Source organism: Streptomyces sp. NPDC001100 (assembly GCF_053598575.1).
On sequence record NZ_JBSFKO010000003.1, the window covers coordinates 1 to 57,671 of the forward strand.

A 57,671-nucleotide genomic window follows, 5' to 3' on the forward strand; every position below is an offset into this window, starting at 1 on the left:
TTCCAGATCAGTCCCTGCTTGCGGCCACCACCCCACCCGAAACTTCATGGCCTTGGCCTAAAGGTTGTAGCCGCCCGACACTTCGATGTTCTGGCCGGTGACCCAGCGGCTCTCGTCGGAGACCAGGGTGGCGATCATCGCGCCGATGTCGTCGGGTTCTCCGACCCGGCCGAGAGCGGTCCTCGCGGCGAGGGCCGGGACGACCTCGGGGAACCGGGTGAAGGCGTCGTCGGCGATCCGGGTGCGGGTCGATCCCGGCGAGACGGCGTTGACGCGGATGCCCCGCGCGCTGAATTCCTTGGCCATGTACCGGGTCAGCACGTCCAGGCCGCCCTTCATCGACGCGTAGGCCGAGTAGCCGGGCTCCAGGCCGACGATCCCCGTCGAGTTGCTGCTCGTGTTGACGATGGCCCCGCCGTGCGCCATCAGGGGCAGCAGCCTCTGCGTCAGGAAGTACGGGCCCTTGAGCAGCACCCGCATGAGCCTGTCGAAGGTCTCCTCGGTCGTGTCCTCGATCAACGAAGTCTGCGCGAAACCGGCGTTGTTGACCAGGTAGTCGAAGGTGTCACGCTGCCAGGTGCCGCGCAGTACGTCGGCCACCGTGTCGCGGAAGGCCGCGAAGGTGGCGGTCTCACCGACGTCCAGCGGCAGCGCGACGGCCGTGCCGCCCTCCTTCTCGATGGCGGCTGCCGTCTCCAGCCCTCCTTGCCGGTTGTTGCCGTAGGTCAGGACGACTCCGGTTCCGCGCTTGGCGATCTCGATCGCGGCGCTCTGTCCGATGCCGGAGCTGGCGCCCGTGACGATGGCGACCTTCATGGTTCCTCCTGGGTGGGGTGAGTCGCGGGTCGTGCGTGCGGGTGAGTGGGTGAGTGAGCCGACAGCGCTACGCGGCGGAGTCCGAGGGCAGAACTCGGGTCAGCCAGTCGGTGCGGGTCCGGCGGGCCGTCGCCGAGATGGGCGCCTGCGGGTACAGCGCGTCGAAGCCGTGGAAGCCGCCCGCCCAGACGTGGAGTTCGGCCTGGCCGGCGGCCGCCCAGATGCGGGTGGCGTAGTCGCCGACCTCATCGCGGAACACTTCGGCGGACCCGGTGTCGAGGTAGGTGGTCGGCAGGCCCGTGAGGTCGTCGGCCAGCGCGGGTGAGACGTATGCGGGTACCTGGTCGTCGGTGAGGTCGCCGAGGACTGCGCGCCATCCGAACTCGTTCATCTCGCGGGTCCAGACGCCGGGCCCGTCGGAGTACTGGTGGCTGGAGGTGCTGGTGTTGCGGTGATCGAGCATCGGACAGATCAGCATCTGCGCGGCGATCGCCGGCGTACCGAGGTCACGGGCCAACAGGGTGACACCCGCGGCGAGGCCGCCGCCCGCGCTGGCGCCCGCGACGACGATCCGGGCGGGATCGATGCCCAGTTCGGCGGAGTGCTGAGCGATCCAGAGCAGTCCCTGATAGCAGTCGTCGACCAGGGCGGTGCCGGTGGCCTCCGGTGCCAGCCGGTAGTCCACGGAGACCACGACCGCGCCGAGTTCGTCGAGCCACTCCAGCGGGATGTCGATCTGCGAGAAGCGGTCGCCCATGACCATCCCGCCGCCGTGCATCCAGTAGACACAGGGTGCGGGACTGGTCGTGCCGTCGGTGGTCGCGGGGCTGAACACCGACAGGGGGATCGGGACGCCGTCCGTGGCGGGCACGGTGATCTCGCGCCGGTCGACCTGCCGATGGGCGAGCAGGGACTCGACGGGGGCCGAGGGGAGCTGACGCAACTGCGCGAGCACTTCCGGGCTGAGCCGGGACATGAGCGGCATCTCGGCGAGCAGTTCCCGCAGTTCGGGGTCGAGGGCGGGGCGTGCTGTGGTCATGGTCGTTGCCTTTCGTCCGGTGCTGCTGGCCTGGGGAATCGGTCGGGGGGATCGGTCGGGGCTCAGAAAGCGGCCTTGCCGCGGACCGGGACGTAGTCGGTGTACTCGGACTCCTTGGCCAGCAGTCCGTCGATCTGCGCCACGATGGCCTGGGCGGCCTCGCCGGCGAAGACCCGGTGGTGGTCCTCCTCGCTGGTCCAGCCCTCGGTGACGTGGACGACGTCGGGGTCGGACGCGGAACGGGAGACGAGGTAGACCACGCAGTGCTCGCTCGCACCGGGGCTGCCCTCGTCCAGGCCGGTCAGCAGCAGGTCGACCAACCGGTCGCCCATCCGAGGCCTGGCGGTCAGGGTGGCGTTGAAGCCGTACTTGGCGATCATGAGGTCCTTCTTCTCGGTCGCTGGAGTGAAGTGACTCCATTCAATCGCCCTGACCTGCGAAAACGTTAGAACGATGCTCGCCGCTACTTGCACAATCCTCTCGACATCGGGAAGCGGAGTGCGGAATGGTGCTGCAATGAAGGCATGCACCGCGTGTACCTCGAAGAGCTCCGCACCCTGCTTGCCCGGCATGCCCGTCCCGACTGGACCACCGCCATCGACGGCGTTCTCATCTCGAAGGTCGACCGGCCGGATCCGCCGGCGCCCTCCATGTCCGGCACGGTGCTCGCCGTCATCGCCCAGGGCGCCAAACGCCTGGCCCTGGGCGACCGGGTCTACGAGTACGGCGCCGGGCAGTACCTGGTCGCATCGGTCGACCTGCCCGTCACCGGGCAGTTCACCCAGGCCGACCCCGAGCAGCCGGCGCTGGGCTTCGGTCTCGTGTTGGAGCCGTCCGCCGTGGCCGAGTTGCTGCTGCGGGCCGGGTCCGGTGACACGCCCCGCGCCGGCGGTGGCACGCCCTCGGGGATCGCCGTCAGCGACGCTCCGGCCACGCTGCTCGACGCGGCGGTCCGGCTGCTGCGCCTGCTCGACGAGCCCCGCGACCGGGCCGTACTGGCCCCGCTGGTCAAGCGCGAGATCCTGTGGCGCGTGATCACCGGCGAGCAGGGCGCGGCGGTACGCCAGCTCGGCCTCGCCGACAGCGGCCTCAGCCACATCTCCCGGGCCGTGCGCTGGATCCGCGAACACTACGCCCAGCCCTTCCGGGTCGAGGACGTGGCGCGGATGGCCGGTATGAGCGTCTCCGCCTTCTACCGCAACTTCCAGGCGGTGACCGCGATGAGCCCCATCCAGTTCCAGAAGCAGATCCGGCTGCAGGAGGCCCGGCTGCTGCTTGCCACCCACCCGGGCGACGTCACCGGAGTCGGCCACCGCGTCGGCTATGACAACCCGTCACAGTTCAGCCGGGAGTACCGCCGCCAGTTCGGCGCACCCCCCAGCCGGGACGCCGAACGCCTGCGTCACAGCGAGCGCCCCCCGGCAGCTGTCCTTCCCTGAGCCCACTCGCCCGTGGACAAGGACCGCGCAAGGTGAAGTGAGGAGGGACAGTCCCAGCTTCTTTGAACCCTGTGGTCCCTGATGGGCGGGCACCGCTCCGGGTGCACGCGAGAAAGGGCGGAGCGAAACATGCCCCCGCCCGGTATCGCCGAAAGGACTCGCCGAGTGAGGCCGTGGTGAGGCGGCGGGGTAGCCGTCCGGCACGTCCTTCTCGAAGGCGAAGGTCACTCCGTCAGGTTGATGACCGCTCCGTCCGGCCGTGCTCCGGTCACCTCGCGCCGACCGGCTCCTGAGCCCCCGCCGCACCCGCGTGCCCTGCCGGACGGACGCAGCGCCCCGACCGGTGCGTGCCGACCGTCCTCTTCCCCTCGCCTTCCGCTCTCCTTCAACTCCCCGCACCGCGAACAAGGTTGTTCAGCCATGTCCGCGCCGGCCGGATGGTGTCTCCGACACCGCCTCGGCGTCGGGATCGGGCCGCGTTGCTGGTCGCGCTCGCCGTGCCGTACGCGACGCTCGGCACCAGGAACTCCGACGCGTTCAACCTGCCCGGACTGGAGTGAAACCTCGACGGAAGTCAGCCGGCCGCTCCCGGTCGAGATCGCCGCGGCATCCTCAGGCCTTCGGCCGGTCCGGTGCGTAGAGTGCCTCGATGTCCTCGGCGAACTTGGCGACCACGTATCCGCGCCGGACTTTCTGCGAGTGTGTCAGTTCCTCACCCACGGCGAACTCCCGGCTCAGGATGCGGAACCTCCTGATGGCCTCGGCCGCGGACACCGTCCGGTTGGCCTCGTCCACCGCGGCCTGGACGGCCGACCTGAGCTCCGGGTCATGGCGGATTTCCATGAGGTCGGCCGCTCGCGGCCGGCCGTGTTCGAGCATCCACCGGGTGAGGAATTCGGGGTCGAGGGTGATGAGCGCACCGATGTAGGGCCGTTGGTCGCCGACGAGCACGCACTGGTCGATCAGCCAGTGGGCCCGGAGCCGGTCCTCCAGCGGAGCGGGGGCGACATTCTTGCCGGCGGCGGTGATGATGAGGTCCTTCATGCGGCCGGTGATGGTCAGATACCCGTCGTCCAACTCGCCCACGTCACCCGTGCGGAACCAGCCGTCGGTGTCGAACGCCCCATCCGTGGCCTCCTTGTCATGCAGGTAGCCACCGAAGACGTTCGGGCCCTTCACGAGCACCTCGTCCCCGGGCCCGATGCGTACCGCCCAGCCGGGCAGCGGGCGGCCGACGCTGCCGACACGCTGGGCGGCCGGCAGGTTGAGGGTCACTCCGGAGGTGGTCTCGGTCAGCCCCCAGCCCTCCAGGACGGTCACTCCGGCACCGCGCCAGAAGTGCCCGAGACGGGCTCCCAGGGGCGCGCCGCCGCTGCACGCGTAGGCGACCCGGCCACCCAGCGCGGCCCGCAGCTTCCCGTAGACCAGCCGGTCGAACAGCCGGCGCCTGACGCGCAGCCACAGGCCGGGGCCGCCGTGGTCCAGGGACCTGCTGTAGGCGACAGCGGTGGCTTCGGCGGCGCGGAACAGTCTCGCGTGGCCGCTCTCCACGGCCGTGCGCTGAGCGGTGTTGCGCAGTTTCTCGAACACCCGCGGGACGGCCAGCAACAACGTGGGCCGGTAGGTCCGCAGTTCGGCGGGGAGGTTCTTGAGATCGCTGGTGTGCGCGACCCGCGCGCCGTTGTGCACGGCGGCGAGCCCGACGACCCGCGCCAGAACGTGGGCCGGCGGCAGGAACATCAGGATCGTCGTGTGTTCGGTCAGGACCTTCTCCCCGATCCCGTCGGCGAGGGCGACGTTGCGCACCTCGGCGACCAGATTGCCGTGGCTGATCAGACAGCCTCTGGGTGTGCCGGTCGTGCCGGAGGTGTAGACGATGGTCGCCAACTCGTCGGCGCCGACCGCACGCCGCCGCCGCTCGACCCGTTCCGGGGAGATCGGCCGGCCCAACTCGACGAGGTGCCCGAGCCCCTCGTCCATCCGCCACACCTGGCCCACCGCTGCCACCCCGGCCTCGGCCAGGACGCGTTCCCGCCCCTCGTCCTCGACGAACGCGGCCCTGGCACCGCTGTCGCGCAGGATCCACGCGACCTGCGTCGGGGACGAGGTCTCGTACACGGGTACGGTGACCGCCCCCGCGGTCCAGATGGCGAAGTCGCACAGCATCCATTCGTACCGGGAGGCCGACATCAGCGCGATCCGGTCGCCCGGCGCGATCCCGGCCGCGATCAGGCCCGCAGCCAGCGCCCGCACCTCGTCGGCGAACTCCCTGGAGGTGACGGTCCGCCAGACACCGTCGGCCTTGCGGGCGAACGCCTCGTGGTGGGGGCGATACAGAGCGTTGCCGACGATGTCGTCGGTCGCGTTCACGTGAGGCGACGTCACATACCGCGCCGGGGTGCGCCACGTCCCCGAGTCCGGTGACTCCTCCATACCCTCATAGTCCCGCTCGCGTGACGCCCCGCAAGGGGCCCAACGGCACCGTGCGGGGGCACACCGGCCCAGGACGGACCGAGGGAGGGACATCCCACTATGGAGTCATCCCGCGGAGGAAGGACTCCCCGCGCCGACTGGGCGGTCCGCGGACACGGAGCACCGATGACTCTCCAACGACATCCCGCCGACGCACCACCGGGCTACCCGCTCGTGTACGAACGCGAACTACGGCTCGGTGACGGCCGACGCGCCGCGATCCGGCCGATCGTGCCGTCCGACGCGCCGGCCCTGGCCACGGCGATCCGGTCGGCGGACGCCGAAACACTGCGCCGGCGTTTCCTGGGCGGCCCGCCGCGCCTCACGCCGGAACTGCTGACACGGCTCACGACGCTGGACTACAACCTCCGATTCGCCCTCGTCGCCACGGAGGCCACCTCCGGAAAGGGCATCGCCGTCGCACGCTACGAGCACGTGGCCGACGGTGTCGCGGAAGTCGCCGTCGCGGTGGACCCGGCCTGGCGCCGGGTCGGGCTGGCGACCGCGCTGGTCGAACTCCTGGCCCAGGCGGCGCTGGAACGGAGTATCCACACCTTCACCGCCTCCTACGTCGCCGAGAACCGCCCGGTGACGGCACTGTTGTCCCTCGCCGACCTCACCGCTCCCCGCACGATCGGACAAGGACTGGCCGAGTCCGAAGTGGAACTCGACCACGACAACGTCACCGCGGCCGTGCGCGCGCTGGACACGGACCAGGACGACGCCACGGCGGGGAAAGAGCGCGGCCTTGTCCCGCGACGAAGGCCTTGGTGAGAGACATGCCGACGTGACAACCGAGTCGGCGGTCGACCACGCGGCAGCGAGCCCGCCGACTGCGGGCCGACCGGCGAACGGCGTCGCGACCGCGTACGGCTGTTCGGCTACGTCACCCCACCGGCCGGTCTCGTCGCCGCACCCGTCAGCGACGCACGGCCTCGCCCCGAACGGCCCCGCAGCGGCGGTCGGCCGACGGTGCCCGCGCCGCCGCGAGCATCGGCCCGGCCCCGCCCGTCCGCGCCCACGAACTGCGAACTGTGGGTTCACATCCTCCGCGACAGGACACCGTGGTCGCGGCCGGAGTCGCCGCGCGTCGGCCGAATCCGGCACCCAGCAGGTCGAGGAGGCGAACGCGGCCGGGCCGCCGGGGCGGCGCGACCTGGGCGACGCACGCCGGAGAACAGCGACCGCTGGTCCCCGGCGTGCGTCGCTCCGACCGCGTCGGGGTCATGCCTCTCGCGTACGTGGGCAGCACGGCGGGGCGGCGGTTCGTGGTGGGACTTCCCGGACGGGCGATCGGCCGCGCCCCCGGATCCGCGAACACCCCTGTGGTTGCGGTCCTGTTCGGCCCATGACATGGCCCGAAGGGCTCAAGCCCGTCGCCCCGGCGAGAGGGACATTGATCGTGCAGCGAGGCCACGCACGAGGAGGGCCGTCACGTGAACACCGCCCTGTCCCCAGCAGGAGAAACTTCCCATCGGCCGAAACCGCCGCACGCGTCCGCGGTCCACCACAACCCCGAGGCATCGTGGCCGGTGCGCCTGTACCGGCACACCGTGCCCGCCCGCCTCAGACGGGCCCTCGTGGCACGCACGACCCCGCAGGCCCGCGCGCGCGTCAAGCGGCGGATCGCGAGCCTGCCGTCGGTGCACCGTCTGCTGGGTGTCGTGCGCGCGGCATGGCTGGTGCGCCGGCATCCCGGCCTGCTCGCCGAGCACGACCGGGAGGTACGGCTGGTCAGCGATGTGCCCAGACTGGTCCTCGTACGCCCCGGCATCTCGCCGCTGGCAGCGCGCAACGCCAACGCGGCCGCGGTCCGCACGGCCCTCGACGGGGCGGGTCTCGACTACTTCTGCGTACGCGGTCGCAGCAACGCCTCGGCGGTTGTCGCCCTCGCCGCCCGGGACCGGGCGACGGCTCTGCGCGCCCTGGAGCGGGCGGGCCGCGAGCGTCCCGGTTACGTGTGTGCCGTCGACGGTGTCCGGCGCACGCGGCGTACGACCCGGCCGGCGTTCCGTCACCGCACCTGGCGGCGGCTGGCGCGGGCGGACGTACTCCGCATGACCTGGTACTACGGCGATCAGCGAGGGCAGTTGACGCTCGGCTCCAAGTACGGCTGCGACATCGAGTTCTGGGCCGCCGACGAGGAGACGGGGGACCTGTTGCTGGCGCCACGCCCCAACCGAAGCGCCGAGCAGGTGCCGCGCGTCGACACTCCGGTGCACGTCCCCGACACCCTGTTCACCGCGCTCGCCTCCGCCGACCGCCCGTTGCCGCTGGTGCGCACCCGCAGGGAGTTCGCCCGACCGGGCCCCGAGGACGTCCGGTTCCCCGTCGACGTCGTGTACACCTGGGTCGACGGGCAGGACCCGGAGTGGGCACGGCGCCGGGCGGCCTGCGCGGGACGGGCGTACCACGAGGAGGCGGACAACGCGGCCCGGTACCTCAACCGCGACGAACTGCGCTACTCACTGCGCTCGCTCGACCAGTACGCCCCCTGGGTGCGCACGGTCCATCTGGTCACCGACGACCAGGTCCCGTCCTGGCTGAACGAGGGCATGCCCGGTCTCCACGTCGTCAGCCACAAGGAGATCTTCGACGACCCGAGCCTGCTGCCGACGTTCAACTCCCACGCCATCGAGAGCCAACTGCACCACATCGACGGCCTGTCCGAGCACTTCCTCTACTTCAACGACGATGTGTTCCTGGGCCGCCCCGTCGTCCCCCAGGACTTCTTCCTGGCCAACGGCCTCACGAGGTTCTTCCCGTCCCCGGTGCTCATCCCGCCGGGCGAGCCGACCGAGTCGGACGTGCCGGTGGCGGCCGCGGGCAAGAACAGCCGCGCCCTGGTGGAGGCCACCTTCGGCACGGTCATCAGCCAGAAGATGAAACACACACCGCACGCTCTGCGGCGCAGCGTCCTGTACGAGTTGGAGACGAGGTTCCCGGCCGAGCACCACGCCACGGCCGGCCACCGCTTCCGCAGCCTCGACGATGTCTCCTTCGTCTCCTCGCTGCACCACTACTACGCCTTCCACACCGCTCGCGCCGTCCCCGCCCAGGTGCGCTACGCCTACCTCGACGTGTCCCACCCCGCACTCGCCACCCGCCTCGAAACCCTGCTGGCCCGCCGGGACAAGCAGGTGTTCTGCCTGAACGACACCGTCTCCGGCGAACAGGAACTCGACACCCAGCAAACCCTGCTCACCGCCTTCCTGGAGACGTACTTCCCGATCCCCGGCCCCTACGAGCTCGACCGCCCCGGCGTGTGAGATGCGGACCAGGCGGCGAACAGGTCATGAGGGGGCGTTCGAGCGGGGACGACGTACGTCTTCACGGCAGGGGCGTGCCGCACACTCCGCTACGCCGAGACCGACGCCTCCCGCAGACGGCCCGCGAACAGCGCAGTGGTCCGAACGGCCGCGCTTCAGGGCCGAACGGACCCGGAACCCGGCGGTGTCAGGCGCCTACGGTGACAGTGAAGCCCACCGACTCAGGGACGGAAGGCAGCCGACCATGACGCTACGAATCGAGCACGTGCACGCGGTGGAGATCCTGGACTCCCGCGCCCGGCCGACCCTCTCGGTGACCCTGCGCACCACGGCCGGCATCACCGTGCGCGCCGGCGTGCCCTCCGGCGCGTCCACCGGTACCCGGGAAGCGGTCGAACTGCGCGACGGTGACCAGTCACGCTACGGCGGCCAGGGGGTCACCAGGGCGGTTGCACACGTCAACGGCGAGATCGCCAAGGCGCTCGTCGGCCGGCGCTTCCGCTCCGCGGCCGAACTCGACGCCGTACTCATCGAGTTGGACGGCACACCGACCAAGTCCCGGCTCGGGGCCAACGCGATCGTCGGCGTCTCCGTCGCCGCCGCCCGCGCCGAGGCGGCAGCTCGCGGCCAGGAGCTGTGGCAGCGCATCTCCGAGACCACCGGAGCCCGACCTCTGCTGCCGGTCCCGCACTTCAACGTCGTCAACGGCGGCGCCCACGCAGCCAACAACCTGGACTTCCAGGAGTTCATGCTCGCGCCGCTCGGCGCGCCGAGTCTGCCCGAGGCCGTACGGGCCGGGGCCGAGGTCTACGCCCGGCTCAGGGCCCGCCTCGCCGCCGCCGGGCATGCGGTCGGGCTGGGCGACGAGGGCGGCTTCGCCCCCGCCATCGACCGGCCCGAAGACGTCCTGCACCAACTGGTCGAGGCCATCGGCGACGCCGGATACACCCCGGGCCGCGACGGCATCGCCATCGCCCTGGACCCCGCCGCCAGCGAGTTCCACCGCGACGGCCGCTACCGCATCGCCGGCCAGGACCTGACCTCCGCCCAACTCATCGACCGCTACGAGGAGATGACCGACCGCTTCCCCGTGTGGTCCATCGAGGACGGCCTCGCCGAGAACGACTGGGACGGCTGGACACAGCTCACCGCTCGCCTGGGGACACGGATCCAGCTCGTCGGCGACGACATCTTCGTCACCGATCCCGCCATCATCGCCGAGGCCGTCGACCGCAAGGTCGCCAACGCCGCCCTGATCAAGGTCAACCAGATCGGCACCGTCACCGAGACCCTGGAAGCGATCCGGATCTGCCGCGAGGCCGGTTACACGCAGATGGTCTCGCACCGCTCCGGCGAGACCGAGGACACCTTCATCGCCGACCTCGTCATCGGCGCCGGCTGCGGCCAGCTCAAGTCCGGTGCCCCGGCCCGTGGCGAGCGCATCGCCAAGTACAACCGGCTGATCGAGACGGCGGACACCCACCCGGAGCTGCCGTTCGGCCTGACGAGCGACCGGTGACGGCCGGCGACAGCTCCAGAACCTGGACAGCAGCCACCACCGTGATCGGCACCGGGAGCGAACAGCCGTACAGAACCCGGCAGCGCGCCTCCAACCAGGCTCGCCGCGGCTGATCCACGTTCGGCAGAGCGGCCGCCACCGCCCACCTCCGCACTGCTGCGAGAGAAACCGGCCCCTGTGCGGCCCCTGGGTCTTGGCATCGGTCCTCAGAACAGCTGCCCGAACCGCGAGCGGTAGCCTCGATCACCAGCTCCACCACAGGTCAAACGAGGTTTGGCATCCCGGCTCGGAAGCGAGCCTCAAAACTCGCACGCGACGGATTCATCTTCCAACGCGCAGAGGGCCTTCGGGCTGACCGTCCCAAGAGGGCACCGCGCGCTGCCTTGCCGCAGCAGAGGTCAAGAGCCTCTCGGAAGCCGTCGCCGCACCTTGATTCGGGCCGTGCACCCGGGCCGGCCTCGCCCCACGCGCGCCGGCCAACGATCGGACGGGACGGCGAATCACCTTCAGCCCCGTGGACCAACGCCTTCAATCCGCAGCCCTGATGAGACGTTTCCGCATGTCAGGCGTGCCGATCAGGGTCAGCCCCGTACTGTGCCGGCCGGTCTGTTCCTGTCCTTGCGGCCCCTCAATGGCCCCTGGCTTGTGGCGACCACGGCTTTCGACGTCATCGGTGAAGTCCTGATGGACCGCGCCTATGGCCGGGCCCCTTCGCATCCGGTTCACATCCGGATCGACAACACCAACGGAGGGAACACGTACGGCTCAGCGGGCGCACGGCGGAGGCCTGGAAGCGGCTGCGACCCCTCGGCACGAGGTCCGCACCGGCGCGGTGCCCTGCCGGTGACGGACACGGCACGCTCAGCGCCCGGCGGCAGCGCGCCGCGCCACGACGGCGGCCCTGCGCTCGTCGAACCGGGTCGCCTGCGCATCCAGCGAACCGAGGAACTCGCCCAGCTCCTGTTGGGCCTTGAGCCCGTCAGGCGCGAGGCCGGTCAGGTGCAGGACCTTCAGGTGCCGCAACACCGGCTGGAGGACGTCGTCGTGATGGACGCGCAGGTTGTAGACACCACCCAGGGCGATCTCGACGGCGGCGCGCTCAAAGCCCGGCAGGCCGTGGCCGGGCATCCGGAAGCTGCTCACCACGTCGGTGACGGCGCGCAAGGCCTGGTCGGGGGCGATCTCCAGGGCGGCTCCCAGCAGGTTGCGGTAGAAGACCATGTGCAGGTTCTCGTCGGTGGCGATGCGCGCCAGCAGGCGGTCGCAGACCGGATCGCCCGAGCTGTGCCCGGTGTTGCGGTGCGAAATGCGGGTGGCCAGTTCCTGGAAGGCGACGTACGCCACGGTGTGGAGCGGCGAGTGCCGGTTGTCGGAGACGAATCCGGCGGACATGTGAGTCATGCGGGCCCGCTCCAGTGCCACCGGGTCCACGGCGCGGGACGTCACCAGGTAGTCCCGCATGACCATTGAGTGCCGGGCCTCCTCCGCGGTCCACCGATGCACCCAGGTGCCCCAGGCGCCGTCACGCCCGAACAGGGTGGCGATCTCGTGGTGGTAACTGGGCAGGTTGTCCTCGGTGAGCAGGTTCACCACCATCGCGACCTTGCCAACCGCGGTCAGCGGAGACTGCTCCGGCGCCCAGGGGTCCCCGCCCAGGACCCCGTCGAAGTCCCGGCCTCGGTTCCACGGGACGTACTCGTGGGGCATCCACTCCTTGAACACCCCCAGGTGGCGGTTGAGTTCGCGCTCGACCACCTCCTCCAGCGCGTGGAGGAGCTGCGCGTCCGTCCACGTGGTGCGGCGGGCGGAAGGGGACGGGGAGATGGCGGCCATGGAGAACCCAGCCTTTCGCTGCGGCGACGAACCTACGGTTCCGTAAGTTATGAGGCCGCTCCGTGGTTCCGCAGGGGCCGTTCGGCCCTACTGGCGCGTACGGGCGAGGAGGTCGGCGCGTACCGGGTGCTCCGGCCCCGCTCCCGTCCGGGGAGATACGGGAACCCGCGGAGTGGGGATGCACGGGGCCGCGGCCGGACCGCAGGAAGCGCGTGTGCGACGGAGATGCGTTCACCCGTGCCTGCCGCCGGTGCCCCGTCAGCGGCCTCAGCAGGACGCCCGGCAGGAGTGGTCGGTCTCCGCAGCCGCCCGGCTCGTAGGCTGGCTTCCGTGGAAGCACACACGCGCACCGGCCCCGTCCCCTCGCCCGCCCCACCTCTGCGGGTGTTCATCCTGGATGACCACGAGGTGGTACGCCGAGGCGTGCGCGACCTGTTGGAGGCCGAGCCGGACATCGTCGTGGCCGGGGAGGCGGCGAGTGCCAGGGAGGCGCTCGCCCGGGTGCCCGCGGTCCGCCCGCATGTCGCGGTGCTGGACGTGCGGCTCGGCGAGGGCGGCGACGGGGACCACGCGGGAGTCGAGGTGTGCCGGGAACTGCGGGCCCGCATGCCCGGACTGGCCTGTCTGATGCTGACCTCGTTCGACGATGACGAGGCGTTGTTCGACGCCATCATGGCGGGCGCGGCCGGCTATGTGCTCAAGCGGATCGACGGTTCCGACCTGGTGGCCGCCGTCCGCACGGTGGCGGGCGGGCAGTCCATGCTGGATCCCCGGGCCGCCGCGCGGGTGATGGCGCGGCTGCGCGCCCCCCGGCCGGAACCCGAAGCCCCGTACGTCTCACCGGAGTTGGAGCGGCTTTCGCCGCGCGAGCAGGAGATCCTGGAGCTGGTCGGTGAGGGGTTGACGAACCGTCAGATCGCCGAACGGCTGTTCCTCGCGGAGAAGACGATCAAGAACCGGGTGTCGTCCATCCTGGCCAAGCTGGGCGTGGGCCGCCGCATCCAGGCGGCGATGCTCGCCGGGAAGCTGAAGGAGCAGCGAGGGCCCGAGCGGTAGACCGGAACTTCGTCAGTCGGCGGGCAGCGGCACCCGCCACACGAGCCGGGTGCCACCCCTTGCCGGGGACTCGACGGTCAGCGTCCCGCCGTACTGCACAGCTCGGAAGCGCAGGTTCGCCAGTCCGCCGGTGTGCTGGGCGCCGCCCATGCCGACCCCGTCGTCCGTCACCGCGAGGGTGAGGACATCCCCGGCCGCCGGCACGGTCAGGACGATGTCCGCGCGGTGGGCGCGTGCGTGCCGGGCGGTATTGCTGAGGGCTTCGGCGGTCACCGCCAGGACGTGTTCGGCCACCTCGGCGGGGACGGTGGAGTCCACCGGTCCGTCGATCCGGAGAACCGGGCTGAAGCCGAGCGACTGAGCGGCCAGCCGGACGGTTTCAGGCATTCGGCGGCGCAGCCCCGGACCGCCCCGGTCGTCCCCCGCCGAGCGCAGCTCGAAGATGGTGGAGCGGATGATCTGGACGGTGGTGTCCAGGTCCTTCACCGCCCGGGAGACCCGCTCGGCGGCGTCGGGGCTCTCAATCATGCGAGTGGCACTCTGCAACGTCATGCCGGTGGCGAACAGCCGCTGGATCGCCAGGTCGTGCAGGTCGCGGGCAATGCGATCGCGTTCATGCAGCACGGCCAGTTCCTCGGACTCGGCGCGGCGCCGGGCCAGTTCCAGGGCGATTGCGGCCTGGTCGGCGAACCGGGAGACCAGTGCCACCTCGGTGTCGTCGAAGGCGGGGCGGCCCACGCGCCGGCTGAGACGCAGGGCGCCGCAGACCGAGGCGTCCAGCGGCAGGGGGACGGACACCATCGGGCCGTACCCCTTCGGACCGTCGCCCTCGTCGCCGAGCGCATGCGCCCGCCGGTCGCCACCGGCGTCCGCGGTGGTCGCGGGCTCACCGGTAGGGGCGGCCGGGCGGGTCGGCGACCCGGATGCGGGAAGAACCGCTCCTTCGACGTGCTCGGCGTCATGGCCGTACGCCACCTCCACCGTGAGCCGGGCACCGTCCGCCCCCACCGGGAGCAGTACGGCGGTCAGGTCGGCGTCGGCCACCTCACACGCCCTACGGGCGATCAGGCGGAGCACCTCGCGGGCGGCGGTTCCGGCGAACAGGGCTCGGGTGATCTCACTGAGTGCCTCCAGCCAGCGTTCCCGGCGACGGCTGTCGTGGTACAGGCGGGCGTTGTCGACGGCGACCCCGGCCGCGTTGGCAAGCGTCGCCAGCACGGCCTCGTCCTCGGCGTCGAAGCCCGCGCCCCCGCGCTTCTCGGTCAGGTACAGGTTGCCGAACACCTCGCCACGGACACGGACCGGCACCCCCAGGAACGTCCGCATGGGCGGATGATGCTCGGGAAAGCCGAAACTGGCCGGGTGGCGGGTCAGATCCGTGAGACGCAGGGCAACCGGATTGCGGATCAGCTCACCGAGGATGCCGCGCCCGCAGGGGGCCTGGCCGATGCGGGCCGCGAGGTCGTCGGCCATGCCGACCGGCAGGAACTGCGACAGTCGCTGCCCGTCACCGATCACGCCGAGGGCGCCGTACTCGGCGTCGGTGAGGGTGACCGCCGCATCCACGATGCTGCCGAGGACCTGGGGCAGCTCCAGGCCCCGGCCGATGTTCGTGACGGCGTCGAGAAGGCTGTGCATCCGGTCCGGCACGTCGAGTCGCCGCTGCGACGGCGCGGAGTTCGAGGGTGGCGATGCGGGCATTGCTGGCGCTCCTGAACCGGTCGGTGCTCAGCAGCGTACGACCGCGGCGCGGAGTCGGGAGCGCCCGGCCGCTCAACGGCGCGAAGAGGGGACGTTGGACCCTATGCGCGGTCCCCCGCAGGGGCCGTTCGACCCTATCCGGGCCCCGTACCCCAGCGACGATCATGTGGCAGCGGCCGGGAAGGGCCGGGTCCGTTCCCGCACTCCTGGTGCTTCCCGGCCCGTCGACGACATGAACAGCAGGGGAGGACGCCGTCCGGTGGACGAGATACAGCAGGTGAGGACAGCGCGGCCGCATGCCGTGGTCGCCGTGGCGGACGAGGTGTCCGGACCTGCGGTGCGGCCCGGGGCCCGGTCGTCGTGGACGGACTGGCTGACGACCACCGACCACAAGAAGATCGGCACGCTGTACCTGGTCACCGCGTTCGTGTTCTTCGTCGTGGGCGGCGTGACGGCGTTGCTCATGCGGGCCGAACTCGCCCGGCCGGGCCTGCAGATCATGTCGCAGGAGCAGTTCAACCAGGCGTTCACGATGCACGGCTCGATCATGCTGCTGATGTTCGCGATGCCCCTGTTCACGGGTTTCGCCAACTGGATCATGCCGCTGCAGATCGGCGCCCCTGATGTCGCCTTTCCCCGGCTGAACATGCTCGCCTACTGGCTCTTCCTGTTCGGCTCCTCCATCGCGGCCTTCGGCTTCCTCACCCCGGGCGGGGCCGCGGACTTCGGCTGGTTCCTCTACGCCCCCCTGTCGGACGCCGTGCACTCGCCAGGCCTGGGCGCCGATCTGTGGATCATGGGCGTCGCGCTGTCCGGCTTCGGCTCGATCCTGGGCGCCGTCAACTTCATCACCACGATCATCTGCATGCGCGCACCGGGCATGACGATGTTCCGCATGCCGATCTTCGTGTGGAACGTGCTGCTGACCGCGGTGCTGGTCCTGATCATCTTTCCGGTCCTGGCGGCCGCGCTGTTCGCGCTGGAGGCGGACCGCAAGTTCGGCGCCCACGTGTTCGACGCGACCAACGGCGGGGCACTGCTGTGGCAGCACCTCTTCTGGTTCTTCGGCCATCCGGAGGTGTATGTGCTCGCGCTGCCGTTCTTCGGCATCGTCTCCGAGGTCGTCCCGGTCTTCTCCCGCAAACCGATGTTCGGCTACATGGGCCTGATCGGCGCCACCATCGCGATCGCCGGCCTGTCCGTGACGGTGTGGGCCCACCACATGTACGTCACCGGCGGAGTCCTCCTCCCGTTCTTCTCCTTCATGACGTTCCTCATCGCCGTACCCACCGGCGTGAAGTTCTTCAACTGGATCGGAACCATGTGGAAGGGATCCCTGTCCTTCGAGACCCCGATGCTCTGGGCCACCGGCTTCCTCATCACGTTCCTCTTCGGCGGCCTGACCGGCGTGATCCTGGCCTCGCCGCCGATGGACTTCCACCTCTCCGATTCGTACTTCGTCGTGGCCCACTTCCACTACACCGTCTTCGGTACGGTCGTGTACGCGATGTTCGCGGGCTTCCACTTCTGGTGGCCGAAGATGACCGGCAAGATGCTCGACGAGCGCCTCGGCAAGATCACCTTCTGGACGCTCACCATCGGCTTCCACACCACGTTCCTGGTCCAGCACTGGCTGGGCGCCGAGGGCATGCCCCGACGCTACGCCGACTATCTGGCCGCGGACGGCTTCACCGCCCTGAACACGGTCTCGACGATCGGTTCGTTCCTGCTGGGCCTGTCGATCCTGCCGTTCTTCTACAACGTGTGGAAGACCGCCAAGTACGGAAGGAAGGTCGAGGTCGACGACCCGTGGGGCTACGGCCGCTCCCTGGAGTGGGCGACCTCCTGCCCGCCGCCGCGCCACAACTTCGTGTCCCTGCCGCGGATCCGGTCCGAGTCCCCGGCGTTCGACCTGCACCATCCGGAGATCGTCGCGCTCGAGACGGCGGAGTAGGCCGTGGCCCAGCACGTCCTGGCCCTGGGCGCCGCGCTGGTGACCGCGTCCGGCTGCGTCTGGTATCTCCCGGCCCTTGCCGACCTGCGCGCGGGCACCGACCGTCCGGTCTCCCGCCGTACCGCGGCGGCGGCCTGCCTCGCCGGCTGGACGACGCTTGCGTGCATCGCCGTCCTTCTCTTCGTCGGCGTGATCTGGCAGACGGCATGCGTCGTGGCGACGGCGGGTGCGACCGTCACGGCTGCTCTGCGGATCCGTGCCGCCGCACAGCACCACCACGAGGTACGGGAGATCGTCCGTCACTGGGCGGCGCTGGACGCCGACCTGCCCCAGCACGGCCGGAGACAGGACCTCGCCCGGTACGTTGTCGCCGCCCTCCTCGCCTGCGGCCCGGTCTCCGCCGTGGTCACCGCGGCCATCGCGGTGACCACGGCGTCCGGCACCGGCGGGATCTGGACGCTGGCCGCCACCCCGGCCGTCGTCGGCCTGGCCCTCGCCACCGCGATCACATACACGCGCTCGGTCCGCCGTCGCACCACAGCCGCCCGAACGCGCCCTTTGCAGTAGGGAGATGCCGGCTCCCCGGGAACGGACGGAGGCACCGGCCGGTGGGGGGACTCGGCGACCTCCCGTCCGCACGCGGACAGGGGAACCCCACTCTTTACGGAAGGGTGGGGTGAGCACGGGCACAGAGACGAGCACGGCGAGCAGTACCCCACCCCTGCGTCGTCGCCCACCTGATCCGGCTGGTGGGCTCCCACCTGCGCCACGCTGCCGCATCCCCTCCTGCGGGGCCCGCTCCGCATTGCAAGGGTTCGCTCCGGTGCGGCCGCGACGGGCTTCGAGGCGGCAGTGACAGACCACAGACCACCACGTGGTGCGGGGTCGGAACCCGCCCGCTGCTCCGGCTGCCACGACCGCGCAGCACGGTCGGCCTGAGCACACGCGAGATCAGAGCAGCGTCTGCCAGTAGTCCCAGAAGCGTGTGGCGATCAGCATCACGATGCTCAGGCACCAGGTGACCGGCACCGCCCAGTGGAACTCCAGCACCCCGTCCACCACCGCGCGCGGCGCACGGACGGTCCCGTGCCGCAGGTTGTGCACGGTGGTGTACCAGAACAAGCCGATGGTCGCCGCCCAGGCCAGACAGCACCACAGGCACAGCGCGCCGATCTCGTACAGCGCCTGGGTCATCAGCCACATGCAGAAGCCCGCGCCGAACAACGTGCCGACGTTCAGCCCGAGCCAGAACCATCGGCGGAAGCGGGCTCCGGCCAGCAGCGCACATCCGACCGCGATGACCACCGGGTAGGCGAGCAGGCCCAGCAGCGGATTCGGGAAACCGAACACGGCCGCCTGGTTGCTCTTCATCACGTTCGTGCAGGACAGGATCGGACTGAGGTTGCACGACGGTGAGAAGTTCGGGTCCCGCAACAGCTGGAACTTGTCGATCGTGATCACGAACGAGGCGAGGACGCCGAGAGCGCCGGAGACGATCAGCAGCCAGGCAAAGGCCCGTGAGGCGCCGATCGCGCCCGCCGACGTGATCTCCCGGTCTCGTCCGGCCTTCCGGCCCCTGGCACCGAGGCGGGGCACGGTCGTGGTGGTACTGGTCATCGAGAGGTTCCCGCCTCGCTGGTGTTCCGGGTGGGCTGCGGGCCCACGACGGTCGATGGGTGACCGCCTCCGCACGAACCACGACCGCGGTCGGGCCCCGGTACGCCTCGAATCGCCCCGCGGGCGGCCCCGTCCGGCCAGAGCACCTCGACCGGAACACCACGGGCGCGGGCGTACGCCACCAGATGGGCGGTGGCATCACGGCCACTCGACGGCGAGCCGTCCCATACGGCCACCAACCGGCCACAGCCCGCGATCACCCGCTCGTCCGCGCCGACGCACGCGTCCCGGTCGGCCGGGTCGTACGCCAGCAGGCGCACCTGCTGGGCAAGGGTCAGCAACTCGCCGACCGCCGTCCGGTCCCGCTGCGGCAGCAGCGCGGGAACCATCCCCTGCGTGGGAATCACCACGAACAGCTCCCGACCTGCCGCCCGCACCGCCCGCCCGAACGCCGCCGGTACACCGGCCCCCGCCCGCACCAGCCCCGGCCCCCGCGCGGGCAGGCACTCCAGCACCGCCCGCAGTTCGGCCTCCACCAGTTCCACCGTCTCCGGAGTGAGGTCGGCATGTCCGACCGCAGCGATCATCTCCCCGCTCACCTCCCCGCCATACGGCGTTCTCCCACTCGTCTTCGCACCGCGCGGCCCTGGGCCGGGGCCATCCGGAGGCGGAACCGCTGGACCGAGCCCACGGGCGGGATCCAAGCGCCACGGCACAGGCCGGACCGCAGGATCAGTGAAGTCAGTACGCGCAACCGGCTACAAGGGCCGAACGGCCCTGGCAGGGAGCGTTCGACCCGCCTTCCACGAAGACCGTCGGACCTGCCGGCGGGCCCGACCCAGCGCGGCGACAGGCGCCACCGCGCACGCGGGCCCATCCATGGTTGCGTCGAGGACGACCTCGCCGAGGCGAGTCCCTACCTGCTGCGCGCGATGGTCAAGACGTTCACCGACGCGTTCATGTCCACGGAGGCCGTGACGGCTATCGCCCGCGCGCGTCGAACGCCGCAGAAGCCACGGGGCATGCCGTGCGGCCTATGGCCCAAGCAGCCCAAGCAGCCCAAGCAGAAAGGGACTTCTGAAGGGGAACCGCCCGTCTCCGACCGGACCGACGGCTCGCCCTGTGAGATCCGTCCGTCCCGGTTCACCGACGCGGCGGTTACGACGATCACCAGGAGAGAATGATATGTGAGGGGAATGTAAAGACAGGGGGCAACTGTGCGAGCGGACGGGGTAGTTGGGGACAGCGGGAACGGGACTCCGTTGCTGGGCCGTTCCGTCGAGCTGGCCCGGTTCGACGCACTGCTCGACCGTGCGGCACGCGACGCGCGCGGAACGGCGAGGGGCAGGGAGTTCGGGGACAGCGGCCGCTCCCGGCTCGTCGACATCACCGGTGAGGCAGGCATCGGCAAGAGCCGGCTGCTCGGCGAGGTCTGCGCACGGGCACGCCGACGCGGAATGACGGTACTGCGCGGCAGAGCCACGGAGTACGAGCGGCAAGTGCCGTTCCAGGTGTTCACCGACGCGCTCGCCCACCTCGACCCGCACACCCTGGACGGCTTCCAGGAGACCGACGCGGTGGCGCCCCTTCTTCAGCGGAGCGGCGCGGTCGACCGTTTCGGCCTGCACCGGTCCGCGGCCGTCCTGCTCGCCCGGCTCGCCACCCCGTCGGGGCTGCTGCTGGCCCTCGACGACCTGCACTGGGCGGACCCGGCGTCACTGGAGCTGCTGGACCATCTCGTACGCCATCCCCTGCACGCCCCCGTCGTCCTGGCCGTGACACGCCGTGACCGGCAGAGTCCCGAGTCCCTCGCCGCCAGGCTCACCCGGGAACTCGACACCGGTACGGTCATCAGACTCGGCCTGAGACCGCTGAGCGCACGCGACTGCGCCGAACTGGCCGGCCCCGGCCTGCCGCCCGCCGAGACCGCCGCGCTGTACGCCACGAGCGAGGGCAACCCGTTCTACTTCCTGACGCTCCTTCAGGCCCACCGCGGGCGTACGACGGCCGAGTCCTCGGCGCCGCCCGGGCTCGGCAGCCTGCTCCTGGACGAACTGGCCGTGCTCGCCCCCTCCCGGCGCGGCATCGTCGATGCCGTGGCGGTACTGGGCGAGCACGCCACACCGGCGATGGTGAGCCGGGTGACCGGCCGCTCCGGCACCGCGTTCACCGCCGACGTCCACGCTCTCACCCGACGCGACCTGCTGCGCTCCGCCCCGCAGGGCCTGCTGACCCTGCGGCATCCGGTCGTGCGAACCCTCGTCCACGAAAGCACGCCCTTCTTGAGGCGCGTCGAGATCCACCGGCTCGCCGCGCAGGAACTGGCCCGCGCGGGCGCCTCCGCCGCCGAGCGGGCCCACCATGTGGAACAGTCGCTGACCGCCTGGGACCCGGCGGCGGTGGCCGTACTCGAAGAGGCCGCCGCACGAACCGCCCGAACGGCCCCGGCGAGCTGCGCGCACTGGCTCGATGTGGCACTCCGCCATCTTCCGCACACTCCCGAACACGCCTCCCGGCGCCGTGAGTTGGTCCTGAGGCGGGCCCGTGCCCTGGCCGCGTGCGGTGGTCTGCGCGAGAGCCGCGACCTGCTCCAGGAGCTGATCGCCACCCCGCGGCGGTCATCCGGTGACCCGGCCACCGGCGAGAACCAGGACCGCCTCAGAGTGCGCGCGGTCGTCCTGTGCGCGCTGGTGGAGCGTCATCTGGGGCGCTGCACCGAGGCAGTCGCGCTGTTACGCCGCGAGCTGGCCCGCGACCCCGCCCCGGCCGACGTCGTCCGGCTCGGTCTGGAGCTGGGCTCGGCCGCACCCCAGGACAGCGACACCTCGTACGCCCGGGTGCGCACGGAGGTCGAGGGGGCGCTCGCGGCGGCCCGGTCCATGGGGGACGAGGTCGGGGAGGCGGGCGTCCTCGCCGTAGCAGCCTTGGGAGAGGCGTACGAGGGCAACATGACCGCGGCGCACGGATCCGCCCGGCAGGCCGCCGCCCTGGTCGACTCCCTGCCCGACAACGATCTCACCGCGCTGTGCGAACCACTGGCCCGGCTGGGCTGGGCTGAGGCCTTCCTGGAGCACTACCCGGACGCCGAGCGGCACGCGGAGCGCGGCCTCGACATCGCCCGCCGCAGCGGCCAGCTCTATGTCGTGCCCCATCTGCTGCTGTGCCTGTCCCATGTCCAGCTCCAGACCTGCCGAATCTCCTCAGCACTGGAACTCGCCGACCAGGCCGAGGACATCGCCCGCGGGATCGGCAGCGACCAGTTGCTCGCGTTCGTGCTGGCGAGCAAGGCCGCGGCACTCGTCGCCGCCTGCCCTCCGGGTGATCCGCGCCCTCTCGCCGTCGCCGAGGAGGCGGTGGCCGCGGCCGGTACCGGGATCGACTGGTGGGCCTCCACAGCCTGGTGCATCTTCGGCTGGGCCGCGCTCATGGCCGGCGACCCGGTCCGCGCCCGGGACGCGATGCTCCGGGCGGGAGGCCCAGAACTGCAGCGGATCCAGCCCTCGATGCGGCCGCTCTACCTGGAGATCCTGGTCACGGCCGCACTGGTGACGGGCAGGTCCGAGGAGGCCCGCGGCTGGGCCGAGCGGGCGCGCAAGGAGGCGGAACAACTGGGGCTGCCGATGCTGCGGGCGTCCGCTCTGCGCAGCGCAGCCCATCTGCCACTGGCACAGGGGGACACGGCAGCGGCGGCGGACCTGTTCGCGGAGGCCGCGGCGGAGAGCGCCCGCTGTGGTGCGGTCTTCTGGGAGGCCTACTCGCTGCTGCTCGGCGCCCCGCTGGAAGCGGCGGCGGGCCATGGCCGGGACGGCACTCGCTCCTGGCTCCGGGGGCGTCGGCTCGCCGAGGCGGGCGGCAGCGGAATCCTGGTCGGCCTCGCCGACGCCACCCGTCCGCCCGGCGGCGGCGCCGAGACTCCGTACGGTTCCCCGGACCGCGCCGAACTCGCCGAGCGGCTGGCCACCCTGACCGCCCGGGAGCTGGAGATAGCCGAGCTGGTGGCGCAGGGGCTCACCAGCCAGGCCATAGCGGACCGGCTCTACGTCAGCCGCCGTACCGTCGAGACCCATGTCTTTCGTGCCTTCCGCAAGACCGGGGTCTCCTCGCGTACCGCCCTGGCCACGCTGATGGCCCGCCGGCGCACCGGGAGCCGTTTCGGGGACGCCCGCACCGAGCGGGACTGACTGGAGCCTGGTCCGGGCGGCCTCGGCGGTGATCGGTGCGCCTCTGCGAACCGGCCCCCACGGTCTCGGCCGGGAAGCCGCCTACCTGACGTCGACGAAGTCGCCGGGCGCCGTCGCGGCGCCGGTCGTCGTGGTGCCGGCGAAGACGAAGCGGTAGTAGCCGTCGGAACCGGCCTTGGTGGTGGTGCTCAGGGTGCCGGTGCTGCTGGTCTTGACCGTCTTGAGGGTGGTGTAGGTGCTGCTGCCCTTCTTGCGGAACTGCAACTTCACTGGCTGGGTCGCGTATCCCGCGTACTTGCCCGTGGTCCAGTTGGCGCGACTCAGCTTGCCGGTGACCGTGATGGTTTTGCCCTTCTTCACCGGCTCCGGGGAAGCGTTGGCGGTCAGCGTGGCGGCACGCTTGATGCTGGGCCTGGCGACGTCGTCGTCGATGCTGATGTTCAGGTAGAGGTCGTAGGCGCCCAGGAAGAGTTTCCAGACCCCCGCGGTGCCGTTGCCGTCCTTGAAGTCGACCGCGGGGTCGATGGTGAAGACCGCCTTGCAGCTGTAGCTGTAGCCGCCCTCGACCGTCGTCTCCGTGCAGACGGGGTCGTCGTCCGTCCCCAGGGCGCCGGTGATGGTGTCCGTGCTCGAACTGTCGGTGCCCTGCCACAGGAACGCCTGGGTGAGGGCCAGCCCTTCCTCGTCGAAGGCGGTGAACGTGACGGGAACGGCCTTCTTGCCCGTCACGCCGAGAACGATGTCCTTGCCCTTGTTGACGACGCCGTCCTTGAAGGTGGTGCCGCCGATGGCGTCCTTCGGCCGGACGTCGTGGGAGGCGAGGGATCTGAGATCCGTCGCCGCATCGTGGTGCTCCGCTCCCTGGGCGGCGCCCGGAAGAACGAGCGCCGAGAGGACGAGGGCGCCGGAAAGGACGGTGGCGGCGGTGTACGTACGCATGTGTTTTCCCCAGGGTGAAGTGAAGAGGCCAAGAAGTCGGTGCGCGCCCGGCCCCGCGGAAGGGGCTCAGGGAGTGGCTCAAGGAATGGCCGAGGGAATGGCTTAGGGCGCGGAAGTGCCGAAGATGTCGCCGAGGTCGAAGCTGCTTTCGGGCGTCGGGTAGAGGTCCGTCGGGTACAGGTCCGTCGGCTGGGAGCCCGGTGCGGGTACATCGGCCGGGTCGGCGGTGGGCTTGCCGTCCGGGCTGCACACCTGCGGTGCCGAGGGCTCGGACAGTTCGTAGTCGGCGACCCGCTTCGACCGGAAGTCCACCGTGGCGCGCCCCGAGACGTCCTGTCCGCCGCCGACCCCGACCTCCTTGGGCAGTTCCTTGCTCGTCAGCGGCTTGCCCACGGTGATCGAGAGAAGGGCGCCCTCACAGGGGCTGCGGTCCGTCGCGTAGAGGGACGCGGGCAGGGCGATCTTCTGGTCGACGCCCGCGTCCGTGTGGAGTTCGACGCGTTTCACCCGGCGGATGTCGAAGTAGTAGCTGGGCCGCAACCCGTTCGAGAGGCGTTCGCCGTCGGCGCCGTCCGCGACTCCGTACACCAGCTTCCAGAACTCGACCTGCACAGTGATCTTCCGGCAGAGCGGTCCGTCGTACCCGGGCAGGCTGACGACCGTCAGCGACCCCTTGTCCACATAGTTCTCCTGGGGCGTGTCGACGACGAACCGAACCCAGTCCTTGGAATCCTCGGCCGTCCACCCCGTGTTGTCGTGGCAACCGGACGCCCCGGTCGGATACGGCGGGGTGACAGACGGGGTCGGCGAAGGGCTCGGCGACTCGGACACCCCCGTCGCGCTCTGGGACGGATCCCCGGAAAGGGAGGTGTCGTGGGCGCTCGAACACCCCCCGGTGAACAGGACGGCGACGGCAAGGACCGCGACGGCAGGCACGACGGAGTGTTTCGGCCCGGGTACGCGCTTCGACCCGTGTCTCATCGGTCGAACCAGTTCCTGGCTTCCGCGGAACTGAAGCCCCGCAGCACGACGAGGGCGAAGGCGATGCTCGGGAGGACCCCGACGCCTCCCCCCTGGAACAGGCCCAGCACCCCGCTCAGCAGGCTCAGCGCCTCGATGACGATGACTGTGACACGTATCCCGTTCGACCGCTTGCCCGCGAAAACACCGCACAGCAGGAGTGCCCCCGCGATCAGCAGCGACAGCACCGCCACGAACCGGAGCAGCCCGGCCCCCTCGTCCTGACCGTGGTCCACCGCGTCGCTCACCACGGCCAGCAACAGGAATCCCGCCGCCAGGTTCAGCACGGCCTGGACCCATACCCCCACCAACGCCAGCCTGACATTCCTCGGCATCTGCGCTTTCACGCTCGGTGTCGTCATGAACGCAAGAAAACGGCACACGTGTCAGGGACACGTCGGTAGGAGTACGTATTCCATGTACGTACGTGCCGTCGCCGCCCGGCCGGCGCGATCTCCTCCGCCGTCGCTGCGGCGCGCGGAACCACGCCGGCTGCTCTCGGCGACGAGGTCCGCGGGCACGAGACGCGACTGCGCCCGAGGGCACTGGCCGAGGACGGCTTCGGCGCACGGATCCGGGCCGCCGCCGTCCCGGTCACATGTGTGCCGTCGACGGTGTCCGGCGCGCGCGGACGTACTGTCCCTGTATCCCGAACGCGTCCAGGTTTTATGGAATCAGAAGACCCGAGAGCGAACACGCCGGCGCAGGACGGGGTATCGAATCCACGCGCAGCGAGTTCCCGTTCCAACGCGCGGGGACTCCGACCTCTCGCAGCGCCGCGGTGAGGTGCCTTGCAGAGCGACAGTAACCGAACCTGACCTGGCATCGGCGCCGTGACCTGCCGATTTCAGGTTTTCCGCAGGTAGACCGAAGCCGGCAGCGCCACGATGGCCGTGCCTGGCCGCCGACGCCGTCGTGGGGCGGCCGACCGACCGAGGGGGACGATCATGCCGATCCAGACGCGCGCCGCCATCCCCCGTCACACCACGACCGGCGTTCCCGACGCCCAGGTCACCGTCCACCCCGTCACCACGGACGACGGACTCGGCCTCCAACTGACCCGTTTCCGCCGGGCGGAGTGCGACGACGTCGTACTCCTCATACATGGACTGACCGCGTCCAGCGACCTGTTCATCATGCCCGAGCACCGGAATCTGGCGACCTGCCTCCTCGACAACGGTTTCGCGGACGTGTGGACGCTCGACATGCGGATGAGCAACCGCTTCCCGTACAACACGGAACCGCACGCACACACCCTCGACGACATCGCCCTGTACGACTACCCGGCCGCGCTCGCCGAACTGCGCCGGCATGTCGGCGAACGGCGGGTGCACGTCGTGGCGCACTGTCTCGGATCGATGACCTTCCTCATGAGCCTGTACGCCGGCGCCGTACGGAACATCACCAGCGTCGTCACCAACGCGGTCGGCCTGCTGATGCGCGTACCGGCCTGGTCGCGCTGGAAGCTGGCGTACGGCCCCGCGCTCGTCGAGGGCGCGCTCGGGCTGTCCCGGCTCGACCCGCGGAGCGGCGACGCGGCCTGGTACAGCCGGAGCGGGCTGTTCGCCCGTCTGGTGTCACTGGCGCACCCGGAGTGCGACAACCCGGCCTGCCACATGGTGAGTTTCATGTGGGGCACCGGTTGGCCCGCGCTCTACAGCCACGACAAACTCGACCCCGTCACCCACGACCGCGTCGCGGACCTGCTCGGCCCTGTCGGGCTGGGCTACCACCGGCACATCGACAGGATCGTACGAGCGGGTCGTGCCGTGAAGTACGACGACGCCGAGCCGCGCCACGCGCGCCTCCCGGACGACTACCTCGCGGCGGCGGTCAAGGGCGGCCCACCGGTGCTGTTCCTGACCGGCGAGCACAACCGCGTCTTCGGGGACTCCGTCGTCCAGGAGCACGAGGTGATGTCGCGGGAGACCGCCGACCCCGACCGCTACGAACTGTTCGTCGCCCCCGGCTACGGCTACGTGGACGCGATCATCGGCCGGGACGCGCACCGGGACGTGTTCCCGCACCTCCTCGACTTCCTCCGCCGAAGGGCTGTATGAGATGACGGAGTCGCACGCCGAACACGTCAAAACCGTCGTCGTCGGCTCGGGATTCGGCGGCTCCGTGGCCGCGTACCGGCTGGCCGCGGCCGGACAGCAGGTGGTCCTGCTGGAACGCGGACGCGCCTACCCGCCCGGCGGCTTCGCCCGTTCCCCGGCCGAACTCGGCCGTGCGTTCTGGGACCCGCGGGCAGGCCTGCACGGCCTGTTCGACGTGTGGAGCTTCCGTGCCTTCGACTCCGTCGTCGCCAGCGGACTGGGCGGCGGATCGCTCATCTACGCGAGCGTGCTGCTGCGCAAGGACGAACGCTGGTTCGTCGACGAACAGCCGCTGCCCGGCGGCGGCTACGAGGCCTGGCCCGTCGGCCGCGCCGAACTCGACCCGCACTACGACGAGGTCGAGCGGATGCTCCGCCCGGTCCCGTACCCGCTCGACCGCCCCGGCTACACCGACACACCCCGGGCCCACGCGATGCGTGAAGCGGCCGAACGGCTGGGCCTGACGGCGGAACAGCCGCCGCTCGCGATCAGCTTCGCCCCGAAACCGGGCGCCGACCCCGAGCCCGGACTGCCGATGGCCGACACCGGCCAGGGCAACCTGCACGGTGTCGGCCGCCGTACCTGCCGGCTGTGCGGTGAGTGCAACCTCGGCTGCAACGACGGGGCCAAGAACAGCCTCGACCACACCTACCTGTCGGCGGCACGGCGCCACGGTGCCGACCTGCGCACCGGACACGAGGTGCGCGCGGTGCGGGCCCTCGCGCGAGGCGGATACGCGGTGGACTACGTCCGACACGGAAGTCACGGACCAGATGGCGAAGGGGGAGGGGAAAGGGGTGATCCGGACGGCCGCCGCGGGGACGGAGGAGTCGCGTCCGGATCACCCCACTCCCCCGGATCACCCCGTACCTCCCGAACGTTCCACACCATCAGCTGCGACCGTCTGGTCCTCGCCGCCGGCACCTACAACACGGTCTCGCTGCTCCTGCGTTCCCGCCGGAACCTGCCCGGTCTGAGCCCGGCGATCGGCAGCCGGTTCTCGACGAACGGCGACCACCTCGCGTTCGTGCTCCGGGCCAGGCGGGGCGACGAGCCCCGGCCGATGCGTCCCAGCCGCGGTCCGGTCATCACCAGCTCCATCCGGCTGCCCGACGAACTGGACGGCGTACCGGGCACGGGGCGCGGCGGATACATCCAGGACGCGGGATACCCGGGTTTCGTGGAGTGGCTCGTCGAAGGCGCTCACGCACCGCAGGGAGTCTCCCGGGCGGCCCGCTTCCTGGCCGGGAGGCTGCTCGACCGGATCTCCCGCGCCCCGGACCCCAGCCTCTCGGGCGCGTTCGCCGAACTCCTCGGCGACGGCGCGTTCACCGGTACGTCCCTGCCGCTGCTCGCGATGGGCCGAGATGTGCCGGACGGCGAACTGCGCATGCGGGGCGGCCGGTTGGACAGCACCTGGACGGTACGGGGCGGCAGCGCGGCCCAGTTCGAGCGGACGCGCACCCTCATGCGGCAGATCGCCGGCGCGCTCGGCGGCGGCTACGCCGACCATCCGCTCTGGCACCGGGGCCGCGTCCTCACGGTGCACCCGCTCGGCGGCGCCCCCATCGGCCGGCATCCCGGCACCGGGGTCTGCGATCCGTACGGCGAGGTCTTCGGCCACCCGGGCCTGTACGTCGCGGACGGGGCGGCGATGCCCGGTCCGGTGGGCCCCAACCCGGCCCTCACCATCGCGGCCCTGGCCGACCGTATGTGCACCCGCCTGCTGGAGAACCGGCCCGCCACTCCACGGGCGGTCGCGCACCGCACGTACCCCCACCACACCTCCCTCCAGTTCACGGAGGAACTGCGCGGACGCTACGCACCCGGTGCGGACGGGTCCCGGACCGAACCGTTCGCGTTCCGGCTCACCGTCACGGCCGACGACGTGGACGCCTTCCTGGAGGAACCGGACCACGAGGCGCGCGCGGACGGCTGGATCGACAGCCCCTCCTTCGGAGGGCGCCGGCCCGTCCTGCAGGGCAGCGTCCGCCTGTTCGAGGACGGCTGCCGGACGATGCGCTACCGGCTCCACTTCACCGACGCCGACGGCCGGCCCCGCACCTTCACCGGCCGCAAGGACCTGGCGCCCGGCACCCCGGCCCGCCTGTGGACCGACACGACCAGGCTGACCTTCCGCATCCTGGACGGACACATCCACGAACCTGGCGGGACCGACGCCGCGCTCCTGGGCACGGGCACGGCGAGTCTCGGCGCCACCGATCTCGCCCGCCTGCTCACCACGTTCCGCACAACGGGCCCGCACGGCACCGCGGCGCTCACCCGCTTCGGCCGCTTCTTCGCCGGCGAACTCTGGAACACCTACGCCCTGCGGCGCCCCTGAGAAGCTCAGGAAACTCCGCGAGAACGTACTCCACCGGAGCTCGCGCTGTTCGGGAACTTCATGTGCCAGGTGTCGTACCAGCTGTCGGAGGCGGGGTCCCGACGGCGATTCGGTGGCGTTCGTGATCAGCCATCTCGGACAGGACGAGAGTCCCGCAGGTATCCGCCAAGGCTTTCACCTGTTCCAGCTCGGCGAGTGCTTCGGCCTGACGGCCTGAGGCGGACAGTGCGGTACCGGCGGTCAGCCGGGCCATGGCCTCGTTGAGGGGCATCCGGGCCGCGCGGAACTCGGCGGCGGCCCGGCACGCGGTGGGACCCGCCGCCGGGTTCTGCCGGGCGAGTTCTACCTCGGCGCGGGCCTGCAACGCGAACCCGCGCCAGCCGGGCGACAGATCGAGCTCTGCGGCAGCGGCTGCTCGGTCGGCCCACATCTCGGCAGCTGTCACGTCACCCAGGGCCAGTTCCGCGACAGCCAGCAGCCGGAACCACATCGGGCGGACCGGGGCTTCGAATCCGAGCAGGTGCGGGCCGCCGCCCGCTTCGAGCACCTTGCTGACGCAGCCCTCCGGATCGCCGTTGAGCAGCAGCGTCTGGCCGAGCATGCCGACCATCGCCGACCGGTGCGCCCCTGGTGCGGAGCCGGCCGAAGAGAGTGACTCCTCACAGATCTTCAGTGCTCCGACGAAGTCTCCCCGCCACATCAGGACTGCCGCGCTCACCACCTCGGCCAACGAGCGCGGCTCACCGCTGCCGACGAGTGACGCCGCCTCCAGGGCGTCGTCGGCGTGGGCCGCCGCCTCGTCCAGGCGTCCGAGCCACAGGTAGGCGTAGGCGGAGGCGGCGAAGAGATCGGCGAGCACGAGGCTCTGGCCGGTGCGGCGGGACACATCCAGGCCTCGGCGGAGATGGCGCAGTGCGGAGTCGTAGCGTCCGTGGAGCATCTCCGTCCAGCCCGTCATGACGAGCGTGTCCAATTGCCCGGCCAGCTCCTGGTCGTCGGTGTCGTCGAGCACTTCCACCACGGGGTCGAGGTGGTCGGCTGCCCGGGCGTCGCCCGCGAAGGTGTGCGCCAGGGCCAGGAGAGCGCGGACCGCGGTGGTCTGCGGCGGGTCGCCGATACGTTCCGCCGAACGCAACGCGCGTTCGCCCCAGTCGATCGCCGTGGAGAAGTCGTTCTTACGAAGCGCCACCACCGCGACGCCCAACTCCAAAGTGGCGGTCTCAGGCTGCAGTTGGCCCTCGTGGTCCGCCAACTCCCGCAGCAGCAGAGCCGTGGCCTCTTCGTACCGGCCGAGCGCCCACTCCATGGTGGCTCGTAGGGCGGTCACCCGGGCCCGTCGGCCCCGGTCCCGCGCGGGCAGGAGGGTGGCGGCCGTGCGCAGGACGCCGCGGCTTTCCAGCAGTCGTCCGGCCATGCCCAGCGCATCGGCCTGCTGGAGCCACAGTTCGGGCCGCAGTCGACTCTGCTCGCCGAGCAACCGCAGGGCTTCCTGTGTCCAGTGCGCGGCGGTGGCCGGTGCGATCGTCATCACCTGACGGGCGGCTCGTACAAGTACGTCGACGGCGTGTTCGTCTCCTACGCGCGCCGAACGCTGAACGTGCGACGCCTGGGCGGTCAGCGGTGCGCCGTGCAGAGCCAGGCCGTCCGCGGCCCGGGTGTGCGCCTCGATCCGCCAGCCGGCGCCCGCCCCCTGGTACACCGCTGCCCGCACCAGCGGATGGCGGAACCGGAACTGGCGCGTGGAGCCGACCTGGCGTACGAGGTCCCGCTCCGCGACCTCGTCCAGGGCGGCAAGGGCCTGTGCCTCACCGGTCTGGGCCACGACTGCCACCATGCCGGCTTCAAAAGAGTCGCCGAGCACCGCGGCCGCCTGTGTACAGACCCTCGCAGTGGCCGACAGGCCTCCCAGCTCCCCCAGCAACGCGGCCCGCACCGACTGCGGCAGATCGCCGGCGGCAGGTGCCGGCACGGCCGGCGCCGCCGGCGGGCTTTCGTTCCCGGCGCTTCGGGCCAGCGCCTCCAGGTAGAACGGGTTGCCGCCGCTGGCCTCGTACAGCCGTTGGAAACGCCAGTGATCCGTCCTGGCCCCGCACAGTTCCGCTCCCTCGGCCGGAGACAGCGGGCCCAACTCGACCCTGGCCACTCTTCCCTCCGTTCCCGCCCGGGCCAGCGCCGCGGCCAGTCTCGGCGCGACCTGCCGGGGACGGTAGGCGAGGGCGAGCAGCAGCGGTGTCCTCGGCGGATGCCGTACCAGATGGTCGATCAGCTCGGCAGTACCGTCATCCGTCCACTGCAGGTCGTCCAGGCTGAGCACGAGCCCGCCGTCGGCACTCAGCGTCTCCAGCAACGTGCGCACCGCCCGGTGCAACCAGTACCGTTCGGCCGTCACCGGATCCGGCCCGGTCGGGAAACGCTCGCTGAGCGCGGGGAAGACCGTACTCAGCAGGGCGAACGCGCCGGGCGGTGACCCGTCGTGGCGGAGCCGGAGGAAGTCCACCGTGCCGAGGTGGTCGTCCAGGGCGTCCACGAACGCACCGTACGGAGCCCGGTCGAACTCCACGCTGCGGCCGGCCAAGGACACGAAGCCCTGCTGTCTCGCGCGCTCGCCCAGCTCGCCGAGCAGCCGTGTTTTCCCGATACCCGGTTCCCCGACCACCTCGACCACCCCTGGCGCACCGGCCAAGGCGTCCTCGATCGCACCGTCGAGGACCCTCAGCTCCGCTGCCCGCCCGACCAGGTGACTCCCCGTCCGGGGCCGCTGCGGTGTCGGCGGGCCGGTCAAGTCGGCGCCGTCCCGTGGGGTGCGCACCGGCGGGGGCATGGGTAACGGGCGCGGCACGAGAGCGGGTGCGGATCCCGGAGCACGCCCGGCGGCCGGGACGGTGGCCGGGACGTTCAGTGCGGGATCGGCGGTGAGGATCCGCTGGTGCAGTTGTCGCAGCGGGAGGCCGGGGTCACAGCCGAGTTCTTCGGCCAGCAGGAGCCGGGTTCGTTCGTAGTGGTTGAGGGCATCGGCCGGGCGGCCACAGCGGTACAGGGCGAGGATGAACTGGCCGGCCAGTCGTTCGTCCAGTGGGTGTGTCTCGACTCGGCCGGCCAGTTCGGCCAGCAGTCCGGTGTGCTGACCGCAGCGGAGCCGAACGTCGGTGTGGTCCAGTTCGGCCGCGATCCGTTCTTGGTCGACCGCGTCGCGGAGGGCGTTGATCCAAGGGGTGTCCAGACCCGCGAAGGCATCTCCCCGCCAGAGGCCGAGCGCCTGCCCGAACAGAGTCGCAGCCTGCTCGTCCTGCTTGCCCCGCACGGCCGCCCGGGCCTGGGCGGCGACGTCACGGAAACGGTGCAGATCCACTGCGGTCGCCTCGACGTCGAGGACGTAACCACCGGATCGCCGGACGATGTCCGCCCCCTCGGCGATGGCCAAAGCCTGCCGCAGACGGGAAAGGTAGCCGTAGAGCGTGTTCCTGGCCCGCTGCGGGTGACGGTCGGCCCAGACGCGCTCGACAAGCTGGTCCACCCTGACCACGCGGTTGGCGTCCACCAGCAGCACTGCCAGCACACATCGCTGCCGGGCATGACCCAGATCAACGATTCGGCCGTCCACTCGCGCCTCGACGCCGCCGAGTAAATCGAACTCAACCTTCACAGCACGCCCCCGAGTGTCAAGTTCCCACCTTGGCATAGCACCTTCGAACAGTGGATTCAACGTTTACCCAAGGTTCGCCGACGGTCAGCCGCGCACCGTGGTCCAGGACAGGAAAGAGCGCGACGGACAACCCGGAGGCCCGGCTCCGCCACGACGAGCGGGCAGGAATTGCCTCCGGTCATGCCTCGAACCGGCCCGATCAGGGGAGCAAGCAGAATGCAGAGAATCCTTGCCAAGGCCGGCATCACGCTCGGCGGACTCGCGCTGGCAGTCGGAAGCGCCACCGTCATGGCACCGACCGCCCAGGCGGGCGGGACGTCGACCGTCGCACGCTTCGAGGGCAAGACGATCGACCTGTCCAAGGACTGGGGCGCTGCCCGGGCCTGCAATGTCCGGCGCGGCGTCATCGACTGCTTCCGCACCGCCAAGGAGAGCGACGCGAAGGCCGCTCAACAGGCCAGGACCGCAAGCCCCGGCACTGCCCAGGGCTACTGCTCCACCCCGCTGCGCCTGTACGAGAACGCCAACTTCAACACCTCCCCCTTCCCTGCGGGCCGGATCCTGTCGTTCTACGACAGCGGTTACTGGCAGAACCTGGGCGACTACGGCTTCAACGACCAGACCTCTTCCTACAAGACCGGCAACTGCGCCACCTCCTTCGCCAAGGACAACGACGGCAGGGGAAGCAACCCCTCCAATGTCTTCGTCGGAGCGTGGCAGTCCGACGGGTACATGGGAGGCGGCAGTTGGAATGACCTGCTGAGCTCGGTCTACCTCTACTGACGCAGGGCGCGCGTACGCGGCACGTGACCGCGCCAAGGGGGGCGCGGCTCGCCGCCAACGACCACCGGACCTACAGCTGACATCGCACCCTGCCCGTCCTCCCGAGGGAGGACGGGCACACGAGGAAGGCGACGGGTTCGGCACCGCGGGCTGTCGGCCGGTCCTCCTGGACACCGCCCCATGCCGACCCGACCCGCGCGAAATGGACGGCCCGGCTGTTTCCGCAAGGAGCTTCGTATGGCAGATCACAGGGGACCCGTGCTGGTCATCGGTGCCACCGGCCAACAGGGGGGTGCGACCGCACAGCAACTGCTCGACCGCGGCCGGCCGGTCAGGGCCCTGGTCCGCGACCCTGGTTCACCCCGCGCCAGAGCACTGCGTACGGCAGGAGCCGGCCTTGTCGTCGGCGACCTGGACGATCCGACGTCGCTCCGGAAGGCGATGAAGGGGGTACATGGCGTGTTCCTCGTGCTGACCATGATGGTCGGCCCCCGGATCAGCCCCGAGGGCGTGGTGGCCGAAGAACGGCGGGGAAAGGCAGTGGCGGATCTTGCCCGGGAGTTGGGTATCGAGCACCTGGTCTACAGCTCGCTCAATGGCGTGGACGCTCACTCCGGAATCCCGTACTACGACAGCAAGCAGCGGATCGAGGAGCACCTCCGCTCGCTCGGACTCCCGGCGACGATCCTGCGTCCCGTTTCCTTCATGGACAACTTCGCCACCTACAACCGCCCGGTCCTGGACAACGGGGAACTGGTGCTCGGCCTCGCCGTACGACCGGAGATTCCGATGCCACTGATCGCGGTACGCGACATCGGCGCGTTCGCCGCGATCGCGTTCGACCGGTCCGAGCACTTCATCGGCCGGACCGTCGAGATCGCCGGGGATGTCCTGACGCCTCCGGAGATCGCCGAGACATTCGGCCGCCACTGCGGCCTGCCGGCACGGCTGCGTCAGGTGCCCGTCGAGCAGATACGAGCCTTCGACGAACAGCTCGCCAAGATGTTCGCGTTCTTCAACGAGCGACCTGCCGGCCTGCCCGACATCGCGGCTCTGCGGGAGCACCATCCCGGCCTGATGAACCTCGGGACCTGGCTGCGCAGCACCGGATGGAAGCCCTGAACCCCTGAACCCTGAAACGAGTAGCCATGACCGATGGACTGCTGCTGCCGCCCGGTGGCGGCCGCCGGATCCAGACCATGACCATGAAGGCGGGTGCGGAACAGTCGACGACCTGGTCGACGTTCGAGGCCGAGGTCGCGCCGGGATTCGATGTCGGAGCGCACCTGCACCACCAGGCCGAGGAGGTGTTCTACGTCCTCGCGGGCGAACTCGACCTCCTCGCCTTCCATCCCACCCCCCAGGCCACCGGCGACTGGCGCTCCTGGGAGTCGGAGACCGGCGCGAAGGTGATGCGGGGCGGCCCCGGGAGCTTCATGTTCGTACCCGCCGGATGCCCTCACGCGTTCTCGAACCCCGGCGCCGAACCAGCCCGGATGCTCTTCCTCGTGTCCCCGGCCGGGCACGAGACCTACCTCCAGGAACTCACCGACCTTCTGAGCGCCTCGGGGCCGCCGGACCAGGCCGAGATCGCGGCCCTACGGCTCCGCCACGACATCCACCAACTCACTCCGCTCACCTCCCCGGCGCAGGCTGAGGCGGAGGCTGCACAGCGCACCGGACGTCAGCGCGGGTGAACCGTTGGGGAGCCGCGGGTTTCTCCCATGGCCGGCGGAGGCCCCACGTGCGAGGTCGGCGGGCGGAACCGGGCGCGGGCAACGATCAGGATCGCCCCGGTGACGGCGAACTCCATGATCTTGGAAGCCGTGTCTGTTCCGCCCTCCCTGGCGGACCGTCATGAACCGGATACCCGGCGACCACGCCGAAGCCCTGGCACGGGACCCACCGCCCGAGGGCGCTGCCGTCAGTCGTCCTGGGGCCGGGTCTCCCGGAAGCGGGCGGCGAGTTCGCTGCGGGAGCGGATGCCGAGCCAACGGCGGCCCGCAGCACTGGAAACCGACCGCGATCGGCCACCGAACGCCCACGGACGGAAAGGGCTACCGCGACTCGGTGAGCTGCCCGGTGCCGTTGTCCTGCGAGCGGTGGAGGTAGGTGTATGAGCCGCCGCGGGCCATCAGCTCGTGGTGGGTGCCGGCTTCGACGAGGCGACCGCGGTCCAGTACGAGGATACGGTCGGCGTCCCGGGCGAGGTTCAGATCGTGAGTGATCATGATAGTGGTACGCCCCCGCATCAGGCGGCGCAGCGGTTCGACGACCCGGCGCGCGGTCGGCGCGTCCAGGCCGGTGGTGGGCTCGTCGAGGACGAGTACCGGCGCGTCGCGGAGCATCGCGCGGGCGATGGCGATGCGTTGGAGCTGGCCGCCGGAGAGTTCCGCGGTGTGCGGGTCGATCGGCGTGCCGTAGCCGTCGGGGAGGGCGGCGATGAACTCATGCGCGTCGGCGTCGCGGGCGGCCTGGACGACGTCGGTGTCGGAGGCGCCCGGCCGGCCGCAGGCGATGTTCTCGTGGATGGAGTCGTGCAGGATGAGCGTCTCCTGAGGCAGCAGGGCGACGTTTTCCCGCAGGAACTCCACCGGCAGCCGGTCCAGGGGGACCCCGTCCAGCCGGACCAGCCCGGCAGCCGGGTCGTAGAAGCGCAGCAGCAGCTTGGAGACGGTGGACTTGCCGGCCCCGCTCGCGCCGGTGACCAGGACCAGCTCACCGGGACGGGCCGTGAACGACACCGCGCTGAGGGAGTCCCTGGCAGCGCCGGGGTAGCGGAAGCCGACCTGGTGGAACTCGATCTCGCCGCGCACCCGGCGCAGCTCGACCGCGCTGCCGGGTGCCGGGTCGGTGACGGTGGCCCGGGCGTCGAGGATCTCCAGCAGCCGCTCGGCGCCGGCGGTGGCGGCGGTCAGGGTCAGGCCGAGCTGGCCGAGGGAGCGGATCGGCGGGTACAGGTAGCCCAGGAAAGCGGCGAAGGCCAGCAGTTGACCGATGGTCATCCGGCCCTTGGAGATCTCCCAGGCGCCGAGTCCGATCACGATGAGCACGCAGAGCGTCTCGACGACCTCGACGAGCTGTTCGTAGAGCTCGCTGAGGCGGGCGCCGGTCACCGAGGAGCGCATCCAGGCGCGGGCCTCGCGGCGCAGCCGCTTCTCCTCGGCCCGACCTCGGTTGTAGGCCTGGGTCAGGACGATGTGGCCGAGTGACTCCTCGACCACCGAGGTGATCGCACCGTCGGCGACCCGCTCCTGCCGGGCGACGATCTTGATGCGACCGGAGAACCGCTTGGCGGCCAGCCAGAACAGCGGGGCCAGCGTGAAGGTGGCCAGCGCGAGATCCCAGCGCAGACAGAGCGCGGCGGCGGAGAAGAGCACCGTGCTGAAGACGGCTGAGACGGTACCGACCGCACCGGAGACCACCATCTGCTCGATCGACTCGACGTCCCCGGTGAGACGCTCGACCAGATCGCCGGTGCGGTGACGGCTGAAGAAGTCGGGCGGGAGGGTCTGAACGTGGGCGAAGACCTTCTCCCGCAGCCGCATCACAAAGCGTTCGGCGGTCCAGACCGCGAGCGAGTTGCCGATGTAACCGACGAACGCGCCGAGCAGCGCCGCGGCGAACCACATGCCTGCTGGGGCCCAGAACGCGGAGAGCGAACCGGCCTGGAGCGCGTTGTCGGTCAGTTCGCTGAACAGCAGGATCGACGCTGTCTCGGCGAGGGCTGCAAGCACCACACAGACGCAGATCAGCACCAGCCAGGCGCGGTCCCCCTTGGTCAGCGGCCAGAAACGGCTGACCGCCTGACGGACCGGGACGCCGGCGTGGACCGCCGGCTCTGCCCGGGTCTGTTCCTGATCCGGAACGGTCTCGTAGGCGCTGCCGTGGCCGACCCCGTCCTGCTCGGTCCCGTCACGGTCGGCCCCACCGTGATCGGCACTGTCCATGACGGGGCGCCGGTGACGGCCGTGCACACGGTTGCGCGGGGAGCCGCCGCGCCGGCCGGTCGACCGGGCGGGCTCCGGTTCGACCACGCGGAACTGCATGGTCGGCTGGTCTCCGAGCATGGTCAACGTTCTTCCCTCATTCCATTTCGCTGCCTGCGGAATCCGCGCAACCACCAAGGGCGGGCCCCGGCGCAATGCCGAAGGCCCGCCCTCCGGTGTCAATTCATCAGCCGCCGATGGGGCGACGGCGAGCGGCCTGCAGCATGCGGGCCCGGGCGGCCGCCCGCTGCTTACGCTCCAGGACGGCGTTCCGCCGCGCCTGCGCCGCGCGCCTGGCAGCCGCCGCGGGGGTGATGATCTTGCTGATAGCCATGGAAATTCTCCTCATTCTTTTCTTTTTCTCGAACTGAACACGGTGTTTCTTTTTTTGCCTCGGCCATTCGGCTTTGGCAAACTTGGGGAGGGTGCCGGTCTAGGAAGGTGCCCGGAGCGCGTCCACCGGTTCCATCCGGGCGGCACGCAGCGACGGGTAGAGACCGGCGAGCAGGCCTACGAGAGCTCCGGCGAGCGGGGCGCCGAGGGCGAGGTTCATGTCCAGGACCGGGGTCCACTCCTTGACGACGGCGACACACACCACGACGGCGATGCCCAGGGCCGCGCCGACGATGCCGCCGAGCAGGCCGATCGTCGTCGACTCCAGAAGGAACTGGCCTGCCACCTGCCGTCGCGAGGCGCCCAGCGCGCGCCGCAGCCCGATTTCGCCGACCCTTTCCATCACCGTCACCAAAGTGACGTTGGCGATGCCGATCGCACCGACCACGAGGGAGACCAGGCCGAGGACGAGGAAGAGGCCGTTGACGTCGTTCTGGACGCCGTCGCGGGCCCTTGACATGTCAGCCGGTGCCACCACGGCGAGGGAGTTCTGCTGCCCGGGGGCCAGGGCGATCGGCGCCTGGCGGGCCACCTGCCGGGCCGCGCCGAGCGCGGTGTTGATGAGCACCCGGGTGACGTCCTTCAGGCCGAGCCGGTCCGCGGCGGTGGTGGGCGGGAGGATCACCGCGGTGGACAGGCGCTGCTCGCGCTTCACGCCGCCGAGGATGCCGATGACGGTGTACGACTGGCCCTGGAAGAAGATCGCCGGTGAGTCCTCCACCCGCTTGATGCCGAGCAGCCGTGCCGCCTGGTCGCCGAGGACCGCGACCTGGGCGTGCCGGGCGATGTCGCCGGCGTCGTAGAACCGCCCGGAGGTCATCGCACCGCGTACCCCGGCGGGCAGACCTGCCGAGGCGGCCACCACGGCAAGGGTCTGGCCGGAGACGTCGCCGGGCGCTTTCACGTCGTTGGACCGCACCTGGACGCTGTTGGTCAGTGGGGAGTCGGCGAGGGCGGCGGCCGAGTCCACGCCGGCCAGCCGCCGGACGGCGTCGGTCCCCGACCAGTCCACCAGTGGCTCGTCGTCCGAGCCGGCCGCCACAGACGGCACGGTCACAGTCACCGAGGTCGCGGTGAGCGCGTCGAACCGGCCGACGATCTGGTTGCCGGCCGTGGAGGCCACCCCGATGGTGATGACCAGCGTGGTGATGCCGAGCACGGTGCCGAGTGTGGTCAGGGCGGACCGTACGGGGCGGGCCATGACGCCCGCGAGAGCTTCCGTCCACAGGTCCCGGGGGTCCATCCAGGGGCGTTCGATGCGAGTCCCGGCCGGTGTCGCCTTCGCCCTCGTCCGCGCCCTCCCAAGCGCCCTCGTCGCGAGTTTCACTCGGTCTCCAGGGTGAGGCGGCCGTCGGTGATGCGGACACGCTGGCCCGCGCGGCGGCTGACCGTCTCGTCGTGGGTGATGAGCACCAGGGTCATGCCCTGGGCGCACAGGTCGTCGAAGAGTTCCAGCACGGAGAGGGTGTTCTCGCTGTCCAGGTTGCCGGTCGGCTCGTCGCAGAGCAGCAGCGCGGGATCGCTGATCAACGCCCGTGCGATGGCGACGCGTTGGCGTTCGCCGCCGGAGAGCCGGTCGGGCCTGAAGCCGGACCGGTGCCCGAGCCCGACCCGGTCCAGCGCCTCCCGGGCGCGGGCCAGGCGGGTACCACGACCGAGCCCAGGGCGTGGTCTGCGGTACGCCTCGGCCAGCATGACGTTCTCGTCGACGGTGCGGTACGGCAGGAGGTGGAAGGACTGGAACACGAACCCGATACGACTGCCGCGCAGCGCGGTCCGTTCGAGGTCGCCGAGCCCGGTGGTCTCGACGCCGTCGAGCCGGTACGTACCGGAGGTGGGCCGGTCGAGCAGGCCCAGCGTGTTGAGCAGCGTCGACTTCCCCGAGCCGGAAGGACCGACGATCGAGAGGTGCTCGCCGCGCCGGACGGTCAGGTTCACACCGCGCAGCGCGTGCACCGGGGGCTCGGAGTCGAAGATCCGCTGTACACCGGTGAGTTCGATGACGGCGGTGTCGTCCGAGAGGTCGGGCAGGGCGACGGGCGCGATGCCAGGGGCAGGGCCGGGGACGGGGCCGGAGGTCACTCGCCCACCACCACCTTGTCACCCTGCGCCAGCGTGCCGCTGATCGGCTTCACCTCGACGAGACCGGCCGCGGAGAGTCCGACGGTGACATGGACGTCGCTCACCTTGCCGCCGTGCTCGACCTGCACCCGGACCTTTCCGTCGGACGAGGTGCGAATCGCGGCGAGCGGCACGACCAGCACCTTGCCGTCCGAGGCGCCGACCTTGATGGTCACCTTCACCGCGGCCTCGGCCTCGCCGGCCAGTTCGGCGGAGTTGGGCACGGAGATCCGCAGCTGAACCGGGGCCGAGCTGGTGGTGGCATCGGTCCCGGTGTCCTCTGACGCCGTCCCGGCAGATCCCTCGCTGTCCTCGCCCGAGCCCGAGCCCGTCGTCGTCGAGGGCGTGGCGGCGGCGCCGAGTGCCGACACCGTGCCCGACGCCTTCTTGCCGTCCGTCGTCGTCATTTCGACGGCCATGCCCTTCCTCAGCAGTTCGGCGTCCGCACTGGGGACGACCGCCTGCACCTCCAGGTCGGAGCTGGTCACGGTGCCGATCGGACCGGTCGCGGTGTCCCCCGTCTTCACTGTCACCTTGTTCAGCCGTACGGGCAGCTTCGGGAAGAAGACGACCTCACCGGCAGGGACTTTCGTCCCGTAGGAGGCCTGGAAGGTGCTGAGCGCGGCGTTCGCCATGGTCAGCGCCTTCTTCGCGGAATCGAGCTGCAGTTGGTGGATCTGGGCGTCGGTGCTGGACTGCGGGTTCGGCGAGCTCGCACTGCCGCTCGCGCCCGCATCCGTCCCCGCCGCTGTCCCTGTCTCCGTTTCGTCGCCGCCGCTGCTGCTCGCGCTGTTGGTCGTGAGCAGCGTCTGCTGCGCGGCGGACACCGCCTGCTGCAGCTGGCCCAGTTGCTGCTCGTCGTCCGCGCTGGGCTTCTGGGCCTCGTATCCCTTGCTCGTGTACCAGCTGGTGACCGCCGCCGCGGTGCCCTGGCCGTAGTTGCCGCTGATCGATCCGGAAAGGAATCCGAGCCGGTGCAACGCTTTCTGGAGCTGCTTCACATCGTCGCCGGAGGCACCTGGGCCCAGCGCCCGGTACATCGGTACGGTTCCGCTCAGCGCGAGCACCGGACGGCCGTTGACCGTCATCAGTACGTCGCCCTCCTTGACTTTGGTACCGGCGACCGGTGCCTTGGTGATCCGCTGCTCCGCGCCTTCGCCGCCGGCGGTCGCGGACGCGCCGGTGCCGACCGCGCCGGCCAGCGCGAGCGGACGCGGCGAGGCGAACTCGACGGACCCCGACGCCACCACGGTCGCGGTGAGGGACTGCCGCTGGACGACCACGGTCACCGGGCCGGCCTTCGGCGCGGTGTGCGCGGCGGCGGCGTCGGCGGGCGAGCGCACCTGCGTGCCGGCGATCCAGCCGCCCGCGCCGACCAGAACCACCGCGCCGACCAGCGCGCCCAGGTGCTTACGGCTGCTGAACCGGCTCATGCGTTGTCGCCGTAGTACGGGTGGGCCTTCTCCTTGGGGAAGTACGCGGCCCGGAACTTCTTGCCGCACTCCAGGTCCTTCAGGGAGAGGGCGATCTCCTTGGTGAGCAGCGGCAGCGCCTCCGCCTTGGACATGCTGAAGTGGTTCTCCGGAACGTTCTGCTCCATCCGCACCATGTCGGACATACCGGTCGGCTGGGTGGTGCTGACCGGGATGCCCTGTGCCTTCAGGCAGGTGGCGTACCCCTGGGCGAGCTGCACCAGTTGGGCGTCGCCGTTGAGCTCGAGACCGTTCGCACGGTTCGCCTCCGCCTTGGCGTTCTCCGCCTTTTTCTGCTCGGCGGCGCTCAGCGCGTGTCCGTTCACGGCTATCGACGCCTTGAGTTCGCAGCCGCCGATCTTCTCGTCCGCCTTGGACTTGGCCTGGGGGCCCGACAGCGCCTCCTCGTACGCCTTCTGCTGGGCGGGGGTGAACCCCTTCTCGTCGTCGTCGGCGACGCCGTCGGTCCGCTTTTCTCCCGCCTTCCCTCCGGGGTTGCCGAAGGGGGCATTGGGGTCGTCGGGGTAGACGGCGGCGGCGTAGTTGCCGAACCCGTACTTCTCCCGGGACTTCTTCGCCGCCGCGTAGTCCTCCGCTTCCAGCCCGGCGAAGGAGTCGTCGCCGCTCGCTGTCACCACGTGCGGTGTGTAGGTGAAGCCCTGCTTCTTCATGCAGGCCGCGAGGGTGTTCTGCTGGATGTACGTCTTCTTGGTCTCGGCGTCCGCGCCGTCCGGGACGGTGAGCTGCACTGCCCCGTCGGCGTTCGTCGTACTGTCGTTCGCCGCGTTCGCACCGCCGGCCGTGGAGTCGGAGCTCGCCCCGGTCTTGTCGCTCGAACCGCCGCAGGCGGCCAGGACCGGCAGCAGGCCGATCGCCAGGGCGGTGGCCACGGAAACGCGGACCCTCTTGGGCTTGCTCGTGTGTGAGTTCATGGTGGATGAGGCTGGACCCGCGGTGTGATGGGAACTGGCCCGGAGTGTGATCAAACGGCAACAGCCGATGGGCGGCGGCAGGACGCCGGGTCCGCCCACCCGCCCGCGAGTATGTGATCGTCCGGTAACAGCACCGGCCTGGCCTGGTGTTGTACGGATACTGAGCACATGCCACGTGTCCTGCTCATCGAAGACGACCGCGCCGTGCGTGAAGGTGTCCAACTCGCGCTGCGCCGCCAGGGACACGACGTGGCCGCCGCCGGGACGGGTGAGGACGGGCTGGAACAGCTGCGGTCGTTCCGGCCGGACGTCGTCGTCCTCGATCTGATGCTGCCCGGCCTGTCCGGGCTCGACGTGTGCCGCCGCATCCGCGGGGCCGACGACCAGGTTCCGATCATCATGGCGACCGCCCGGGGCGACGACATGGACATCGTGGTCGGGCTCGAAGCGGGAGCCGACGACTACGTCGTCAAGCCCGTCCAGGCCCGCGTGCTCGAAGCCCGCATCCGTGCCGTCCTGCGACGGGTCGGCGGCACACCCGCCGACGGAACCACGCCGAAGACAGAAACCCATGGAGAACTGACCATCGACCGGGCCGCGTTGACCGTCACCCACCAAGGCGCACCGGTCGCCCTCGCCCCCTCCGAACTACGGCTCCTACTCACCCTCTCCGCCTCGCCCGGTCAGGTGTTCAGCCGACAGCAGCTCCTGGAAGCCGTCTGGGAACACAGCTACCACGGCGACTCACGGCTGGTGGACGCCTGCGTCAAACGGCTGCGCACCAAGATGGGCGAGCCTCCGGGACAGCCCCGCTACATACAGACCGTGCGCGGCTTCGGCTACCAGTTCAGGTCACGGTGAAGGCACCCCCGCCGCTGCGCGGCCTGCGCGGCCGACTGCTGATGGCCTTCCTGCTGGTCGCCGGCATCGCCACCCTGACCACCGGCGCCCTGACGTTCCGGGAGGCGCGCACGGGGGTGCTCCAGCAGAGCCAGGACGGGGTGATCGCGCAGTTCCGCGACCATGTCGGCACCCTCGCCCCCGACCTCGACTTTCCCCCGGACCAGAGCCAACTGAACCTGTTCGCACAGCAGTTGGCGCGCTCCGAACCGTCGAAGAACTGGCGCGTGCTGGCCACTTACGGCGGCCTGAGCGCCACCTCCTCACCGCAGGACCCGTTCGAACAGCTGACGCCCGACCTGCGCAGGGCCGTGGCCTCCGGCGGTAACACCGTCTTCCAGCGGGTGACCAGACACGGCAGCCCCGCACTCGTCGTCGGCCTGCCGGTCACCTTCGGCACCGCGGAGCGGCCCACGTCCGACCCGTCCGGGCTCGCCGTCTTCCTGACGGTGCCGCAGACCACCGAACAGGCCTACGTCCAGGCCCTGGTCCCCGCCATCGAGCGAGCCACCGTTCCCGCGCTGATCCTGGCCGTCCTGCTCGCACTGCTGGCCGCCCGTGGCGTACTGCGGCCGGTACGCGAACTGCGCCGGGCCACCCGCAGCATCGCCGAGGGCCACCTCGACACCCGGCTCACCGTCAACGGCTCCGACGAACTCGCCGACCTCTCCCACACCTTCAACGACACCGCCGCCGCGCTGGAGGAGTCGGTCGCCGAACTGCGCCGCATGGAAACCCGCGCCCGCCGCTTCGCCGCCGACGTCTCCCACGAACTGCGCACCCCTCTGGCCGCCATGTCCGCGGTCACCGACATCCTCGACGAGGACGCGGCCCAACTCGACCCCGACACCGCCACCGCCGTACGGCTCATCAGCGAGGAAACCGTCAAGCTGGCCCGCCTGGTCGAGGACCTGATGGAGATGTCCCGCTTCGACGCCGGCGCGGCCAGTCTGCACCTGGACGAGATCGACCTCGCGGACTCCGTCCGGCGCACCCTCGCCTCCCGCGCCTGGCTGGAGACGGTCGAGGCACGGCTTCCACCGCCGGGGACACTCCGCGGCAGCCTCGACCCGCGCCGCCTCGACGTGATCGTCGCCAACCTGGTCGGGAACGCCCTCCGTCACGGTGGGCGCCCCGTACGGCTGGACCTCTACGAGTGGGAACACCCGGACGACGGGCGGCGGGCGGTCATCGAAGTGCTGGACAGTGGACCGGGCATCCCCGAAAGCGTCCTGCCCCACGTCTTCGACCGCTTCTACAAATCGGACACGGCCCGCACCAGGACCGAGGGCAGCGGCCTCGGACTCGCCATCACCGCGGAGAACGTCCACCTGCACGGCGGCACCATCCAGGCGGCGAACGGTGCGCACGGCGGCGCCGTCTTCACCGTAGAGCTCCCGCTGCGACAGGACGAGCCACCACCAGTACCTGCCGAACCGGCCGAGGGGAGCCATCCGTGAGCGCTGTCCACCGGGCCGTCCGGCCCGCGCTGCTTCTTCTCGCGGGGGCACTCCTGCTCGGCGCCTGCGGCATCCCCACGACCGGTGTGGTGGGCTCGGGGGAACCCGCCACCGGTGTCCGGTCGACCATCACGCTCTACTTCACGGGCAAGCTCGGCCTGGTCGCGGTCCCCCGCAGGATCCCCCAGCGGCCCAGCGTCGAAGCGGCCGTACGACTGTTGTTCCGGGGCCCGACCAGATCCGAACTGAGTGTGGGCATGGGCAGCCGGCTGCGGAAGCTGAAGAAGGATCCGACGGTCCGGGCCGATGGCGCAAAGGTGTCGATCGAGCTGCGCTTCGACGACCCGTCGGATTTCCCGGCCACTGTCAAGCCGCTGGTCGGGGACGCCCTCGCCCAGGTGGTCTGTACGGCCGCCGGCGCCCGCCACGCCGAGGACCCGGACGTCGTATCGGTGGAGGTGGTCATCAAGGCCACCGTGAGAGGCGCCAAGAGCCCTTGGAGCGCCGAAGGGCGCGACGCGAACTGCCCCGCCCAGGCCCGGAGGTCTGCCGCCGCCTCCCGTTCCGGATAGACGTATCGCTGCCCTGCGCCTGGGAACCGGGCTGTTTCGGCGGCACTGGCCCTGACCCAGGGCTTCGGCGTAGTCGCCGGGTATCCGGTTCATGACGGTCCGCCAGGGAGAGCGGAACAGGCACGGCTTCCAAGATCATGGAGTTCTCGACGCCCCGTGCTCTGTCTGGAAGACCGTGCCTGCCGAAGGATCATCGCTGATCCCGCCTGTCCCGACCCGCGTGATCCCCGTGGAGTGCGCCACGCTCTGGTGGGCGTCCTTGCCCTGGCCGCGTGAGCGGTGCCGGCGGGGGCAACGTCACTGCTCGCGGTCGGCGAATGGATCACCGACGCTCCACCACACGTCCTGGAACACGTCGGCGTGCGACTCGACCCCCTGTTCCCCCAACGGTCCTTGCCTGCGGAAACGACGGTCCGACGACTGCCGGCCCGGATCGACTGCGACGCACCGGGCCTCGCAGTCGGCCGCCGGCTCGCCGACCGCCTCAACCGAACCCAGGGCCGGCTGCGCGGCCTGGCGGCCGACGGCCCGTGTGGAGGCGGCACGTGCCCTGTCGGACGGCAGGCTCTCGACCTCCGGGCTTGAGACCGTGGCAGAGGTCGCCGCAGGCATCTCCGGTGAGGGAGCGGCAGCATGCTCGGCGCCGGGCTGCGAGCTCGACAGGTCATCTGCCCAGATCCAGAACGGCCAGTTCTCCGGGGCCGACGGCCACGCCGGATCGGGACGCCACTCCGGTGGCGGCGAGAAGTCCGGCGGCGGCGAGGGTCACCCGGGCGCTGGGTTGAATCGCCAGGACACTTGCCCGCCCCCCTTCAGGCAGCACGTGCGGGTCTCCCCATTTCTGACAGTTCCACCCCGCCCGGAACCTCTCGGCGCAGGGGATGCACGAGTTCACGCGGGTCCGCTGCCGGTCATGCCCAGATCAAGGGTCCGGCCGTCCACACGTGCCCCGACGCTGCCGAGTAATCGAACTCAACCGTCACGTCATCGCACTCCCCGAGTCTCAAGTCTTCACCCTGCCGTAGGGCCTTCGACCAGCCAATTCAACGTTTAGCCAAGGTTCGCCGACGGTCGGCCACGCACGGTGGTCCAGGACAGGAACCAGCACAACACGAGAACCGGAGGGTTGTCATGTTTCACGCAAATGCCTGCCCTCCCCCGTTCTACCCGCGAGAAGACAGCTACTACGGATCTCAGGACGAAGGAGTCACCATGGGCATGCAGCGGATCAAGCACAAGGTCGGCGTGGTGCTCGCAGCCACCGCGCTGCTGACGAGCGTGACCGGGCTCGCCACGGCGACCACGGCGCAGGCGGCAGCGACCGCGACCTGCTGGGGCACGAACCAGACGAACAACTCCTCCCTCGTAACCACGTTGAAAGGCACGTACAACCTGAAGGTCGGTGTCGGCTCGGTCTGTGGCAACGTCCGTTCGGTGAGCACGGGCAGCACCTTCTACGTGTGGTGCGGGGCCATAAACCCGGACTCGGGTGTGCTGTGGTTCCTCGGGAGGGTCAAGGGGGACTCTGTAGCCAACATCGGCTACATGTCCTCGGACAATCTGAACTACGTCAGCGGCACCTGGAACTACTGCTGAGCCGACCCTCGGCGGGCGGCGCGGCGGTGCCGTCCGCCCGCCGAGGGCGCCCACGCCCCGGGTCGGCCGGGCCGATCTGCATGTCGGCGCCCGCGGCGAACGTGGCCACAGGGACGGGCGGTGCGCACGGAATGCGGCGAAACCGGCCGTCGGCCTGCCTCGCGGTACAACTCGAAGAGTCCCTGCCGATGGCACCCCAACGATCAGGTTGAGGTAGTAGTTCTCCGTCCGAAGTCCTGGAAGGTTCCCGCCCGGTGTCGGCCACCATCACTGGAGAGTGTTACCGACGGCCTCAGACAGTTCGTCGGCTGATTCGGGGGCCAGACGATAGTGAAGTGGACCCCGTAGGTGCCGTAACTTGCGTCTTGTGCCGCGAGGTCCAGCCGTTGGTGGAAGCGGGTCCTCGCCTGGTGCGGCGTGATGTAGCCGATGGTCGAGTGGAGCCGCTCTCGGTTGTAATACTCGGCGATCCACCGGAAGACGTCCTGTCGAGCCGCGGCCCTGGTCGCCCATACGGTCTGCCGATCCCGGCTTTCAGGACCGCGAAGAAGCTCTCCGCTGCTGCGTTGATGCCCCTATGGATGTCAAGCGGCGTCTCGGGCTGGTTCCGTGGGGTGCGCCGCGGTGTTTGTGGGAGCGATGTGCCGGTTTGCTGGCGTGTTGCGAACGCCCTGCTGGTGAGCTGCACTCTGCGGACGGGCGGCACAGCTGCCAGGTGGGCTCGACGCCCGGCTCAGCGGGCGATCCGGTAACGGTGTTCGGGACGGCCGGTGGCTCCGTAGCGGAGTTCGAGCCGAACCATGCCCTCCCGTACGAGGTAGGAGAGATACCGCTGGGCCGTGGCGCGGGAGACGCCGGTGAGTTCGGCGGCCTGGGCTGCGGACAGGGGGTCGTGGGCGGTGCGCAGGACCTGGTGCAGGAGGGCGAGGGTGGGTGCGGAGTGCCCCTTGGCCGGGACCCGGGGGACGGCCGGTGGCCGGGCGGCGCTGAAGAGGGCGTCCACGTCGGCCTGGTCGGTGCGTGGGGCGAGGCCCAACGCGGCCACCCGGTGGTGGAGTTCGCGGTAGGCGGTGAGTCGTTCGGCCAGGTCGGCGGAGCCGAACGGCTTGACCAGGTAGCCCACGGCGCCGAGCTTCATGGCGGTCCGTACCGAGGTGATGTCCCGGTCGGCGGTAATCATGATGACGTCGGGGCGGGCGCCGCCCTCGTCCGAGCTGAGCCGCCGCAGCACGTCGAGTCCGCTGCCGTCGGGCAGGAAGACGTCGAGCAGCAGCAGGTCGGGGTGGAGGGTGCGCACCGCGTCCAGCGTCTCGGCCACGGTCGCCGCCCGGCCGACCACCTCGAAGTCCTCGATGCGGGACGCGTAGTCGCAGTGGATGTGACCGACCCGGAAGTCGTCGTCCACCACCAGCGTCCGTATCATCCGCGGTCACCTCCGGTCGTCGAGGCCGTCGTCAACTGTGCGTCGCGTGGCACGGGAGTGGCGTCCGGCAGGGGCAGTACGACGGTGAAGACCGCGCCCGGCCCCTCACTGACCGTGATCGTCCCGCCGTGCCGCTGGGTGAGCCGGTGGACGAGGGCCAGGCCCAGCCCGCGCCGGGCGGTGCCCCGGTCGGGCCGGGTCGACCAGCCGTCCTCGAAGATCGACTCGGTGGCGCCCGGCGGAATCCCCGGGCCGCTGTCGGCGACCCGCACCATCACCAGGTCGACGGCCTCGACCAGCGAGAGCAGCACCTCCCGGCCACCCGCCGGGGGCGGTCCGCCGGAGGCCGCGTCGATCGCGTTGTCCAGCAGGTTGCCGACGATGGTCAGCAGCCGTCGCAGATGCGGCGGGTCCTCGCCGAGCGCGGAGTCCTCACTCAGCACCATCCGTACCCCGCGTTCCGCGGCCACCGTGGTCTTGGCGACGATCAGCCCCACGAGCAGCGCGCTGCCGATCCGTTCGCGCACGGACTCGGTCAGCGCCTGGTCGGCGCCGGCCGACTCCACGGCGTACTCGAAGGCGGCGTCGTGGTCGCCGATGTCCAGCAGCCCGGCCACGGTGTGCATGCGGTTGGTGAACTCGTGCTGCTGGGCGCGCAGGGCGTCGGTCAGCCCGCGCACCGAGTCCAGTTCGCGCAGCAGTCCGATCAGCTCGGTGCGGTCGCGCACGGTGACCACCGCGCCCAGTTCGCGGCCTTGCAGCGTCACCGGCATCCGGTTGACGACCAGGCAGTGGTCGTCGGTCAGCACGTTGAGGTCGGTGCCGGTCAGGGTGCCGTCCAGGGCGCGGCGCAGCCGCCCGTCGGGCAGCACCTCGTCGAGCCGGCTGCCGAGCGCCGTGCCGAGGCCGAGCAGATTGCGGGCCTCGTCGTTGACCACGGTGATCCGGCCGTCGGGAGCGAAGGCGAGCACGCCCTCCCGGATGCCGTGGAGCATGGCCTCGCGGTCCTGGAACAGTCCGGCGATCTCCTCCAGTTCCAGCCCGAAGGTCGACCGCTTCAGCCGCCTGGCCAGCAGGAACGCGGCAGCCGAGCCGAGTGCGACGGCGATCGCGCTGTACAGGCCGAAGGTGGGCAGCTCCCGCCACAGCTCGCCGAGCACATCGCGTTCCGGGATGCCGGCCGAGACCTCGCCGACCAGCTTGCCCGTGGGTCCGTACAGCGGCGCCTTGCCGTTGGCGGACCGCCCGGTCGCGCCCTGGTCGGAGCCGACGTGGGGACGGCCGTCGAGGACCACGATCGGATCGCCCACCGGCTCGCCGATCAGCGCCGGGTCGGGGTGCGAGTGGCGGACGCCCCGTAGGTCGATCACGACCACGTACGACGCCCCCGACGCCTTCCGTATGCGTTCGGCGACCGTCTGGACGACGTCGCCGCCACCGCCGTACTCCATGGCGTGCCGGATCTGCGGGTCGGCGGCCGTGGTCTGCGCGATGTCCAGCGCCCGCTGCTCGTAGGCGCGGTCGATCTCGGACCGCTGGGCGAACGCGAACAGGACGAAGCCGATGGCTCCGGTGAGGGCCAGAATGGCGAGCTGGTTGGCCAGGATCCGCGCGGAGAGCCTCCCCTTCCCGCCGCGGCCGATCCTGATTCGGAGGGGCATCACAGGTGCCTTCGCCCTTGTCGTGCTGCCGGGCCCGGCCCCTTCGCCGTACCCGTGGTGGCGTGATTGTGTCCCATCGCCGACATTCTGCCCACCCCTCGACCCGCTGAGCAGAATGCGCAGAACCCCTGTTAACACGACTAACGCGGGATACGTCTGAAACAGCGACGTAACACCGCCCGGCCTCTAGCGTCTGCCTTCCTCGACCTCCGAGGACCTCCGAGAGGGGAAGGAGACAGCCTCAGATGGCTTCGCGAAACGACGTCGCGGCCGGCCCCGTCGCCGAGACGACCGGCCAGGACAGCGCCCGAGTCGAGATCTCAGGGCTCACCAAACGCTTTCTGACTCCCGCGGGTGAGGTGTTCACGGCACTCCAGGACGTCTCGTTCACCGTGGAGCCGGGCCAGTTCTGCGCGGTGGTCGGCCCGACCGGCTGCGGCAAGTCGACGACACTGAGCATGGTGTCCGGCCTCGACCGGCCCAGCGAGGGCTCGGTCAAGGTCGGCGGCCGTGAGGTGGACGGTGTCACCGACGGCGTCAGCTTCATGTTCCAGACCGACGCCCTGCTGCCCTGGAAGACGGTCCTCGGCAACGTCCTGATGGGCCCCGTCTTCCGCAGGGTGCCCAAGCAGCGGGCCCACGCCTCGGCACGCGACTGGCTGCGCCGGGTGGGCCTGACGGGGTTCGAGGACCGCTACCCGCACCAGCTCTCCGGCGGCATGCGCAAGCGCGTGGCGATGGCCGCGGCACTGATCAACGAACCCAAGATCCTCATCATGGACGAGCCGTTCGGCGCCCTGGACGTGCAGACCAAGGCGATCATGTCGACCGAACTCCTCGGCCTGTGGGAGCAGATCCGTCCGTCGGTCATCTTCATCACCCACGACCTCGACGAGGCCGTGGCGCTCGCCGACCGGGTCGTCGTCATGACGTCCAGCCCCGGCTCGGTCAAGGCGGTCTTCGACATCGACCTGCCGCGTCCGCGCGGCGCGGTCCAGGAGATCCGCTTCCAGCCCCGCTTCATCGAACTCCAGCACCAGATCTGGGACTGCCTGCGTGAAGAGGTGGAGCGCGCCTACGCACGCACCGCAGGAGGTACGGCATGAGCACGACGTCCGCTGTTTCCACCGCCCCGGCCGCGAACGGCTCCCAGGTCTCGGCCGCGGCCGCCGCCAGGAGCGCCGTCCGGCGGCGCACCGCGCTGGTGTGGGCGGGGCGCGTCGGGCTCGCGGTCTTCGTCCTCGGCGGCTGGCAGACCTTCACCGCCTGGGGGATCGTCGACCCGTTCTTCTTCGGGCAGCCGTCCGGCATCGCCAAGCGGCTGGTCGATCTCTTCCGGCACGGCACCGAGTTCGGGTCCTTCTACTCGAACATCTGGACAACGATCCAGGAGGCGCTCGTCGGCTTCGCCCTCGGGGCCGTCACGGGAGTGGTCTTCGGCGTCGCGCTCGGCCAGAGCCGCTTCCTCGCCGACGTGCTCGGCCCCTACATCAAGATGGTCAACGCGATCCCGCGGATCGTCCTCGGCTCGATCTTCATCGTCGCGTTCGGCATCGGCGTGCTGCCGAAGATCCTGCTCGCCGCGGTGCTGGTGTTCTTCATCGTCTTCTTCAACGCCTTCCAGGGCGTCCGCGAGGTCGACCGCAACATCCTCGCCAACACCAGGGTCCTCGGCGCCTCGCAGTGGCAGATCATCCGGCACGTCACCGTGCCCTCCGCACTCACCTGGATCATCGCCAGCCTGCACAGCGCCTTCGGCTTCGCCATCGTCGGCGCGCTGGTCGGCGAGGTGCTCGGCGCGCAGAGCGGCCTCGGCCTGGTCATCAAGACCGCGCAGAACAACTTCGACCCCAACGGCGTGTTCGCCACGATGCTCGTCATCTCGGTCATCGTGCTCGGCGCCGAGTGGCTGATCGGCAAGCTCGAACACCGGCTGCTGTCCTGGCGCCCGCCGGCCCCGACCGAGGCGAACTCCCTCTGAAACCGCCGCAGTCACCCCCTCTTCGTTCCCACACCTTCACCCTCAGCAAAGGAATGTGATCAGCCATGTCCAGACGACCCGTCGCCGTCGCCGCGTCCGTCCTCGCCGTCCTCGCCCTCGGCGCCACCAGTGCCTGTTCCGGCAACTCCTCGGCCTCGACCGGCGGTTCGGGCTCCACGCCGACCGTCAAGCTCATGGCCGGCGGCCTCGACAAGCAGATCTACCTGCCCTACCAGCTCGCCCAGCAGCTCGGCTTCTACAAGAAGTACGGCGTCAACATGCAGTTGAGCACCGAGCAGGACGGCGGCGTGGGCGCCGAGGAGGCCATGGCCTCGGGCCAGGTGGACATGGCGGGCGCCTGGTACAACCACACGATCGAGTTCCAGGCGAAGGGCAAGGCCGTCGAGGACGTCGTACAGCTCTCCGGCGCACCGGGCGAGCGCGAGATGTGCACCGCCAAGTCGGGAGTCCACTCGGCCGCCGACTTCAAGGGCAAGACCCTCGGCGTCACCGACCTGGGGTCCGGCACCGACACCCTCACCCAGTTCCTGGCCGCCAAGCAGGGCGTCAAGACCAGCCAGTTCCACCGGATCGGGGTCGGCGCGGGCTCCACCGCCATCGCCGCGCTGCAGAACGGCAAGGTCGACTGCGTGATGACGACGCAGCCGACGGTGGCCGCGATCCAGAAGAAGGGCGTCGGCACGTCCGCGATCGACCTGGCCACCACCTCCGGCGCCACGGCGGCGATGGGCGGCGCCTATCCCGCCGCCAGCGTGCTCGCCCGCACCGACTGGGTGAACGCGCACAAGGACACGGTGCAGAAGGTCGTCGACGCGCTCGTCGCCACCATGCACTGGATCAGCACCCACAGCGCGGCCGACATCGCGAACAAGCTGCCGGCGTCGTTCGTGTCCAACCAACTGGTGACCAAGGCCGACTACATCGCGGCCCTGAACGAGGACAAGGGCCAGTTCCTCCCGGACGGTCTCATGCCGGCCGGCGGCCCGAAGACCTCTCTGGCGACGGAGAAACTGGTCGGCAACGTGAAGGGATCGGTGGACCTGAGCAAGACGTTCACCAATGACTTCGCCGTCCAGGCCAACAAGACCGAGGGCTTCAAGACGACCACCACCCCGGCCGGCCCGAACGGCTGAGCCCGCGCCATGCCGGAGGCCGCCCCGTTGGTCCGTACGCTCGCGGAGCCGAAGTAGTCGGCAACGGCCCGGCCGGCGGGACGGGGCGGCGAACGGTCGAAAAGCCTCCGCCCAGGAACCTTCAGTACGCGTTCCTGCGGCGGAGTGCCAGGGGGCGGCCGTCGGGGTCGGCGAGCAGTCGGTAGAGCGGGGTGACCAGGGCCGTCGTGGTGGGCGACAGACGCGGGGTGCGGTAGGTCCGCAGGCGGCCGGGAGGCCGGGGTCCCTGGCGTCCGCCGTCGTGCCACGCGTCCAGCGCGGCGGCCGACTCCGCGAAGGCGCGGAACGTCTTCTCCGGGTCGCACAGCCCCTCCGGGTCAGCGCGGTCCAGATGCTCACAGGCCAGTTCGAGTCGCAGGTCGCGGGCGTAGGAACGGGCTCCGTCGCCGAGCCCTCCGGGGTCGCGCGGCTCACGGGGGTCGATCGTCTCGTCCACGACGGCGCAGCTCAGCTCGGAATCGTGCGTCCAGGAGCGGCGGTTGACGTTGTCCGAGCCGACCGAGGACCACACGTCGTCGATGACGCAGACCTTGGCGTGGACGTACACGGGAGTCCCGGCGTGGTTCTCCGGCGCGTAGACGGCGACACGGTCGCCGCCCGCCCGGCGCAGCAGCTTCAGGGCGCTGATCCGCCCGACGAGGTTCATCGCGTGCGCCACCCGCCCGTCCTCGTCGGGCTGGGCGGGAATGACCGCGATGAGCCGCAGCCCGGGGTGGGCGGCCAGCGCCTCGGCGAAGCACCTGACGACGTGCGCGGACCACAGGTACTGATCTTCCAGATAGACCAGCGACCGGGCCCGGCGCAGGACCTTCTGGTAGCCGCGGGCGATGCTGCGCTCGCCGTGCGGGGCGAAGTCGTAGCCGTGGACACGGGCCGGGTAGGTGCGCAGCAACTGCACGGTCTGCGCTCCGCAGGGCTCCGGGTCGTCCAGTTGCGGAGGGAGCTTGTCCGCGGTGGTGTCCTCATGGCGCAGGAGCTCTCGCAGCCGCCCCAGGGGGCTGCGGCTGAGCGGGGCCGGGTCCTCCCAGCGTTCGCGGAAGTTGGCTTCGACATCCCCGACGGCGGGACCGTGGATCGCGAGCTGAATGTCGTGCCAGGGCGGACGCGCCCCGTATGCGGCGGCGAACGGCTGACTGAGCGGGTCGCCCTGGTGCGCGGTGTCGTCGCGGCGGCTGTGGCACAGGTCGATGCCGCCGACGAAGGCGACGTCCCGTTCAGGCCGTCCCGGGTGGCGCAGTACGACGGACTTCTGGTGGTGCGAGCCGCCGGGGCGCACCCGCATGTCGAGCAGGCACTCACCGCCCGCCGCTCTGATCTCCTCACCGAGGTGACGGTTCTCGCGTTCGCTGAACTGGAAGCGGTCCAGATGGGAACGCCAGATCAGCCCCTTGACGACGACACCGCGTTCGGCCGCCGCACACAGCACCTGGCCGATCTCGCTGCCGGGGCCGGCGAGCCGTTCGTCGGGGTCGCCGCGCCAGTCGGTGAACAGCAGCAGGTCGCCCGGCTGTTGGGCGCGGACGGCCTTGAGCAGTTCACCGAAGTACATCGCGCCGTGGACGAGGGGACGCACCCGGTTGCCCGTCGACCACGCCGCGCCTCCGGGCCGTCGGCTCTCCAGACGGGTCGCGGGGTTACCCCGCTCGCCCGGCGCGAGCAGCCAGTCGGCCAGTTCCATGGCTCCTCCCAGGGCAGCACCCGGCACAGCAGGCATGTCCATCGGTCATCCGTGTGTCCAGGCCGCTGTCAGAAGCTCCGGAGCACGCGTCTCGGCAGCATGGTTCCGTGACGTCGGCAATGCGGAGGATGCCGTCCCCGCGGGGTTGCCGCCGTAGCATCCGGACATGTCCGACGAGTAACCCGGGCAGAAGGGATGAAACCTCGCCGCCGCTCAGAAGCCACGGTGCCCTCGACGCCCACTACACCTGGTGCCCCATGCCCGGTCGGCACCGACGGGCGGCGGATTCAACCCCGTGACCCAAACTCCTGAATCCACACCCCTGATGAGACGTTTCCGCAGGGGATTGGACGTGCATGGTGGGGCGGGTGGGACTCGAACCCACGGCCGACGGATTATGAGTTCTTCGAGGATCTTGGCGCCCCTTGCCGATCAACGCCAATCTTGGCCGTTTTCCCAGCTCAGGAGCGGTTTGACACCTCACCCCTTCTCAGCCCTTGTCGGTCTTTTCCGATCCTCGTGTCCAACCTGCGTCCAGAACGCGTCCTGGAAGGACGAACCCAACCAGCATCCGCGCCTCGAAACTCGCCCGCAGCCGATTCACCTTCCAGCGCGCAGAGGCTCCGCCTCGGAACTCGGGGCGGAGTCTGATTCGAGAATCCCCCTACGTCGCACTTCAGACCGATTCCGATGATGGGAGGGACAGTCTCTTTCTCACCCTCGCCAGCCATAGCGCCGCTCGGGCCGGCCGGCCGCGCCGTAGCGCAGGGCGACGGCCGCCGTGCCGGTGGTGTGGAAGTGCTCCAGGTAACGGCGGGCGCTGACACGGGAGATACCGGTGGCGGCCGCGCATTCGGCGGCCGACAGGGTGCCGTCCGCATCACGAAGCGTGCGTTGGACGAGGTCGGCGGTCTCCACGCTCAGGCCCTTCGGGAGTCCGGCGACAGCAGCGGGGACAGACCCTGCGGACAGAGCCCGGTCGATGTCGGCCTGGCCGCGCACCACCGTGGTGAGAAGCCTGCCGCGCCGTGCGGCGTACCGGTCCAGGCGGGGCTTCAGGTCCTCGTAGTCGAAGGGTTTGAGGAGGTAGTCCACGACACCGTGGCGGACCGCGCCGCGCACGGTGTCGGCCTCGCGCGCGGCACTGATGACCATGATGTCGCAGTCGTGTCCCGCGGTGCGCAGCCGCGGGATGACGTCCAGGCCGAAGACATCGGGGAGATATAGATCGAGGAGAACGAGATCCGGGCGCAGTTCGTCGACTGCGGTGATGGCCTGCTCACCCGTGCCCGCGGTGCCGACGACCCTGAACGCAGGCACCCGCTCGACGAAGGTGCGGTGGACCCGAGCCACCATGAAGTCGTCGTCGACGACGAGAACGTCGATCGTGCCGGAGGTGTCCGTCAACGTGCCGCTCCTTCCTCGATCGCTTCCGTTGAGTGGCTCACGGACATGCGCGCGGTGAACCGGGCGCCTTCGGCGGTGTTGGTCACCCTGATCTCCCCGCCCCGTCGTTCACAGACGAGCTGGGTGAGTGCAAGGCCGATGCCCCGCTCGCCCTCTGCGGCGGCCTTGGTGGTGAAACCGTGGTGGAAGACCTCCTGGGCGAGTTCGGGAGCCACGCCCGGGCCCGAGTCGCACACCACGATCTCCACGCTGGACGCGTCCTGTCGGAGTTCGACCTCGATCCAGGGTTCCCGGTCGTCGAGGCCGCTTCCGGCTGCGGCGTCGATGGCGTTGTCGACCAGGTTGCCGACCACGGTCGCCACGTCGGCGGCGTCCTCCGAAGCGAGCCGGCCGAGGGAGGTGACGTCCGAGATCTTCAGGGTGATCCTGCGTTCGGCCGCGAGGGAGTCCTTCGCCATGAGGAGGGCGGCGACGGCCGGATCGTGGATGCGGCGGCCGATGGTCATGTCCAGGGACTGGCGGCGCCGGGTGAGCGCCCGGACGTAGCGTACGACCTCGTCCTGCTCGCCGATCTGGATGAGTCCGGAGATGGTGTGCAGCTGGTTGGCGAACTCGTGTGTCTGGGCCCGTAGCAGCTCGGACGTGCTGCGGAAGGAGCCGATCTCGCGTTCCAGCCGAGCCAGTTCGGTGCGGTCCCGCAGCGTGGTGACCGAGCCGAGCAGGCGGTCGTTCTTCGTGACGGTCATCCTGTTCATCACCAGCACGCGACCGTGCCGGATGACCACTTCGTCGGGCCCGTGCTCCGCTTCGGGCCGGGTGCCGGTGAGTACGTCGTGAAGACGGCCGTCGATGCCGAGCTCGCCCAGCGTACGGCCCACGCACTCCTCGGGCAGGTCGAGCAGCTGTCTGCCCACCTCGTTCACCAGGGTGAGGCGCTGCTGGGGATCCAGGGCGATCACGCCCTCGGCGATCCCGTACAGCATGGCCTCGCGGTGTTCGGCGAGCCCGGTGATCTCTCGCGGCTCCAGACCGAGCGTCTGCCGTTTGACCCGTCGGGCCAGCAGCCAGGAGCCGGCGAGGCCCAGCCCGCTGGCGATGCCCAGGTAGGCGAGGAGATAGGAAGAAGCACCGCTGAGCCGCTGCCACACCGTCGGGGACGCCTCCCCGAT

43 protein-coding genes and 1 pseudogene (1 of these 44 running past the window's edge) are annotated in these 57,671 nt (G+C 70.4%); 21 read left to right on the top strand and 23 right to left on the bottom strand.

Features of this window, described 5'->3' with window-relative positions:
- Positions 1-57: 57 nt before the first annotated feature.
- The 3 genes from ACWDEW_RS04455 to ACWDEW_RS04465 all read right to left on the bottom strand — a co-directional run bounded on the left by ACWDEW_RS04455 (position 58) and on the right by ACWDEW_RS04465 (position 2,235).
- A complete protein-coding gene (locus tag ACWDEW_RS04455) occupies positions 58-816 on the bottom strand; it encodes an SDR family NAD(P)-dependent oxidoreductase (protein WP_450509511.1) in 759 nt (252 codons plus the stop codon).
- 67 nt (positions 817-883) lie between these two features.
- Positions 884-1,855, bottom strand: a complete 972-nt coding sequence (locus tag ACWDEW_RS04460) for an alpha/beta hydrolase (protein ID WP_450509512.1) — start codon at positions 1,853-1,855, stop codon at positions 884-886.
- A gap of 62 nt (positions 1,856-1,917) precedes the next feature.
- Complete coding sequence (locus ACWDEW_RS04465; protein ID WP_450509514.1) at positions 1,918-2,235, bottom strand: putative quinol monooxygenase; 318 nt, start codon at positions 2,233-2,235, stop codon at positions 1,918-1,920.
- 153 nt (positions 2,236-2,388) lie between these two features.
- Here ACWDEW_RS04465 and ACWDEW_RS04470 point away from each other — a divergent pair, with 153 nt between their 5' ends.
- Both ACWDEW_RS04470 and ACWDEW_RS04475 read left to right on the top strand, forming a co-directional pair.
- Complete coding sequence (locus tag ACWDEW_RS04470; protein WP_450510148.1) at positions 2,389-3,294, top strand: AraC family transcriptional regulator; 906 nt, start codon at positions 2,389-2,391, stop codon at positions 3,292-3,294.
- Between the two features lie 437 nt (positions 3,295-3,731).
- Positions 3,732-3,854 carry a hypothetical protein gene (locus ACWDEW_RS04475; protein WP_450509516.1) on the top strand — a complete coding sequence of 41 codons (123 nt, stop codon included), beginning with the start codon at positions 3,732-3,734 and terminating at the stop codon, positions 3,852-3,854.
- A 52-nt stretch (positions 3,855-3,906) separates the two neighbouring features.
- On the opposite strand, the gene ACWDEW_RS04480 is transcribed toward ACWDEW_RS04475, so the two are convergent.
- A complete protein-coding gene (locus ACWDEW_RS04480; RefSeq protein WP_450509518.1) occupies positions 3,907-5,727 on the bottom strand; it encodes an AMP-dependent synthetase/ligase in 1,821 nt (606 codons plus the stop codon).
- Positions 5,728-5,892: 165 nt separating this feature from the next.
- Between ACWDEW_RS04480 and ACWDEW_RS04485 the strand changes: the two genes are divergently transcribed.
- The 3 genes from ACWDEW_RS04485 (at position 5,893) to eno (ending at position 10,554) form a co-directional block, all read left to right on the top strand.
- Positions 5,893-6,540, top strand: a complete 648-nt coding sequence (locus ACWDEW_RS04485; protein ID WP_450509520.1) for an N-acetyltransferase family protein — start codon at positions 5,893-5,895, stop codon at positions 6,538-6,540.
- Between the two features lie 806 nt (positions 6,541-7,346).
- A complete protein-coding gene (locus ACWDEW_RS04490; protein WP_450509522.1) occupies positions 7,347-9,035 on the top strand; it encodes a stealth family protein in 1,689 nt (562 codons plus the stop codon).
- 244 nt (positions 9,036-9,279) lie between these two features.
- The gene (eno, locus tag ACWDEW_RS04495) at positions 9,280-10,554 is read left to right on the top strand and encodes a phosphopyruvate hydratase (RefSeq protein WP_450509524.1); all 1,275 of its coding nucleotides are present in this window, start codon (positions 9,280-9,282) and stop codon (positions 10,552-10,554) included.
- 861 nt (positions 10,555-11,415) lie between these two features.
- Here the strand turns inward: eno and ACWDEW_RS04500 are convergent.
- On the bottom strand, positions 11,416-12,387 hold the full coding sequence (locus ACWDEW_RS04500; protein ID WP_450509526.1) for an acyl-ACP desaturase: 972 nt from the start codon (positions 12,385-12,387) through the stop codon (positions 11,416-11,418).
- 330 nt (positions 12,388-12,717) lie between these two features.
- On the opposite strand from ACWDEW_RS04500, the gene ACWDEW_RS04505 reads away from it, so the two are divergent.
- The gene (locus ACWDEW_RS04505) at positions 12,718-13,443 is read left to right on the top strand and encodes a response regulator (RefSeq protein ID WP_450509528.1); all 726 of its coding nucleotides are present in this window, start codon (positions 12,718-12,720) and stop codon (positions 13,441-13,443) included.
- Between the two features lie 12 nt (positions 13,444-13,455).
- Here the strand turns inward: ACWDEW_RS04505 and ACWDEW_RS04510 are convergent, their stop codons facing one another.
- Positions 13,456-15,081 (bottom strand): GAF domain-containing protein, encoded by a 1,626-nt coding sequence (locus tag ACWDEW_RS04510; RefSeq protein WP_450510150.1) that lies wholly within the window; start codon positions 15,079-15,081, stop codon positions 13,456-13,458.
- 295 nt (positions 15,082-15,376) lie between these two features.
- Between ACWDEW_RS04510 and ctaD the strand changes: the two genes are divergently transcribed.
- The gene (gene ctaD / locus ACWDEW_RS04515; RefSeq protein WP_450509530.1) at positions 15,377-17,098 is read left to right on the top strand and encodes an aa3-type cytochrome oxidase subunit I; all 1,722 of its coding nucleotides are present in this window, start codon (positions 15,377-15,379) and stop codon (positions 17,096-17,098) included.
- Between the two features lie 3 nt (positions 17,099-17,101).
- On the top strand, positions 17,102-17,665 hold the full coding sequence (locus tag ACWDEW_RS04520; RefSeq protein WP_450509532.1) for a hypothetical protein: 564 nt from the start codon (positions 17,102-17,104) through the stop codon (positions 17,663-17,665).
- 384 nt (positions 17,666-18,049) lie between these two features.
- Here the strand turns inward: ACWDEW_RS04520 and ACWDEW_RS04525 are convergent, their stop codons facing one another.
- Entirely contained in the window at positions 18,050-18,715 is a 666-nt protein-coding gene (locus tag ACWDEW_RS04525) for a vitamin K epoxide reductase family protein (protein WP_450509534.1), read from the bottom strand.
- Between the two features lie 119 nt (positions 18,716-18,834).
- Positions 18,835-19,302, bottom strand: a pseudogene (locus tag ACWDEW_RS04530) (hypothetical protein); the annotation flags it as partial.
- A gap of 675 nt (positions 19,303-19,977) precedes the next feature.
- Here ACWDEW_RS04530 and ACWDEW_RS04535 point away from each other — a divergent pair.
- Positions 19,978-22,896 (top strand): ATP-binding protein, encoded by a 2,919-nt coding sequence (locus tag ACWDEW_RS04535; RefSeq protein WP_450510152.1) that lies wholly within the window; start codon positions 19,978-19,980, stop codon positions 22,894-22,896.
- An 81-nt stretch (positions 22,897-22,977) separates the two neighbouring features.
- Here ACWDEW_RS04535 and ACWDEW_RS04540 read toward each other — a convergent pair whose 3' ends face one another.
- The 3 genes from ACWDEW_RS04540 to ACWDEW_RS04550 all read right to left on the bottom strand — a co-directional run bounded on the left by ACWDEW_RS04540 (position 22,978) and on the right by ACWDEW_RS04550 (position 25,217).
- Positions 22,978-23,835, bottom strand: coding sequence for a hypothetical protein (locus ACWDEW_RS04540; RefSeq protein ID WP_450509536.1), 858 nt, complete (start codon positions 23,833-23,835; stop codon positions 22,978-22,980).
- Positions 23,836-23,937: 102 nt separating this feature from the next.
- Complete coding sequence (locus tag ACWDEW_RS04545) at positions 23,938-24,771, bottom strand: hypothetical protein (RefSeq protein WP_450509538.1); 834 nt, start codon at positions 24,769-24,771, stop codon at positions 23,938-23,940.
- A gap of 41 nt (positions 24,772-24,812) precedes the next feature.
- Positions 24,813-25,217 carry a hypothetical protein gene (locus tag ACWDEW_RS04550; protein ID WP_450509539.1) on the bottom strand — a complete coding sequence of 135 codons (405 nt, stop codon included), beginning with the start codon at positions 25,215-25,217 and terminating at the stop codon, positions 24,813-24,815.
- Positions 25,218-25,802: 585 nt separating this feature from the next.
- Here ACWDEW_RS04550 and ACWDEW_RS04555 point away from each other — a divergent pair.
- Together ACWDEW_RS04555 and ACWDEW_RS04560 are read left to right on the top strand one after the other, a co-directional pair.
- A complete protein-coding gene (locus ACWDEW_RS04555; RefSeq protein WP_450509541.1) occupies positions 25,803-26,915 on the top strand; it encodes an alpha/beta fold hydrolase in 1,113 nt (370 codons plus the stop codon).
- A 1-nt stretch (position 26,916) separates the two neighbouring features.
- The gene (locus ACWDEW_RS04560; protein WP_450509543.1) at positions 26,917-29,298 is read left to right on the top strand and encodes a GMC oxidoreductase; all 2,382 of its coding nucleotides are present in this window, start codon (positions 26,917-26,919) and stop codon (positions 29,296-29,298) included.
- Between the two features lie 58 nt (positions 29,299-29,356).
- Here ACWDEW_RS04560 and ACWDEW_RS04565 read toward each other — a convergent pair whose 3' ends face one another.
- On the bottom strand, positions 29,357-32,854 hold the full coding sequence (locus ACWDEW_RS04565) for a BTAD domain-containing putative transcriptional regulator (RefSeq protein WP_450509545.1): 3,498 nt from the start codon (positions 32,852-32,854) through the stop codon (positions 29,357-29,359).
- A 303-nt stretch (positions 32,855-33,157) separates the two neighbouring features.
- Between ACWDEW_RS04565 and ACWDEW_RS04570 the strand changes: the two genes are divergently transcribed.
- The 3 genes from ACWDEW_RS04570 (at position 33,158) to ACWDEW_RS04580 (ending at position 35,421) form a co-directional block, all read left to right on the top strand.
- On the top strand, positions 33,158-33,724 hold the full coding sequence (locus tag ACWDEW_RS04570; RefSeq protein WP_450509547.1) for a hypothetical protein: 567 nt from the start codon (positions 33,158-33,160) through the stop codon (positions 33,722-33,724).
- 237 nt (positions 33,725-33,961) lie between these two features.
- Complete coding sequence (locus ACWDEW_RS04575) at positions 33,962-34,846, top strand: NmrA/HSCARG family protein (RefSeq protein ID WP_450509549.1); 885 nt, start codon at positions 33,962-33,964, stop codon at positions 34,844-34,846.
- A 26-nt stretch (positions 34,847-34,872) separates the two neighbouring features.
- Positions 34,873-35,421, top strand: coding sequence for a cupin domain-containing protein (locus ACWDEW_RS04580; protein WP_450509551.1), 549 nt, complete (start codon positions 34,873-34,875; stop codon positions 35,419-35,421).
- A 360-nt stretch (positions 35,422-35,781) separates the two neighbouring features.
- Here ACWDEW_RS04580 and ACWDEW_RS04585 read toward each other — a convergent pair whose 3' ends face one another.
- The 6 genes from ACWDEW_RS04585 to ACWDEW_RS04610 form a co-directional block, all read right to left on the bottom strand.
- The gene (locus ACWDEW_RS04585; protein ID WP_450510153.1) at positions 35,782-37,794 is read right to left on the bottom strand and encodes an ABC transporter ATP-binding protein; all 2,013 of its coding nucleotides are present in this window, start codon (positions 37,792-37,794) and stop codon (positions 35,782-35,784) included.
- Positions 37,795-37,900: 106 nt separating this feature from the next.
- Positions 37,901-38,047, bottom strand: a complete 147-nt coding sequence (locus tag ACWDEW_RS04590) for a hypothetical protein (protein WP_450509553.1) — start codon at positions 38,045-38,047, stop codon at positions 37,901-37,903.
- Between the two features lie 99 nt (positions 38,048-38,146).
- Positions 38,147-39,349 (bottom strand): ABC transporter permease, encoded by a 1,203-nt coding sequence (locus ACWDEW_RS04595; RefSeq protein ID WP_450509555.1) that lies wholly within the window; start codon positions 39,347-39,349, stop codon positions 38,147-38,149.
- A gap of 80 nt (positions 39,350-39,429) precedes the next feature.
- The gene (locus ACWDEW_RS04600) at positions 39,430-40,152 is read right to left on the bottom strand and encodes an ABC transporter ATP-binding protein (protein WP_450510155.1); all 723 of its coding nucleotides are present in this window, start codon (positions 40,150-40,152) and stop codon (positions 39,430-39,432) included.
- Positions 40,153-40,184: 32 nt separating this feature from the next.
- Positions 40,185-41,660 (bottom strand): peptidoglycan-binding protein, encoded by a 1,476-nt coding sequence (locus ACWDEW_RS04605; protein WP_450509557.1) that lies wholly within the window; start codon positions 41,658-41,660, stop codon positions 40,185-40,187.
- A complete protein-coding gene (locus ACWDEW_RS04610) occupies positions 41,657-42,631 on the bottom strand; it encodes a hypothetical protein (RefSeq protein WP_450509559.1) in 975 nt (324 codons plus the stop codon). The genes ACWDEW_RS04605 and ACWDEW_RS04610 overlap by 4 nt, the downstream gene beginning before the upstream one ends.
- 168 nt (positions 42,632-42,799) lie before the next feature.
- On the opposite strand from ACWDEW_RS04610, the gene ACWDEW_RS04615 reads away from it, so the two are divergent.
- From ACWDEW_RS04615 to ACWDEW_RS04630, 4 genes are all read left to right on the top strand, one after another.
- Entirely contained in the window at positions 42,800-43,492 is a 693-nt protein-coding gene (locus ACWDEW_RS04615) for a response regulator (protein ID WP_450509561.1), read from the top strand.
- Positions 43,489-44,991, top strand: coding sequence for an ATP-binding protein (locus ACWDEW_RS04620; protein WP_450509563.1), 1,503 nt, complete (start codon positions 43,489-43,491; stop codon positions 44,989-44,991). The genes ACWDEW_RS04615 and ACWDEW_RS04620 overlap by 4 nt, the downstream gene beginning before the upstream one ends.
- On the top strand, positions 44,988-45,563 hold the full coding sequence (locus tag ACWDEW_RS04625; protein ID WP_450509565.1) for a hypothetical protein: 576 nt from the start codon (positions 44,988-44,990) through the stop codon (positions 45,561-45,563). The genes ACWDEW_RS04620 and ACWDEW_RS04625 overlap by 4 nt, the downstream gene beginning before the upstream one ends.
- Before the next feature lie 1,212 nt (positions 45,564-46,775).
- Complete coding sequence (locus tag ACWDEW_RS04630; RefSeq protein ID WP_450509567.1) at positions 46,776-47,159, top strand: hypothetical protein; 384 nt, start codon at positions 46,776-46,778, stop codon at positions 47,157-47,159.
- A 733-nt stretch (positions 47,160-47,892) separates the two neighbouring features.
- Here ACWDEW_RS04630 and ACWDEW_RS04635 read toward each other — a convergent pair.
- Both ACWDEW_RS04635 and ACWDEW_RS04640 read right to left on the bottom strand, forming a co-directional pair.
- Entirely contained in the window at positions 47,893-48,582 is a 690-nt protein-coding gene (locus ACWDEW_RS04635; RefSeq protein WP_450509569.1) for a response regulator, read from the bottom strand.
- The gene (locus ACWDEW_RS04640; protein WP_450509571.1) at positions 48,579-50,243 is read right to left on the bottom strand and encodes an ATP-binding protein; all 1,665 of its coding nucleotides are present in this window, start codon (positions 50,241-50,243) and stop codon (positions 48,579-48,581) included. The genes ACWDEW_RS04635 and ACWDEW_RS04640 overlap by 4 nt, the downstream gene beginning before the upstream one ends.
- 245 nt (positions 50,244-50,488) lie before the next feature.
- Between ACWDEW_RS04640 and ACWDEW_RS04645 the strand changes: the two genes are divergently transcribed.
- The 3 genes from ACWDEW_RS04645 (at position 50,489) to ACWDEW_RS04655 (ending at position 53,378) form a co-directional block, all read left to right on the top strand.
- Positions 50,489-51,349, top strand: a complete 861-nt coding sequence (locus ACWDEW_RS04645; RefSeq protein WP_450509573.1) for an ABC transporter ATP-binding protein — start codon at positions 50,489-50,491, stop codon at positions 51,347-51,349.
- The gene (locus ACWDEW_RS04650) at positions 51,346-52,224 is read left to right on the top strand and encodes an ABC transporter permease (protein WP_450509575.1); all 879 of its coding nucleotides are present in this window, start codon (positions 51,346-51,348) and stop codon (positions 52,222-52,224) included. The genes ACWDEW_RS04645 and ACWDEW_RS04650 overlap by 4 nt, the downstream gene beginning before the upstream one ends.
- Positions 52,225-52,289: 65 nt before the next feature.
- On the top strand, positions 52,290-53,378 hold the full coding sequence (locus tag ACWDEW_RS04655) for an ABC transporter substrate-binding protein (RefSeq protein ID WP_450509577.1): 1,089 nt from the start codon (positions 52,290-52,292) through the stop codon (positions 53,376-53,378).
- 121 nt (positions 53,379-53,499) lie between these two features.
- On the opposite strand, the gene ACWDEW_RS04660 is transcribed toward ACWDEW_RS04655, so the two are convergent.
- From ACWDEW_RS04660 to ACWDEW_RS04670, 3 genes are all read right to left on the bottom strand, one after another.
- Positions 53,500-55,095 carry a phospholipase D-like domain-containing protein gene (locus ACWDEW_RS04660; RefSeq protein ID WP_450509579.1) on the bottom strand — a complete coding sequence of 532 codons (1,596 nt, stop codon included), beginning with the start codon at positions 55,093-55,095 and terminating at the stop codon, positions 53,500-53,502.
- Positions 55,096-55,809: 714 nt separating this feature from the next.
- Positions 55,810-56,502 (bottom strand): response regulator, encoded by a 693-nt coding sequence (locus ACWDEW_RS04665; protein ID WP_316770436.1) that lies wholly within the window; start codon positions 56,500-56,502, stop codon positions 55,810-55,812.
- Positions 56,499-57,671, bottom strand: the 3' portion of a protein-coding gene (locus ACWDEW_RS04670; protein WP_450509582.1) for an ATP-binding protein. 477 nt of this gene lie beyond the right edge of the window; the window shows 1,173 of its 1,650 coding nt (coding positions 478-1,650); the start codon falls outside the window, past its right edge; it ends in the stop codon at positions 56,499-56,501. The genes ACWDEW_RS04665 and ACWDEW_RS04670 overlap by 4 nt, the downstream gene beginning before the upstream one ends.

Excerpts from the sequence above, each read along its gene's own strand:
- ACWDEW_RS04455 (WP_450509511.1), bottom strand. The coding sequence starts at position 816 with ATGAAGGTCGCCATCGTCACGGGCGCCAGCTCCGGCATCGGACAGAGC.
- ACWDEW_RS04460 (WP_450509512.1), bottom strand. The coding sequence starts at position 1,855 with ATGACCACAGCACGCCCCGCCCTCGACCCCGAACTGCGGGAACTGCTC.
- ACWDEW_RS04465 (WP_450509514.1), bottom strand. The coding sequence starts at position 2,235 with ATGATCGCCAAGTACGGCTTCAACGCCACCCTGACCGCCAGGCCTCGG.
- ACWDEW_RS04475 (WP_450509516.1), top strand. The coding sequence starts at position 3,732 with ATGGTGTCTCCGACACCGCCTCGGCGTCGGGATCGGGCCGCGTTGCTG.
- ACWDEW_RS04480 (WP_450509518.1), bottom strand. The coding sequence starts at position 5,727 with ATGGAGGAGTCACCGGACTCGGGGACGTGGCGCACCCCGGCGCGGTAT.
- ACWDEW_RS04485 (WP_450509520.1), top strand. The coding sequence starts at position 5,893 with ATGACTCTCCAACGACATCCCGCCGACGCACCACCGGGCTACCCGCTC.
- eno (WP_450509524.1), top strand. The coding sequence starts at position 9,280 with ATGACGCTACGAATCGAGCACGTGCACGCGGTGGAGATCCTGGACTCC.
- ACWDEW_RS04500 (WP_450509526.1), bottom strand. The coding sequence starts at position 12,387 with ATGGCCGCCATCTCCCCGTCCCCTTCCGCCCGCCGCACCACGTGGACG.
- ACWDEW_RS04510 (WP_450510150.1), bottom strand. The coding sequence starts at position 15,081 with ATGCACAGCCTTCTCGACGCCGTCACGAACATCGGCCGGGGCCTGGAG.
- ctaD (WP_450509530.1), top strand. The coding sequence starts at position 15,377 with ATGAACAGCAGGGGAGGACGCCGTCCGGTGGACGAGATACAGCAGGTG.
- ACWDEW_RS04525 (WP_450509534.1), bottom strand. The coding sequence starts at position 18,715 with ATGACCAGTACCACCACGACCGTGCCCCGCCTCGGTGCCAGGGGCCGG.
- ACWDEW_RS04540 (WP_450509536.1), bottom strand. The coding sequence starts at position 23,835 with ATGCGTACGTACACCGCCGCCACCGTCCTTTCCGGCGCCCTCGTCCTC.
- ACWDEW_RS04550 (WP_450509539.1), bottom strand. The coding sequence starts at position 25,217 with ATGACGACACCGAGCGTGAAAGCGCAGATGCCGAGGAATGTCAGGCTG.
- ACWDEW_RS04555 (WP_450509541.1), top strand. The coding sequence starts at position 25,803 with ATGCCGATCCAGACGCGCGCCGCCATCCCCCGTCACACCACGACCGGC.
- ACWDEW_RS04560 (WP_450509543.1), top strand. The coding sequence starts at position 26,917 with ATGACGGAGTCGCACGCCGAACACGTCAAAACCGTCGTCGTCGGCTCG.
- ACWDEW_RS04570 (WP_450509547.1), top strand. The coding sequence starts at position 33,158 with ATGCAGAGAATCCTTGCCAAGGCCGGCATCACGCTCGGCGGACTCGCG.
- ACWDEW_RS04575 (WP_450509549.1), top strand. The coding sequence starts at position 33,962 with ATGGCAGATCACAGGGGACCCGTGCTGGTCATCGGTGCCACCGGCCAA.
- ACWDEW_RS04580 (WP_450509551.1), top strand. The coding sequence starts at position 34,873 with ATGACCGATGGACTGCTGCTGCCGCCCGGTGGCGGCCGCCGGATCCAG.
- ACWDEW_RS04585 (WP_450510153.1), bottom strand. The coding sequence starts at position 37,794 with ATGCTCGGAGACCAGCCGACCATGCAGTTCCGCGTGGTCGAACCGGAG.
- ACWDEW_RS04590 (WP_450509553.1), bottom strand. The coding sequence starts at position 38,047 with ATGGCTATCAGCAAGATCATCACCCCCGCGGCGGCTGCCAGGCGCGCG.
- ACWDEW_RS04595 (WP_450509555.1), bottom strand. The coding sequence starts at position 39,349 with ATGGACCCCCGGGACCTGTGGACGGAAGCTCTCGCGGGCGTCATGGCC.
- ACWDEW_RS04605 (WP_450509557.1), bottom strand. The coding sequence starts at position 41,660 with ATGAGCCGGTTCAGCAGCCGTAAGCACCTGGGCGCGCTGGTCGGCGCG.
- ACWDEW_RS04610 (WP_450509559.1), bottom strand. The coding sequence starts at position 42,631 with ATGAACTCACACACGAGCAAGCCCAAGAGGGTCCGCGTTTCCGTGGCC.
- ACWDEW_RS04615 (WP_450509561.1), top strand. The coding sequence starts at position 42,800 with ATGCCACGTGTCCTGCTCATCGAAGACGACCGCGCCGTGCGTGAAGGT.
- ACWDEW_RS04630 (WP_450509567.1), top strand. The coding sequence starts at position 46,776 with ATGGGCATGCAGCGGATCAAGCACAAGGTCGGCGTGGTGCTCGCAGCC.
- ACWDEW_RS04635 (WP_450509569.1), bottom strand. The coding sequence starts at position 48,582 with ATGATACGGACGCTGGTGGTGGACGACGACTTCCGGGTCGGTCACATC.
- ACWDEW_RS04640 (WP_450509571.1), bottom strand. The coding sequence starts at position 50,243 with ATGCCCCTCCGAATCAGGATCGGCCGCGGCGGGAAGGGGAGGCTCTCC.
- ACWDEW_RS04645 (WP_450509573.1), top strand. The coding sequence starts at position 50,489 with ATGGCTTCGCGAAACGACGTCGCGGCCGGCCCCGTCGCCGAGACGACC.
- ACWDEW_RS04650 (WP_450509575.1), top strand. The coding sequence starts at position 51,346 with ATGAGCACGACGTCCGCTGTTTCCACCGCCCCGGCCGCGAACGGCTCC.
- ACWDEW_RS04655 (WP_450509577.1), top strand. The coding sequence starts at position 52,290 with ATGTCCAGACGACCCGTCGCCGTCGCCGCGTCCGTCCTCGCCGTCCTC.
- ACWDEW_RS04660 (WP_450509579.1), bottom strand. The coding sequence starts at position 55,095 with ATGGAACTGGCCGACTGGCTGCTCGCGCCGGGCGAGCGGGGTAACCCC.